Source organism: Flavobacteriales bacterium (genome assembly GCA_016779935.1).
Lineage (GTDB): Bacteria > Bacteroidota > Bacteroidia > Flavobacteriales > UBA7312.
This window is the reverse complement of record JADHMQ010000005.1, coordinates 1-57671: the sequence shown is the minus strand read 5'-3', so window position 1 is coordinate 57671 and position 57671 is coordinate 1. Positions and strand designations below refer to the sequence as shown.

Genomic DNA, 57671 nt, shown 5'->3' with positions numbered 1-57671 from the left:
AATATATCTGAAAATAATATAGCTGCATCTGTTCCTACTTGGTCGATGGGCATTATGGTAATTTCAGACACTAACTCCGGAGTTTCGCAGCGTTCGAAAAAAGAATATTTTTCCCTTAAAACACGATAGTCAGGTAAAAATCGACCGGCTTGACGCATCATCCAAACGGGGGGTCTTTCTACTTTTTCACCATTCAATGCTCTAAGTAGGAGGTCGTTCTGTAATTCTGGAAAATCGTGTTTCATTTAAAATAGTTTTTTGCAGTTTCTACTAGACTTTTGGGCGTAGTAGTTTTACTAGTTATGCATTGCTGTCCTTCTTGTTTTAAAGCATGTGCAGTCGTTGATCCAATAGCGAAACAGGGTAAATTATTGAAACCACCGTTTTGTGCCAAAGAATGAACTGCACTTGGACTCATAAAAGCTAGTCCATCAATACCGTGCAAATTTAAGGTTTTATTGAGATTTTCGGTCTGATATACTACGACTTCTTTGACTTTTATCTTGTGAGATTCCAAATGTTGAGGTAATTCATCTCGTCTTCTATTGCCACAGATAAAAATCACTTCTTTTTCACCCTTTTCAATAACGACTTTTGCTAGCTCTGAGGCAGTTGCTATTTGTGGGATTATTGCTGAAGGGATAAGTTCCGCTGTTTTTGGTCCAATAGCATACACTGTTTTAGGGAATGAAATTTCGTTTGCTAACAGTATTTCAACAGCTGTTCTGCTGCTAAATATCCAAGGTTTATTAGAGTCTAATTCTTTGATGTTGAATGGAATAGCTGTGGTACGAATAAGTGCATTAGAACTTACTTTTAGGGATTTATCTGTATTTAATTGCTCTAGATTTTGTGAAGATAAATCATTAAGAAAAAGAAGGTGCTTAACTGTATTTTTCATTTTCTGCTGATTCAATCAGTTTGAGAGCTCCCTTTGCTAAAGCCATGTCGGCAGCTTTTTGGGCTATGGATTGAGCATTGGATAAGTCATCTTTTAGGTCTATTTCAATCTTTTCTTGACCATCTGTACTCACAACAATTCCTTTGAAGGATAAGGTGGTATCTGATATTGTTACGAAAGCTCCAACAGGTGCTGAGCAGCCTCCATTTAAAATATTTAAAAATGACCTTTCAATACTTGTGCACAAAGCTGTTTGCTTATGATTAAGCTCGTTAATAATTGTTTTTATCTGTTCGTTTTGAGTGTGACAGATTACAGCTACTGCACCTTGTGCTGGGGCGCATACCATCCAAGGCATTTCTTGATTAATTTCGTTTTCAAGCCCTAGTCGAATTAGTCCTGCGCTGGCTAAAATGGTGGCATCCCAATCACTATCTTTTAGTTTTTGAATACGAGTGGGGACATTTCCTCTAATATCTACCATTTTGTGGTGAGGATATTTACTTAGCCATTGTGCTTTTCTTCGGTTACTACTAGTGGCAATAACGGCATTTTTATTGTCTAAAAAATCCAATCCTTTTCTGCAAACTAGGGCGTCCGTAGGGTTTTCTCTTTCAAGAATTGCTCCAACAAATAGGTTTTGTTCAAGTTCGGTTGGAATATCTTTAAATGAATGTACGGCTATATCAATGCTTTTGTTGAGGATAGCATCGTCGAGTGTTTTGGTAAAGACGCCTTTTCCACCCATCAAAGGAAGGGGAGTGTCTAGGATTTTATCTCCTTCTGATTCTGATAAGATAAGTTCATATGTATGTCCAAGCTGAGATAATTTTTCGGCAACATGATTAGTTTGCCAAAGAGCTAATTTACTTTTACGACTACCTATCTTAATATGCATTTAATCAATTTTATACATTTCTCGCATAATTTCTAATATATCTTCGTCATTGCGATACCTTTTTCGTAAATATTCAATGTTTTTACTGGATATTTTTTTTACTATGCTATCGATTAGGGGTTTTATGCGTTCTAATTCTTCTTTGTGATACTGACCTTTGTATTTGTCAATTTCTTCATTTTTTAGGCTATCGAAGGATTTTTTTAAATTTTTTATGGTAGGTCCTAAGGTGTGTAATTTTGACCAATCTTCAAATTCTATTTTGTGAAGGTTAATTATGGTCTTAGCTTTAGGGATATCTTTCTTTCTTTTATTTAGTGTTTTATCGGCTTCAGCATTAAGTTGATCTATATCGACTAATTCTATTTTGTTTGATGCAGTATTAGGGTCAATATTTCTTGGAACTGATAGGTCTATAAATAACTTTTCAGTATGTATTCCTTGTGTAATTTCCTCTGTGATGGTGTACTGTTTTGCGTTAGTAGCGACTACTACTACATCGGATTTGTTTATTTCTTCTTGTAAAGATTCTATTGGGGCAAATCTCACTTTCTGCAGCTCTGCTATTGCTTTAGCTTTTTCTGCAGTTCTGTTGATAATGGTGATTTCGGCTTTAGTCTGGCTATTTAAATTTTCTAGTGTCCGTTGTCCTATTTCGCCTGTGCCAAAGACGAGAATTTTCTTCTTGTCTTTGAGATGTTCTGTTTTTTGTCTGATTTTAAGGACTGTAGCATGAGCAACTGATGCCGCGCCTTTACTTATTGTAGTAAACGATTGTACTTCTTTGTTGGCTTGAAATACAAATTGCAATAACCTATCCATTTGGCTATTGATACATGCATTTTTCTTAGCTAATTCAACGCCTTCTTTGACCTGAGAAAAAATTTGTAAATCGCCTAAAATTTGCGAATCAATTCCGGTACTGACTTCAAATAAATTTTGAATGGCTTCATCGTTTTCTAGCACAAAGCCATATTGCTCAAAATTTTGTTGATGATTACCACTATAGTGAATGAATTTTTCTTTCAGTTGGTGAATGTTGATGTTCTGAGCAAATACTTGAGTTCGGTTACAGGTAGAAACTGTAAATGCAGAGCCACCTAGGGACTTTAAATCGTTGATGAATTCTAATGACTGTTGTTTGTCTATGCTGAATTGTTCTCGTATCTCTAAAGGACAATTCCAATGACTAATACCAACGCTGTAAAATGAACCTTCCATTCTGTTTTATATGCTTCGTTTTACTATCATTTCTTTCAAACCTTGTACAAAACTATCGGAAGAATTTAGACTTTCTACTAATTGTACTTTCTCTCCACCGAATTCTTCAAATAACTCTTGATATTCATCACCAATTTCAATGGTTGTTTCTAGGCAGTCTGCCACAAAAGCAGGTGAGAAAACGAGTATTTTCTTGGCACCATTTTTTCCTAAGTCTTCAATAATTTTGTCTGAAAAAGGTTCAATCCATCCTCTTCCTAGTCTTGACTGAAAGCCTACACTGTAATCCTCTTTTTTAAGCTTGAATCGTTTGGCTAATTGAATAGCTGTTTCGTAGCAGGTAGCTTTGTAACAAAATTGATTGGCTTCAGTAACGCCTTGTTCACAATCGTTATCTTGACATAAGCCCTCGTCATACACTTTATCAACATGCCGTTCGGGAAGACCATGAAAGCTAAATAAGATGTGATCGTATTCTTTAAAGTTGTGCTTGTTACCTTGTTCTTCAAACCCTTTTAAATAAAATTCATGGTCGTAAAATTGGGTAACAAAACTTAGTTCAGGAATAACCCACCATTTTCTTATTACATCCATGGCTTCTTCAATAACAGAACCATTGGTTGCAGAGGCATAATGGGGAAATAGGGGTAGTATAATAATTTGCTCAAAGTTTTTATTCTCCCAACTTTCCAATGTTTTTCGGAGTGAAGGGTTTTTATAACGCATGGCATATTCTACATGATATTCTTCGCCTAGCTCTTCTTTGAGTTTATTCGTTAAATCATCCGTGTGATAAACAATAGGAGAACCTCTTTCAGTCCATAGTTCTTTGTATACTTTAGCAGATTTTGGCGCTCTAAAAGGAACAATAATGCCATTTACTAGTATCTTTCTCAGAAGCCATGGGATGTCTATTACTCTTTTATCATTTAAAAACTGAAACAGGTAACTTCTTACATCACTAGTTTTTGGGCTGTCAGGAGTTCCAAGGTTTACTAGAAGAACAGCTTTCTTTTTTGTCATAGTTTAATAATATGTGCAAATTTAAGAAATTCGAGCTCCATTTCATTGTATTTTATTCAAATTTTAATAAATTTATTTCGATATAATCTGTAATTATTCAAATTAGTGTTTTCTTATTTTTTTTGTATTAATTCGAGCGATTTCTTTGATGAAACGCTATTATAACCGGATGAATAGAAGTTTTTGTTCGATGACCAATTCTTTTCTATTATTTATGTGTTTTTGATAGCTGCTAAATTCGTTTGTTGTTTTATGAATTATCGTGTTTTAGATTTACACAATGACTATTGGGTTAGGTTGATAATAGTTCCTTTACTAGGCTTTTGTGTGCCGTATTTAACGAACATTATTCCAGATGTTAATCTCCAAGATTCTTTTATTTGTCGTCATCCCTCAGTATTTACAGTGGTAGTTGTCGTTATTGTGTTTGAACTGAACAGATATGTTGTTAAGATGTACGGAGACGTTTTTGCTTCAATTAATTTTCATCCTGTTAATAGATTGCTATTAAAATTTATTTTTCTTATTTTTTATAATTACTAATTTTGGAAGATATTATTGGGCAATTAGCTCAGTTGGTTTAGAGCACTACCTTGACAGGGTAGGGGTCACTGGTTCGAATCCAGTATTGCCCACTTACAACGCCCCCTCATTCTCTAGTAGATTGAGGGGTTTTGTTTTTTCCCCCAACATATTCCTAACAATTTAAAAAAAGTGTTTTGTTTAAGTCATAATAATGTATTAATCAAGTATAATCTCTGTTGTAAATTTCATTTCCTCAAGTACGATTTGACTTTCAATATCGTTTATGTTTGGAATAGATGACAATTTTGTAATCAAAAAATCTTTGTATTCTTCAACTGAACTCATTCTTATTTTTGCCATAAAATCATAAGCTCCAGAGGTGTGGTATAGTTCGCATATTTCATCATAGGATAAAATACTATTAACAAATTCATTTCTTTTAGTATGATTATGTTCTTTAATTGTAATGTTAACAATAATAATTATTTTAACTCCCAATTTTAATGGGTCTAAAATTGCAGAATAGTTTTTGATTATACCATCTTTTTCCATTTTTTTTATTCGTTCATACACCGGAGTAATACTTAATCCGACATTACTAGCGATTTCTTTTATCGAAAAATTAGAATTTTGTTGTAAATATTTCAATATTTTTTTGTCAATGGCATCCATACAGCAGAAAAAATTTCTTTAAATCAATATTATAAAGTTTTAAAAAGCGATTTATTTTTTAAATATAACAAATTACATTAATATTTACTTAAATATATATAAATTAAATTAATTACTTCTAAATAATTTTAATTTGTAAGTATAATTACAATTAAATTAGTTTTATATATGAAGTTTTTATTTTTTAAAAATGACCCCTTAATTAGTAAGCTTCCGCTATACTTTCCAACATATGAAATTATTGGATTAGATTATCGAATATTTTTTGAAGATAATGTTGAACCTAGTTATTATGCTGATTTTTCTAAGCATGCGGATGCTATGGAAATTGATAGCGTATTTATTTTTAGAAAATTTAAAGTTGATAATGACCCTCTCATTGACCTAATTTTAAAAGCAGATTTTTTAGGACTTGACGTTAATCAGTACTTTCTCAATAAAGGTATTGACAAGGTTAATACAGATTTTCAATCACACATCGATTATGTTGATGCAAATAATATGCTTATAATATCGGATAAAATTTCTGGTTCACAATTTGATCAATTAATAGAGGTATTGATAGCTACAAAAGATATGTATAATAAATTTTATGACAATGATTAGAAAGATTATTCCTTTTTCTAAACTGGATGGTAGTTTAAAACAAGAAGTTCTCAGAAAACTTTCTGAAAATCCTCAAAAAATTGAAGTCAGCTTTAAGGAGCAAAAGTTACAAGCTGTTTTTCTTAATAAGGTTGACATCCAGTACCTTATTCCACTCGATTTAGCCAATGAAGAAGTTAATAATTTTGATGAGGATGATAACTTTGAAACAATAGACGATTTAGATATTTCAGAATTGTAATGAAGACAACCTATATAGATTGGATTTATCAAAACTTCGACTTTCCTCAGTCACCTTTTACTGTAAAAAATAATCAACTTCATTTCAATGATATAAATTTAGTTGATCTTCATAAAAAATACGGCTCTCCTTTACGTGTCAGTTATTTACCACTTATTAAAGAACGTATTATACAGGCAAAAAAGGGTTTTAAACAGGCTTTTGAGACACTTCATTACAATGCTGATTATCATTATGGATATTGCACTAAAAGTTCTCACTTTTCATTTGTTATTGACGCCATTTTAGAGGAAAATTGTTTTATTGAAACTTCTTCAACTTTTGACATTGATATTGTAAATAAACTTTATGATACTAACAAAATAGATGTAGATCATTTGATTATTTGTAATGGATATAAGACAGAAACCTATCTATCAGCCATTGCTCATTTAGCCAATAAAGGATTTAAAAACATTACTTTAATTGTTGACGATTATCACGAACTAGAGTTCATAGAACCTCTACTCAATAATACTCTTAAAATTGGAATTAGAATAGCTACTGACGAAGATCCAAAATTTGAGTTTTATACGTCGAGGTTAGGGGTTAGAATTGATAAAATACAACAATTCTACTTGGACAACATTCATGATTCACAAAAATTTAGTCTTGAGTTGTTACATTTTTTCATAAATGCTGGTATAAGAGACACTTTACATTATTGGAATGAACTGCATAAATGTATGGAATGTTATTTGCAGTTGCATCAACTTCAACCATCTTTAAAAGGCTTAAATTTAGGAGGGGGATTTCCAGTCAAAAATTCGTTATTAGACAATTTTTCCTATGACTACATGATTTATGAAATTGTAAAAGCCATTCAAGAAAGTTGTGATAGTAAAAATGTACCTTATCCTAATTTATATACAGAATTTGGCTCTTATACCGTAGCAGAATCGGGATTTATACTATACCAAGTGCTTGCACAAAAAAAACAAAATGATAAAGAGCGATGGAATATAATAAACTCTTCATTTATTACGACCTTACCCGATACTTGGTCCATTAATAAACGTTATATAATGTTAGCCATTAATAATTGGGATGAAGAATATGAAAGAGTTTTACTTGGAGGAATTACTTGTGATGGAGACGATTACTATAATTCAGAACAGCACACCAATGCTATTTATTTACCTAAGTACGACCATTTAAAACCCCTATTGATTGGTTTTTTTAATATGGGTGCCTATCAAGAATCAATTTCTGGTTATGGCGGGATAAAACATTGTTTAATACCTTCGCCAAAACATATAATTATTGACAAAAACCATAATATTAAGGTTTTTGCCGAAGAACAAAATGCCAATCATATGCTAAAAATATTAGGTTATTAGAATGAATACTTTTGCAGGAATACCGTCAGAATATGCTCAGCTAAACAGCGCTCGAGCAATTATAATACCCGTTCCATATGATGTCACGAGTACATGGATGAAAGGAGCCGATAAGGGACCACAAGCCTTGCTCGATGCAGCATTGTATTTGGAGTTGTATGATATAGAAACACAGCAGGAAACCTATAAACATGGTATATTTTTGTCAAAACCAATACCTATTTTAAGTAATCCAACATTAACCAACAACAATATCTATCGATTTACACAAAACCTACTTAAAGAAGATAAGTTATTAGCTTTTTTAGGAGGCGAACATTCTGTATCCATAGGAATATTACAGGCTTTCAAAAAAAAATATTCTAATTTGAGTGTGGTTCAATTCGATGCTCATGCTGATTTAAGAGAAACATACGAGGGATCTGAATACAATCACGCTTGTGCTTTACATTGGGCAAGCAAAAATACGGATTTGCATCAAATAGGAATTAGAAGCATGGATATCTCTGAAAAACAATGGATGAATATGGATAAAGTGATCTTTTCTCACCAGATTTCAGAAGATTACAATTGGAAACAGTTTAGTCAAAAACTCCATGATAATGTCTATATTACAATTGATCTTGATGCTTTGGACCCTAGCATAATGCCAGCTACTGGAACCCCTGAACCTGGAGGAATGAGTTGGCAACAACTCATTGGAGCAGTAAAAGCTATTAGCCAAAACAAAACTATCGTTGGTTTTGATATCGTTGAGCTATGTCCTAATCCAAATTATAATCATGCTAATTTTACAGCAGCAAAATTATTGTACAAAATATTAAGTTTCATTTTAAACAAATAATATGAGTATTAAGCAATTTATGAATACGCACTTTAAGCATTTTAATGCCGCATCAATAGTTGATGCCTCAAAGGGATATGAAATGGCATTGGCTAATGGAAATAAAATGATGATTACTCTTGCTGGTGCTATGAGTACGGCCGAAATAGGTATTTCCTTAGCTCAAATGATTCGTCAAGACAAAGTGCATATCATCTCTTGTACTGGCGCAAATTTAGAAGAAGATATCATGAATTTGGTCGCTCATGATTTTTATAAAAGAATTCCCAATTATAGAGATTTAACCCCTCATCAAGAAGAAGAATTGCTTAATCAAGGTCTAAACAGGGTAACTGACACATGTATTCCTGAAGAAGAGGCTTTTAGAAGAATACAAACACATATTTTTGAAATTTGGCAGCAAGCTCATAGCGACAGTGTTCGAAAGTTTCCTCATGAGTTTATGTATGACCTTCTGATATCTGGCAGTATGGAGAAGTACTATCAAATCAACCCTGAAAATAGTTGGGTTTTGGCAGCTGCCGAAAAAGGAATTCCAATACTCGTTCCTGGATGGGAGGACAGTACTCTTGGAAATATTTTCACCTCTTATTGTATTAAAGGCGATCTCAGCACTTCTACCATGAAGTCGGGTATTGAATATATGCAGTGGTTTGCCAATTGGTATATCAATAATTCTCAAAATGGTATAGGGTTCTTTCAAGTAGGAGGAGGAATTGCTGGAGATTTTCCTATTTGTGTTGTGCCTATGTTGCATCAAGATTTGGAAATGGATGATGTGCCTTTATGGACTTATTTCTGTCAAATATCAGATTCTACTACAAGTTATGGTTCATATTCAGGAGCAGTGCCCAATGAAAAAATTACTTGGGGTAAGTTGGGGGCAAATACTCCAAAATTCATAGTTGAGTCTGATGCTTCAATAGTTGCACCTTTAGTCTTTGGTTGGATTTTAGATTTATAGATTTTGCAAACTTTATAATCTCTTTAAGTTAAACTTTTCAAAAATTGTTCGAAATAAGAACGCTTTGGTCCACATAGCCTAATTATTATCACGACATAATGAGTGAGTTTACAAAGCAAAATCTTCGTGCTAGTTTCAAAGTTTTTGTTGTATAACTTGCTAAACAGACATTCTTGCCTTAGCAGTTATTGACTGGTCGCAGAAATCACTTTCAAGAAATTTGAAATAAGCGGTAATAGCAATCATTCCAGCATTATCAGTGCAGTAGGAAAAAGGAGGGATATAGGTTTTCCAGTTATGTGAAGTTTCCATTTCTTTTAGTCTAGTCCTTAATCCAGAATTTGCCGATACACCGCCGGCAATTGCAATTTCAGTGATACCTGTTTCTTTGCTAGCCTTCTCTAGTTTTTTCATCAAGATATTAATGATGCTATGTTGAATTGAGGCACAGATGTCATTCCTGTTTTCGCTAATAAAATTTGGATTTTCTTTAGTCTCCTTATTAATGAAATACAAGATACTTGTCTTAAGTCCACTAAAACTGAAGTTTAGCTTATCTACTTTTGGAATGCCAAAGGTGTAGGCGGTAGGGCTTCCATCCTTAGCATATTTATCAATTAGTGGTCCGCCAGGGTAGGGTAAACCTAAAAGTTTAGCCGATTTGTCAAATGCTTCACCAGCAGCATCGTCTATGGTTTCACCTATTAAATCGAAATCAAGGGTATCATTGACTTTTACTATTTGAGTATGTCCACCAGAAACGGTTAGACATAAAAAAGGAAATTTTGGGGGATTACCGTTACCGTCTTTATCCTTTATAAAGTGTGCTAAAATATGCCCTTGCATATGGTTTACGTCTATTAGTGGAATATTATTTGCTAAAGCGAAAGATTTAGCAAAGGATACGCCTACTAATAATGACCCTAAAAGTCCAGGTCCTCGAGTAAACCCTACTGCAGAAATGTCTTTTTTATTAATACCTGACTCTTCAATAGCTTGATGTACTACTGGTATTATATTTTGCAGGTGAGCTCTGGAAGCTAACTCAGGGACTACGCCTCCATATTTTTCGTGAACTTTTTGATTTCCAATTACGTTGGATAAGATTTTACCATCTTTGATGATGGATGCACTGGTATCGTCACATGACGATTCAATGCCTAATATGATAATTGGTTTACTCATCATTTAAATTAGGCAATCGGTGTCCCATCTTATCTCTTTTGGTTTTAAGATAAAAGGCATTGTGTTCGTTGGATTCAATCTCGAGGGCAATATTTTCAACAATTTCAAGGCCATATCCAATAAGTCCAGAACGTTTTTTAGGGTTGTTGCTCATCAATTTTATTTTATGAACGTCTAAACTTCTTAAAATTTGGGCGCCAACACCATAATCTCTAGTATCTGCTTTGAAGCCTAATTCTTCATTAGCTTCAACGGTATCCCTTCCTTGCTCTTGTAATTTGTAGGCTTTTAGCTTATTCAATAGGCCAATTCCTCTACCTTCTTGATTCATATAAACAATAACGCCTTTGCCTTGTTTTTCAACCATAGACATTGCGGCTTCCAGCTGTGGCCCGCAATCGCATCGGCATGAGCCAAAGATATCACCAGTAATACAAGAGGAGTGAACTCTAACCAATATGGACTCATCTTCTTCCCATTCACCTTTAACTAATGCTAAATGGGTTTGGTTATTAGTAACTTGACGAAAAGCATGAAGTTTAAATTCGCCAATTTCTGTAGGTAGATTTACATCAATTAGCTTTTCGATAAGGCTTTCATTCTTGATTCTATAGGCAATCAAGTCTTTTATAGTGATGATTTTTAATTGATGTTTATTAGCTATCAATTTTAGCTCTGGAAGTCTAGCCATTGAGCCATCTTCATTCATTATTTCAACAATAACGCCAGCGGGGTATAGACCTGCCAATCGTGCTAAATCAATTGCAGCTTCTGTATGTCCAGCTCGGCGTAGTACACCACCCTTTCTGGCTTTAAGAGGGAAAATATGTCCAGGTTTACCTAATTCGCTTGGACGTGTATTAGGGTCTACAAGGGCTTTTATAGTTTTGGATCGGTCGCTAGCCGAAATACCTGTAGTACAACCGTGACCGATAAGGTCAACAGATATTGTAAAAGGAGTTTCGTATTCGGCAGTATTTTTACCCACCATTAACTCTAAACCAAGTTCCTCACAGCGGTCTTCTACAATAGGGGCACAAATAAGACCACGCCCATGCGTGGCCATAAAATTTATCATTTCAGGGGTTACCTTATCGGCTGCTGCCAGAAAATCACCTTCGTTCTCTCTATCTTCGTCATCAACAACGATGACTACCTTTCCAGCTTTGATGTCCTCAATAGCTTCTTCTATCGTATTTAGCATTACGAGTAATTTTGGTGCAAAGATAAGCTATTAGAGAGAAAAAAATAAAAAGTGATTAGTCAGTTTTTCTAGTCCATGTAGAAGTTTTTCCAATGAATGGAAGACTTATTAAATAACCTTCGAGCTCAAGAGTATTCTTATTAACTAGAGTGGCAGTTCCACCGTATGTTTTGCCATTAGAAGGCTTGTATATCTTCCCATCTTCCCAGACATTATCTCCTTTATATACAAAATCTTGCATAATTTTTAGCCCCATACGTTTTCTGCTTCTTAAATCCTCATCTGGATTTTCTTTATCTAACTTTGGATTGCCCTTACTGTCATTAGGCTCTTTCATCCATGTGGTTTTCCCTGAAAAAGAATCTCCTTCAGAAAATATAGTTACAACAGCGTCTTTATCAGCTGTATACCACTCACCCAAAATAGCATCAGATTGAGCAAAAGTTGATAGGCTAAATAATAGCCCAAATAATAAAGTTATAGATTTCATAATGTACTTGTTTTTCAGGCAAGTTAAGATTTTTATTTGAGGAATCAAGGGTATAAAAAAAAAGCTACCCGAGTATTTCTACTCGGGCAGCCCCTTAAAGCCATGAAAAAACTTACTTCCCTCTCCCTAATGGGAACAACAAAGATATATAAACTTTTATTTCTGTTTACTTAAAATCGAAAAAAAATTATAAATTATTTAAAGGGTGATCATATTTATTGCGGATGTATACTAGTACTCTAGATTCGGCACATAATTCATTGTGTATGTTAAACACTTTAATAGTATGCCATACTTCATGTTTTTCATTTTCTTTTAATGCAGTAATAGCATTTTCGATGTCATTTTCGCTTAGTTTAAAATCCATATGTAAATTTGATGTAGCTGTTTTAATATAATCTATCTCAGCTTTTTTTATCCAAATTAGCATCGGTATATTTTTAGAGTTGAATATTTGCCAATACATGACGGCATAAAATGGGTCTATTGCGCTGAATATACTCCCTCCAAAAATTGATTTCTGAATATTTTTATTGAGCCATGAGTATTTTACAGTAACTCTTAGGTTTTTAAATTCCTCATCGGCTTCGGCTATTTTTATTCTGTTTACTAATAGGGGCGGAAATAAATTCATTGCCCTTTTCAACATTTTTGAACTGTATCTCCTTCTCGGTATCCTTACATTTGACATAGTAGTGCAAAAATAGATGTTCTTAAGATTCTTTTGGTAATTTTGTGTTATAAACTGCAAATGATGAATAAACCCTTAATATTAGTTTCAAATGATGATGGTATTTCAGCTCCAGGAATACGCGCACTGATTGAGGTGGTGAGAGAAATAGGTGAAGTGGTTGTAGTGGCTCCTGATGGTCCGCAGTCTGGAATGGGACATGCAATAACGCTAAACTCTACTTTGAGGTGTGATCAAATTCATATTGATGATGGACCACAAACTGAGTATGCGTGTTCTGGCACACCTGTTGATTGTGTTAAATTAGCTGTAAGTACAATATTGGATAGGAAGCCCGATTTGTGTGTTTCTGGAATTAATCACGGTTCGAATTCATCTATTAATGTAATATACTCTGGTACAATGTCGGCAGCTGTTGAGGGGGCTTTAGAAGGTATTCCGTCAGTAGGCTTTTCACTTTTAGATTATTCGCATGATGCAGATTTTTCAGCTTCTAAAGAAGTGGTGAAATCTATTGTGAATAAGGTGCTTAAGAAAGGTCTGCCTAAGGGTAGTTGTTTGAATGTAAATATTCCAAAGCTACCTTACAATGAAATTAATGGGTATAAAATTTGTAGACAAGCAGATGCAAATTGGGTAGAAGATTTTGATGAGAGAAAAGACCCAACGGGAAGGACATACTATTGGCTTACGGGTTCCTTTCAAAACTTCGATAAAGGAAATGATACGGATGAATGGGCGTTAGCAAATGGGTATGTGTCAGTAGTGCCGGTAAAGTTTGACATTACAGCACATGAGACCATACCGTTCTTAAAAAAATGGGAGTTATGATTAGAGAATCCTTATTTTGGAAAGGGAGTGTATTGGGGTTGATTATACCAACTTTGGCATTCGTTGTATATTCAAATATTAAAATGGATGGCGATATGTTTGCCTTGTATTATCAGTTAAAGGCTTTGGACATACATATTCATGTGTTGAGTCTTTGTACCTTTCTAAATCTCATTCCATTTTTAATTTTTATAAGGGCAAATCGAGAGAAGCCTGCTCAAGGAATTTTGATGACTACAATAGTTTTAGCGCTATTCATTTTAATCAATAAATTATTGTTTTGACAAACTATTACTTCATAGTTGGAGAGGCATCAGGAGATTTGCATGCTTCAAACCTCATTAAAGAACTTGTAAAGCTTGATGAGAAAGCATCTTTTAAAGGTTTTGGTGGGGAACGCATGCAAAAGCAAGGATTAGAGCTTACTAAGCATTATAATGAAATGGCTTTTATGGGGTTTTGGGAGGTCATTAAAAATCTATCAGCTATTAGAAGAAATTTCAAACAAGCTAAAAAAGAGTTGCTTGAATTTAATACTAATGTATTAGTCCTTGTAGATTACCCCGGTTTTAATATGAGGATGGCTAGCTTTGCAAAACAGTACGGAATTAAAGTGGTTTACTACATTACGCCACAGGTATGGGCGTGGAAAGAATCACGTGTCAAAAAGCTAAAACGTGATGTAGATTTGCTATTGCCCATTTTGCCTTTTGAACAAGCGTTTTTCGCTAAACACAATATTGACTCCACCTTTGTAGGGCATCCTCTTTTAGATGCTTTCAAGGATGTTGACAGTAGGAGTGTGGAGTCAGATAAACCCATCATAGCACTTTTACCAGGTAGTAGAAAACAAGAAATTGGCGCCTCACTTCCAATCATGATGAAAGTGGTAGAGTCCTTTGAAAATTATCAATTTATTATTGCTGGTGCCCCCTCTATCTCAGTAGAGTTTTACAGAAAAATTACGGGTGATTCTTATATCCCAATTCTTTCCAATCAAACTCATGCTCTATTGAAGGAGTCAAAGGTTGCTATAGTTACGTCTGGCACAGCCACACTAGAGGCTGCTATACTCAAAGTACCTCAAGTAGTATGCTATAAAACATCTGCTTTTTCCTATTTCTTCGGTAAGCTTTTGGTGAAAGTAAAATTTATTTCATTAGTCAATTTAATAGCTAACAAAGCGGTCGTTAAAGAACTAATTCAAGACGATTTTAATACTGAAAATTTAGTAAAAGAATTACAATTTCTTTTAGATAAAAAGAACACTTTAAAAATCATTGATGACTATAACGAAATTATTGATAATCTTGGAAGCGAAGGGGCATCAAAACGCTCAGCTAAAGCTATAAGTCTAGTTTAGTTTTAGTATTTTGTGGCTTTAAATAAAAGCCATGCATTTTTGGAATTCACTTCCTTTATTCCGCCTTGTAATACCCTTTATTTTTGGGATTATTTTTTCATACTCTCTGTACACTCAGTGGACTTATCTTCTCATTCCTTTTTTGTTAGTGCTTTTAATGATTGTTCATTCTTTCGTTAAAAGTTTCAGTTTACGTTGGCTTTTTGGAATTATCTCCTCATGTTTATTAGTTGTGTTTGGACTGTGTATAGTGCAATATTCTTTGGATAAAAATGAAGATTCTTACTTTGCTCATTTTTTAAATGATGATAGTATACTATTGGTTGAGTGTATTGAGGAGCCTATTGAAAAAGAAAATAGCTTTAAAGTTTTATCAAAAGTTATTTCAGTTGATAATAAGCCTACAAAAGGTGTTTTATTAATTTACTTAGAAAAAAGTATAGACTCTTTGAAATATGGGGATAGGATATTAATATCATCAAAGCCTAATGAGATTCAGTTGCCCTTAAATCCTCAGCAATTCAATTATAAAAAACATCTTAATGTCAGAAATGTTACTCATCAAGTTTATATTTCTTCAACTGACTTTAATCTACTAAATGGTGCGTGGGGTAATAAGATTATTAAGTGTGTAAATAATATTCGTAATAAACTCGTAGCTATATTATCTCAAAGTGAATTGAATAGCAATCAATTGTCGGTATGTACAGCTTTACTTTTGGGAGATAAATCAGAAATGAGTCAAGAGTTAAAGCAAACATTTAGTGAATCGGGTGTAATTCATGTTTTAGCTGTTTCAGGGCTTCATGTGGGGATTATTTTTCTTTTGATAAACAAGTTATTGATGTTTATGAATAAAAAACAGATTTTAAAATTACTAAAAGTGTTAATTCTGTTGTTTTGCCTTTGGTCCTATGCTTTTATTACTTCTTTAAGTCCATCCGTAATGCGAGCAGCAACCATGTTTAGTTTTATTGCAATAGCAGATGTCATGCAAAGGCGAACAAATATTTACAATACTCTAGCGGCTTCGGCATTTTTGTTGCTTATTATAGAACCTTCCATGATTTTTGAAGTAGGCTTTCAATTATCGTATTTAGCTGTTTTGGGAATTGTGTCTATTTATCCTAAAATTTACCCTCTTTTACTTTTTAAATCAAAATGGATTGATGCACTTTGGCAATTGATTTGTGTTTCTCTGGCAGCCCAAATTGCAACTTTTCCTTTAGGGATATATTATTTTCATCAATTTCCTAATTACTTTTTATTGGCAAATATTTTAGTTATTCCTCTAATACCACTTATTATATATTTTGGTCTTTTCTATCTATTGATGTTTGATTATGCCTTTGTAAGTGAGCCAGTTTTACTTATTCTAAAATATTTTCTGAATATTTTATTTGTTATTTTAGAGGGTATACAAGAATTACCCCAAACAATATCTTCATTTTTATTTTTGCAGGCTTATGAGGTTGTAATTTTTTATGTTGCAATTGGCTTTTGCTTGTTATTTATTTATTTAAAAAGTTCAAAATATTTAATATTATCACTACTGTGTATTGTTCTTATGCAATTTTCTCATTGGAATGGACAAAAAAATCGAGAGAATAGGTCGCAATTAGTATTTTACTCTGTCAATAAGCATACTGTGTTTGGTCTTGTAGAAAAAGACAAAGCTCTTTTCTTGGCAAATAGTGAATTAATTAACAATCAAAAAAGTCAAAAATTTAATTTACATAATCATTGGGCATTCCTTAAGCTAAATGAGAGAGAGCTTGTAGATTTAGACTCTAATATTCAAAGTCAATATGTTTGGAAAGAACAGTCGCACATTCAACTAGCAAACCAAAAACTACTAATAGTTGACCATAATTTTGAATTGAAGTCTATAGATAATCCAATAAAATTAGACTACTGTATCTTGTCTGTTGACTTTCCTGTTACTAATATTTTAGAGGCTTATCAGCCAAAAACTATTATCATTGACTCTAGATTGCCATATTATGTAGCACGTAAAATAGAAGATGAATGTAATGCGCTTCAATTGAGGTACCACAATCTTAAAACAGATGGTGCTTTGGTGGTAAATTTGATGAACTAGATTTTACCCTCTGTCATTTTCATTATGTCGTTTTCTAATGCTGTTGCTTTATCAATAATAGCTTGTCCTTTCTCAATAATGTCGTTTACAAATAGCTTGTCCTCACAGTCGCCACAATTGATTTTTACATTCAGAAATGCTCCTCTAACAGCCGTTCTAGCACATAAAGCACCAACTGCAGCATCTGTAACAGAATTTGGGTTTCCAATGTCTGCCATAGCCTTCATAACCTGCATAGAATCATAAGCTGTTTCCATTACTTTAAATGGTGTGAGTATAGCAAACTTTGTAGCATCTTGGATGGCTTTTTGGCGTAATGCTTTTTCTTCAACACTATCTTTTGGAAGTCTAAAGGCTTCCATAATTTTATTGAATGCATTGGTGTCTTCGTCTACTAATCTTAGCAACTCATTTTGGTATGCAATTCCTTTTTCAGCCCAATCTGAAAACTCTTCCCATCTATCATCCCAACCTCTTTTGTGTGCTGATAAATTAGCTACCATTGTACCTAGTGCAGCACCCATAGCGCCGCAATAGGCAGAGATAGAACCACCGCCAGGAGCAGGGCTTTCACTTGATGTTTCGTTAGCAAAATCTACTAAGTTCATGTCAACCAATTGCTTAGTGGTGCCCTCTAGCATATATTCGATTACTCTTTCTTCTAATATGAATGGAGATAATTCATCAAGACCAAGTGATTTTACTGCAATCTTCATGATTTCTTTTTCAGAAATACCTATAGAACGTTGTTGTTTTTTTAGAAAATGCACTCCGGCATCTATTAATACCTTTTTCGGTACTAAACCAACTAATTCAGAGCCAGTAACTCTTAAACCTCTAGCTTGTGAGCGTTCACAAGTTTTATCAAAAACCATGTGAAGAGGTGATACATTAATATTAGTGAGGTTGTATGAGATTTGTGCTACTCCATATTCTTCAATAAACCAACCAATACCTTTGACGTGTTTGAATAAACCTGGCTGTCTGATGGGTTCACCATTTTCGTCTTTTAGTAATTTTCCGCCTGGATTATTATTTTCTCTTAAAAACCGTCCAGCTTCACGTATATCGAAAGCAATAGCGTTTGCTCTTCTGGTAGAAGTGGTATTAAGGTTAATGTTATAAGCGACTAAAAAATCCCTGGCTGATATAGCAGTTGCTCCAGAACGAGCCACTGAATCGTTAAATTCAGCCGGTCCAAAGTCAGGTTTCCAGTTAGTATCAACAAGCTTTTGTTTTAAGCCCTCGTATTCTCCAGAGCGACAGTTTGCTAAATTTCTTCTTTTCTCTTCATTTGCTGCATTTTCATAGCAGTAAACAGGAATATTAAGCTCATTGCCAACACGTTCGCCAAGTGTGTGTGCCCATTTGGCCGTGTCTTCCATAGAGATATTAGCTATTGGCACAAGTGGACAAACGTCTGTAGCCCCCATCCTAGGATGTTCTCCACTGTGCTTGCTCATGTCAATTAAAGATTGAGCTTTTTGTATGAGTAAGAATGCAGCGTCGATGACTTGTTGAGGTTCACCAACAAAAGTGATGACAGTTCTATTAGTAGCTTTTCCAGGATCTACATTCAGTAGTTTTACACCATCTATTGTTTCAACAATAGAAGCAATTTCATTTATTTTTTTTGTGTCTCTTCCTTCAGAAATATTAGGAACACATTCGATAAGTTGTCTTTTCATTGTGTTAGGATTGTAGTTGTCCGTTAATCATTATTTTATCAATATGCTGATGCCCAAAAGAATAAGGTATAAAAACATATGAGCTTATTGGTTTGGTAATAAATAGATTTGCTTTTTTGCCAATGGCGATGCTTCCTAATTCTTTGCTAAGCCCCATAGCGTAAGCAGTATTAATAGTTGTAGCGTTGATTACTTCTTCTGGAGTCATTCCCATCCGAATACAGCCTAAAGAAGCTACAAAATTCATGTTTCCACTAGGACTAGAACCTGGATTGTAGTCTGTAGCTAGAGCAACAGGCATTCCTTCATCCATTATTTTTCGTGCTGGACCATAAGGGATACCTAAAAAGAATGAGCAAGAGGGTAGGAGAGTAGGCATGCATTTGCTGCCTTTTAAAGCATTAAAGTCGTTGTCGTTCATTATTTCTAAATGGTCTACAGACAAAGCGTCGTGCTTAACACTAGCTTCTACACCACCTAAAATAGTGAACTGATTTACATGGGTTTTAGGAATTAAACCCCATTTTTTTGCTTCTGAGAGCAAGCGTTCAGTGTCCTCAACTGAAAAATACCCCTCTTCACAGAATATATCAATGTACTCTGCTAAATTTTCCTCAGCTACACGAGGAAGCATTTCATTTATGATTAGATTAAGATAATCTGATTTTCTATCCTTAAACTCTTGCGGGATAGCGTGTGCACCTAAAAAAGTAGCTTTTATTGTTAGCGGACTTAATTCATTTAATTTTCTGATGACTCTTAGCATTTTCAGTTCAGCATCTACAGTAAGCCCATATCCACTTTTAATTTCTATAGCACCTGTACCCATTTTCATGATTTCATTGGCACGTTTTAGGGCGCTTTCTAATAGATCTTCTTCAGAGGTGTTTTGAAGTTTTTTTGCAGAGTTTAAAATACCACCACCTTTGGCAGCAATTTCTTCATAAGTGGCACCTTTTAGGCGTTGTTCCCATTCGTTTTCTCTATTCGCTGCAAATACTAAGTGGGAATGACTGTCACAATAGGAGGGAAAAACCATACCATCATTAGCATCTATTATCTCAGTATTATTCCAGTCATCAATGCCAGTCCAATCTTCCATGCTTCCAAAATTAGAGATGATGCCATCCTTAATTTCAATGTAACCATTTTTTATAGTTTCTAATTGAGCCATATCTTTGCCTGCGACCCATTTTCTAATCGAATGTTCAACCTGAACAATCTCTTTTATATTTTTAATGACTGTTATCATGTGTTTAAATATCAAGCGAAAATACAAAAATAGACCATTTATGCCTGCTTGTAATTTGCTTATATTTGTAGAATATGAATTCAATAGGACGATTATTTCGTTTGACAACTTTTGGCGAATCGCATGGCGATTCCATTGGGGGGATTTTAGACGGTTGCCCTGCAGGTTTATCTATAGACTTTGATTTTATACAGTCAGAACTAGATAGAAGAAAGCCAGGTCAGTCTGCCATTACTACTGAACGAAAGGAAAGTGATATTGTCCACTTTCACTCTGGTATTTTTGAAGGAAAAACAACTGGAACGTCAATTGGCTTTAGTATCGTCAATTCAAATCAAAATTCTAAAGATTATTCTCATCTAAAAGATTCTTACAGGCCTTCTCATTCAGATTTTACCTACTCTAGTAAATACGGTTTACGAGATTACAGAGGAGGAGGGCGTTCTTCGGCTAGAGAAACTGCCAATTGGGTAGTTGCTGGTGCATTAGCCAAGCTTTTACTTTCTCAAGTAAAAATAAATGCTTACGTTTCTTCAGTTGGTCCAGTATTTATAGATAAAAACTACAGTGAACTTGATTTTTCTAACATTGAAAATAATCATGTTAGATGCCCTGATGAAGAAACAGCTCAGAAAATGATAGAACTAATTGAGAATATGAAGTCTGAAGGAGATACTGTTGGTGGCGTTATAAGTTGTGTTGTTCAGAACGTTGGAATTGGTCTTGGAGAACCTATTTTCAATAAACTTCATGCTAATCTTGGTCATGCGCTCTTATCCATAAATGCAGTTAAGGGAGTAGAGTTTGGGAGTGGTTTTTGCTCTTCAGAAATGAGAGGTAGTGAGCATAATGACTTGTTTAATACAGATGGAACTACCAAAACTAATCGCTCAGGAGGTATTCAAGGTGGAATAAGTAATGGAATGGACATTTACTTTAGAGTTGCTTTTAAACCTGCGTCAACCATTATGCAAAGCCAACAAAGTATAAATAATACTGGTAAAGAAATAACTTTAGATGCAAAGGGAAGGCATGACCCATGTGTTGTGCCAAGAGCGGTGCCAATAGTTGAAGCAATGACGGCTATGGTTCTTGCAGATTTCTATTTGCTTAACAAAACTTCTAAATTATAATTAATGAAAAAACTGGCTCTACATTGGAAGATAATTATCGGAATGGTATTGGGTGTTGTTTACGGTTTGGTGGCTGTAAAATTTCAATGGGTTGATTTTACTGATTCTTGGATTAAACCATGGGGAACAATCTTTATTAATTTACTAAAACTAATTGCCGTCCCTTTAATTTTGGCATCATTGATTAAGGGGATAAGTAGCTTGAGTGATGTGTCCAAATTATCTAGAATAGGGGGTAAAACAATAGGTATTTATTTAATGACAACCTTGATTGCAGTTACTTTTGGTTTAATTCTTGTGAATGTTGTTCAGCCCGGAAAGTCCTTTTCTGAAGAAAAAAGAATTGAACTTAAAGAGCAATACGCTTCCAATGCTGCTTTAAAAATTCAATCAGCTGAAAGTGTGAAAGCTGAAGGTCCTCTTCAGTTCTTAGTAGATATTGTACCTAATAATTTCATTCAGGCTGCAGGTAATAATAGAAATATGTTACAAGTGATATTTTTCGCTTTACTGTTCGGAATTGCTATGGTGATGTTGCCTAAAGAAAAAACATCTACGGTTAAATCATTTTTTGATGGAGTTAATGACATTATTCTTCAGATAGTAGACTTAATAATGTTGGCAGCTCCTTATGGAGTATTTGCCTTAATTGCTGGTCTAGTGGTCGATTTTGGTGGTTCTGCCGAATTATTTAAAGCCTTAGGTATCTACTCCATTACAGTTGTTATAGGTTTATTATTAATGATTATGTTAATTTATCCTCTCGTCTTACGTCTTTTTACGCAGATTAATTATTTTGATTTTTTCAAAGGCATTGCTCCGGCACAAATGTTAGCTTTTTCTACAAGTTCAAGTGCGGCCACATTGCCAGTGACAATGGAACGGTGTGAAGATCATCTAGGAGTTTCTGAAGAAGTTTCATCCTTTGTTCTTCCATTGGGAGCAACAATAAATATGGATGGAACATCTTTGTATCAATCGGTGGCAGCGGTATTTATTGCGCAAGCCTTTGGTTATGATTTGGATTTAGGACAGCAAATGACAATTGTATTGACAGCTACCCTAGCGTCAATTGGCTCAGCTGCTGTACCTGGTGCTGGTATGGTAATGCTTGTGATTGTACTTAGTTCTATAGGTATCGACCCTGAAGGCATTGCTTTAATTTTTGCTGTAGATAGGATATTAGATATGTTGAGAACTGTAGTAAATGTTACAGGAGATGCTACCGTAGCAACAGTTGTTGCTGCGACAGAAGGTCAGCTTAAAAAAGTTACTGATAAAGAATTAATGAGCTAATGAGATTATTACTATTGTTAATGTGTTGTTCAACACTGCTTTTTTCTCAAGAAAATTGCAGTATTGAAGTAAACCCTAACCCTAAAAAAAACTACAAGAAAGCTAAGCGATTGGCTGAAGACCGTCGTTTTTCTGAATCAACGAAATATCTTAAAAAGGCAATTAGTGACCAGTCTGATTATGCAGACGCTTATTACTTACTTGGTAAAATTTATTTCCTCAAGGAAAATTTTGAAAAGGCTAGAGAGAATTTTGAGCTAGCAATAAAGTATTGCCCAATGTATTCACCATCGGTTTATTCATCATTAGCAGAGATTAATTTTGATAATAAACAATTTCAAAAATCAATTCAGTATTATGAAAATTTTTTGCAATTTATGGGTGTTGACGAAGAGAAAAAAGCGGATGCTAGAAAACAGATTAAGTTAGCTGCATTTTATCATGAAATATATTCTAACCCAGTGCCTTTTAGTCCGACGCCAGTGTATGGTATTTCTACGTCTAGTGATGAGTATTTATGCGCTATGTCTCCAGATAATGAAACCTCTTATTTCACAAGGCGACATACCAAGCAGAAAGTAGGGATGCTGAGGCCGGAAACGGTTGAAGAATTTACGTTTTCAAAGCTTCAAAATGGACAGTTTCAAAAGGGCGTTGAAATGCCATACCCTTTTAATATGAGGAAGAATGAAGGGGGACCATCACTGTCAATAGATAATAGAGAGCTTTACCTTACTGTGTGCTCTAATGAAAAAGGCTATAATAATTGTGATATTTACTACACCTATATGAAGTATGAGAATTGGACAGAGCTTCAAAAGTTAAAGTTCCCAATTAACAAGCCTTATTGTTGGGAGTCTCAGCCTACCATTTCATCCGATGGCAAAACACTTATTTTTAGTAGTATAAGACCTGAAGGTAAAGGAGGAGCAGATTTATACAGTGTTACTAAAGATAATGAAGGGAATTGGGGCGAAATAGTTTCTTTACCCATTAATACAGAAGGGAATGAGAAGTCACCCTTTCTGCATCCAGATAGTGAGACTTTATACTTTTCGTCTGACACTCATTTAGGTTTGGGGGGATTAGATATTTTTTACTGTAAAAAGGACAGTGCTGGCAAATGGTCTAATCCAATAAATATTGGTTATCCAATAAATACCGAACAAGACGACCTTGCTTTTTTTGTAAGTACTGATGGAAAAACAGCTTATTTTTCTTCGAATAAATTATCAGGCGTTGGAGGATGGGATTTATACCAGTTTTCTTTGTATAAGAAAGCTAGACCAGAAAAAATCATGTTTTTAAGAGGCGAAGTGAAAGGAGAACATGATGAGATGTTGTTTGATGCGATTGTTGAGGTAAAGTCTATTAAAACGAATAAGGTGCAACAGATTGAAGTTAATCAAGAATCTGGCGAGTATGTAGGAGTAGTTACAGTCGATAATGATGAAGATATAATAGTTACGGTAAAGAGTAAAGATTATGCCTTTAATTCCCAGTATATATCTTCGGAGAATATTTCCTCAACACCTCAAGATTTTAATTTTGATATGCAAGCCATTGAAGAGGATAAGGCTTTTAGAATTAATAATATCTATTTTGATTCAGATGCTTTTGAGTTAAATGAGCAAGCAAAAATTATCCTTAACAGTTTTATAGATTTTATGGATTTCAACTCTACTATTGAGGTGGCTATACATGGTCATACGGACAATATTGGTGACGAATTGTCCAATCAGGAGTTATCAGCCAAAAGAGCAAAACAAGTTCATGACTACTTAATAGATGGTGGTGTTCCTGGTGAAAGATTAACATACAAGGGGTATGGTGAAAGTAAATCACTAGTACCTAATGATTCAGAAGAGAATAGGGCCGTCAACAGAAGAACAGAATTTTATGTGGTGAAGAAATAAAAAAAACCTGCAGAATGTGCAGGTTTTGGATTGATAAGAAATATAATTATTATTTTCTCTTTTCTTTAATTCTTGCTTTTTTACCAGTAAGTCCTCTTAGATAGAATATTCTAGCTCTTCTGACAGCACCTTCTTTGTTTAGTTCAATTTTCTCAACAGCTGGTGACGATATAGGGAATATACGCTCAACACCAATACCATTAGAAATTTTACGAACCGTAAACGTCTGGTTGTTCATGTGACCTTTTCTTTGAATAACTACACCTTTAAAAAGCTGTGTTCTTTCTTTTTCACCTTCTTTAATTTTGTAGTGTACGGTAATAGTATCACCAGCACTAAAATTAGGGAGGTCATCACCCTTTAAAGTTTCATTTTCTACGTATTTTATCTGTTCCATTGCGGTAATGATTTATTCGCTTTCCCAAATGGGTTTGCAATATTACGATATAATTTTAAATAAAGACCTCTTTTTTTTAGTAAAAAAATTGAATCTAATCTAATAAGTCGGGTCTTCTATCTTTAGTTGATTTCATCGCTTGTTCATGTCGCCATTCTTCAATTTTTGGAAAGTTTCCTGAAAGTAAGATTTCCGGGACTTTCCAAGAATTGTATTCAGCAGGTCTAGTATAAACCGGTGGGGCTAGCAGATTATCTTGAAAAGAATCGGTTAAGGCTGATGTTTCATCAGAAATTACGCCTGGAATAAGTCTAATAATACTGTCGCATAATACAGCAGCAGCAAGTTCGCCGCCAGTAAGCACATAATCGCCAATTGAAATTTCGTGAGTAATTATGTGATCCCTAATGCGTTGGTCTACACCTTTGTAGTGCCCGCATAGAATAATGATGTTTTTGAAAGTAGAGAAGTGATTTGCAATTTTTTGATTTAATCTGTTCCCGTCAGGTGTCATATAAATAACAGCATCATAATCTCTTTTGTTTTTTAATTTGTCAATGCAGTCGGCAATAGGTTGAATACACATTACCATACCGGCACCACCACCAAATTGATAATCGTCAACTTTATTGTGCTTGTCTGTTGAATAAGAGCGTATGTCATGAAGTTTGATTTCAACAATATTTTTGTCAATTGCTCTTTGCAAAATCGAATGCTCAAAAGGGCTTTTTAAAAGCTCTGTATGTATACTTAGTATATCAATTCTCATGCCTCAAATTTACAATAAATACAGTTAGGGTGGTGATATTCTTTAGACTTAAAAATCAATATTTTTTTATACTGACAAAATGTCAAAACAAATTTATATAAAAATTAAAATCAATATTATATGTAATTTATATAAAGTTTTAATATCTTATCTTTTTTGCTAAATATAGTGTATTATAAAATACTTTGAAGATGTAATTTTTCATATAATTTAACTTTTGATAAATCATTATTTATGCTTACTTTCGTATGATAGTTATCATTAACTTTTTAAAGCCATTTAAATCATGAAAAAATTATTTCTTATCTCGTCATTGTTGCTAAGTATGACAATGGTCTTTTCTCAATCTGCCTATATTGGTGCTTGGGAACGCACAGACGCTTCAGGTAATTTAGAATACTTAGAATTTGATTCTGACTCTATGTATATTTTCACGTATAGCTCTCCCATATCGTGTTATCTCGTGTCATCATTTTCTTGTTCTGATTTAGGTGGAGGTGTAATAGGTGTAATTGTGTCTGGTAATACCGTAAACATGCCTTATACAGTAACTTCCTCAGATATTACCATTGATAATTTTATGAATTCTTCACAACAGGTTGTATGGAATTCATCAGTAGTTGTTACATCAGCATTAAATTTGTGTAATGCACCATCTCCTCCTCCTGCTAGTATTATAGGACAGTGGACTAACACAGATACAACATTTATCAATATTACTTCAGATAGCGCTTTCTTTTATGAATTTAACAATGGGTGCTATAGTATTTCGACTTTTAGTTATGTCGATAGCGTTCAGGGTTTGATAATTGCAACCACCGGTGGACAAAGTTTTCCAGTATATTACACCTTTAGTAATAATGATTCTACGGTAACTTTTTCATCGCCACTTGATACCACTACATTTCATCTGAATTCATTTGATATTTCATTATATTCAATGTGTGATACTGTTCAGTATATTGGAAATTGGACCAATAATGATACTACATTTTTAGATATCACAGCCGATAGTGTTTTTTATTATGAGTTTAATAATGGGTGTTATACTAAAGTAGCATTCCATTATACAGTTTTAGGTGGCAATACAATACAAATAAATTTTAATGGACAGTCAATTCCATTAACTCTCAATTTAAGTTCTAATGATTCAGTTTTGACTATGGAGTCTCCTATTGATACAACTGTATTTTACTTAAATTCATTTGATATAAGTCAATATACACCCTGCACTTCCGCTTGGGCATGTTTTCCTGGAAATGGTTGTACGGAGTTTCCATCTGGGCCATATGCAACCCTAGCTGAATGTATAGCTGCCTGTGATAGTTCTTCAGGAAATAATAGTTATTCTTACAAAGATATGTGGAAAACTATAGATTCAATTTTCAGATATGTACATATAACTAATGACTCAATATTCATATATCAATTTGACTCAACAGATTGCTATACATATAGCTCTTTGATTTATACAGACATTGGTAATAATGAATTACAAGTTGCTACAGTTATCACTTCAACATATACTTTTAACAGTAATGGAGATTCGATGAATTTAATTATTACTGGAGTTGGGAATTACGAAATGGTTAGGGATTCTTTTGATGTTAATTCGTGGGTTAAGTGTACATATAATTGGAAATGTAATCCAACAGGATGTGAAGATGTTGGCTTGAATAATGGAACATTTCATTCTGAGTCTGATTGTCAGGCTTCTTGTACACCTGATACCTCAGGCTCGGATACTACTACCATTAATGAATATGATTTAAATGTGTCTATATATCCTAATCCGTTTAGTGAGTACACAACATTATCCTTAAGTTCTAATGTTGTTAGTTCCCAACTTATAGACTTGACTGGTCGGCTTGTTTATGATAAATTAGTTGAAAATCAAATCGAATATTTATATAAGAACCAATTAAAATCAGGGGTATATATGCTCCATTTGATAGGAGAGAAGGGTAGTAATTTCGTAAGACTATTGATTGAATAGATGTATATTAGTTTAGACAAAAAAAGCCGAGCAATTTTACTCGGCTTTTTTTGTTATAATAGATGTTGCATAGAATTAAGAAAACCTTCAACTCTACTAGAGAAGAAGGTTTAAAAAATGTGCCCAGAATGGGACTTGAACCCATACGCCCGTAAGAGCACAGCCCCCTCAAGACTGCGTGTCTACCAATTTCACCACCTGGGCATCAACTAAAAAACCCGTGAAAACGGGTTTTTAGTGACCTGGCTGGGGCTCGAACCCAGGACCCTCTCCTTAAAAGGGAGATGCTCTACCAACTGAGCTACCAGGTCGGCTTAAAATTAAGGATGCAAATATAATTGCATTATTTCAAACTGCAAGAATTTAAATTAAAAATTTAAGCGAAAAAATTATCCTAATTACTGAATGGTTTTGCAACGTTCAAACTCAGCATTTTCATTAAACAATTTTCGATAGGTTTTTAAAACCATATACTTGCTTGTCCCAAGGTTTTGAACAATCTTTATCATCTTGGGATTAAAGTCGCCAATCCAAGTGATTATGAGTTTTTTGTATTGAACGCTATCTGAGTCAAATTGATTCTTAACGGCCATAATTAGAGCACCTTCTAGGCCTTTCTTTTGAAATTCTGGAGCAACACCAAAAGCTAAGCCAAATACAGTATCACATGTTCCTGTCCATTTATGATAAAGAAATTTGAGTTTTCCTAACCAATTAAGTTTTCCATTAATGTGTTTAAATATCTGATTAAGTTCAGGAAGGGCAATGAAAAAAGCGATAGGCTCGTTTTTGTAATAGGCAAACCAGATAAGATTTTCATCCATAATTGGTTTCATTTTCCTCATTATGGAACGAGCCTGAGAGGCTGGCATACCTTTAAAATTACTGTGAGTTTTCCAAGCTTTATTGTAAACCGTTCTAAAGTCTTCAGCGTAATCGAACATTTTACTCTTTTCTAAATGTCGAAATGTGAAGCCTTTATCCTGTAAAATTCGTTCAGAACGGTCTCTGTATTTTTTTGGGATATCATCAATTATATCTCTGCAATACATGAATTGCTCAAAATACGTTAAAAAACCATAATCCTCAAAAAGTTGCTGATAGTAGGGCGGGTGATAAGGATTTGCATAAATAGGAGGGTTTTCAAAACCTTCTACTAATAGACCCCAAAAGCGGTCTCTTTCTCCAAAATTTATCGGGCCATCCATGGCTTCCATTCCTCGTTCTTCGAGCCATGTTTTTGCAGTATTAAACAATAATTTTGAGGCATTTGTATCATTTATACATTCGAAAAAGCCAACTCCACCAGTAGGTTGCTTTTCACTGAAAGCCTTTTTCTTATTAATAAATGCTGCTATTCTTCCAATATCTTTGCCCTTATCATCTTTCAATAACCAGCGTATAGCTTCACCATGTCTAAAAAATTTATTTTCTTTTTTTGAAAAAACAGATTCAATATCTTTTTCTAGATGAGGAATCCAATTTGAATCGTTTTTGTAAATTTCAAATGGAAGCTGATGAAAACGCTTTATAGTATCCGAAGTATTTACTTGAATAATTGTCATTAAAAAAATGTTTATTTGTAATAGCAAATTAAGCTGAAAATAAATGAAAAACAAAGTGGTCATTGTTACTGGTGCATCTTCAGGGATTGGAGAATCTTGTGCGTGGCGCTTTGCTATGAAAGGCAGTAAGGTTGTTTTAGCGGCGAGAAACTCTCAGAAATTAGAAGAGATTAGTATAAAGATGACTGCCAAAGGATTTACTTCTTTAGTGGTGCAGGCTGATGTGAGTGTTGAAGAAGACTGTAAACGATTAATCAATGAAACCATAAATGCATTTAATGGAATAGATGTACTAGTTAATAATGCTGGAATTTCAATGCGTGCAATTCTTGAAGAAGTTGATTTGTCAGTTATCAAAAAAGTAATGGACGTTAACTTTTATGGAACAGTCTTTTGTACAAAATACGCTTTGCCTTTTTTGCTTGAGTCTAAAGGTTCTGTTGTTGGGGTTTCTTCTATTGCGGGATATAAAGGACTTCCTGGAAGAACTGCTTATTCAGCCTCAAAATTTGCAATGCAAGGTTTTTTAGAATCATTAAGAATTGAAAACCTTGAAAAAAACTTACACGTACTAATCGCTTGCCCTGGATTTACGGCTTCAAATATTAGAAATACAGCTCTATCGAAAGATGGAGGAGTTCAATCAGAAAGTCCAAGAGATGAAAAATCAATGATGTCGCCAGACGAAGTGGCAGAAAGAATATATTTGTCTGTAGTTAAAAGACAAAATTCGTTAGTCATGACAATTAATGGAAAACTTACCGTATTTTTGAACAAACTTTTACCAAGTTTAGTGGACCGATTAGTATTTAACCATTTAAAGAAAGAACCTAATTCACCTTTTTAATCCTTACAAACCTTAAAATAATTCTATAATGACCATTTTCTTAGTAGGCTACATGGGTAGCGGAAAAAGTACCTTAGGGCAAAAACTTGCATATAACTTAAAACACGACTTTATTGACCTTGATAAATATATTGAGGAGCAAGAAGGCCGAACAATCAAAGAAATATTCGATGAGGATGGCGAAGATTATTTTAGAAAATTAGAGCGATTATATCTTCACAGAGTTATTGATACAGAAGATACTGTTATTTCAACTGGTGGTGGTACTCCATGTCATTTTGATAATATGGAGCAGATGAACGAATATGGAATGACAGTGTATATAAATATGCATCCAAAAGCGTTAATCCCAAGATTGCAGAAGTCAGCTGTATTAAGACCTCTTATTGAAGGACTTGAAGGTGAAGAATTACTAGATTATGTGTACAAAACACTAAGAGAACGAGAAGGTTTTTATCACAAGGCTCAAAAGGTAGTTACAGGCTATAACCTAAATGCAAAAAAGCTACAGGAATATTGCTTAGAAGAATAGAATGCGATGCACGAAATCAGTAACAGACATTTATCTCTGAAAGAAATTCATCAAATAATTCATAATCAAGAATTATTGGTGCTTTCACAAGATGTTATTGATAAAATTCAAAAATGTAGAGATTATCTTGATTCCAAATCAAATGACAAACAACCCATTTACGGAGTAAATACGGGTTTTGGATCATTGTGCAATGAGCCAATCTCTCAGGAAGACTTAAGTCAACTTCAAATCAATTTGGTATTATCACATGCTTGCGGCTTCGGAGAAGAAGTCCCTTGCAATATTGTTAAGTTAATGCTATTCCTTAAGATAAAATCATTGTCTTACGGTCATTCTGGTGTACAAGTGGAAACGGTTCAACGTTTGGTAGACTTTTACAATAACGATATTCTTCCTATTGTTTTTCAGCAAGGCTCATTAGGAGCGTCTGGTGATTTAGCACCTTTAGCTCACCTTTCTTTACCTCTCTTAGGTTTGGGAGAAGTATACTTTGAGGGTAAGAAGCAAGACTCATCTGTCGTTTTAGAAAAAATGGATTGGAAGCCAGTTTCTTTGAAGTCTAAAGAAGGTTTGGCACTGCTTAATGGTACGCAGTTCATGAATGCCTATGCAGTAGAATGTTTGTTAAGAGCGTATAAAATTTCATATCTAGCTGATTTAATAGGTGCAACATCACTTGATAGTTTTGACGGACGTATAGAGCCATTTAATGCATTAGTACACTATATACGACCTCATAAAGGGCAATTAGATACTGCCAAAAATGTCTCTGAATTTCTGTCAGAAAGTGAGTTGATAGAACAGCCTAAGACTAACGTACAAGACCCTTATTCGTTCAGATGTATTCCGCAAGTTCATGGTGCTACCAAAGATGCTCTTCGACATGTTGAGAATACGGTAGTTACGGAGATGAATTCCGTAACCGACAATCCTAATGTATTTGTAAATGAAGATGAAGTCATTTCAGCTGGTAATTTTCATGGACAACCTCTAGCATTGACGATGGACTATATGGCAATAGCAATCTCTGAATTAGGTGCTATTTCAGAAAGAAGAACATATTTATTGATCTCTGGGCAGAGAGATTTGCCCCCATACCTTGTTAAGAATCCAGGTCTTAATTCAGGTTTCATGATTCCGCAATATACTGCGGCAAGTATTGCTAGTCAAAACAAACAATTATGTACTCCAGCCTCTGTAGATAGTATAGTCTCTTCAAATGGACAAGAAGACCATGTAAGTATGGGAGCCAATTCAGCGACTAAACTACTTAGAGTTATAGAAAATACTGAAAGAATTTTAAGTATTGAGTTGATGACGGCTTCTCAAGCATTGTCTTTTAGAACATCAAAATCATCATCATTTATTGAAAACTTAATGACGACATTTAGAGAAGATGTACCTATTGTTGAAAATGACGACATTATGCATGAACGTATGAAAAAGTCCTTAGGTTTTATTCAGTCTTTGGGTATTGAAGAGGATATTCTTTTTTAGATTTTCTCACAAATCAGAACCTTCTTTTTTTCATCAATTAGAGTGGTGGCAAATAAATAATTACTCCCACCATCTTTAATTCCAATTTTTTTACGAATATCATTTACTGTCAAAGGGAAATTTCGTCTAGTAATATTGGCTTTTTTATCTTTTAAAAGTGGTAAAATATCTTTTTTAGAGAGGCTTGAAATATGTTTTAATTTGAACATTCTACCTGGAAAATCATTAATTATAAGATCTGAAGTGTATAAATGACTATTCTTATGAATTTTTTTAAGATTAAATTGATTCGCTATAGAATTGAAGGCTCCTGCTTTTAAAATGCTCACATTAGGCTCATAAATGTATTTAAGAGGGGTGGAGTAAGAACATTTTTCATTTTCATCTTCAAGGTTGAATTCAAAAGATATCTGTTTTGTTAAATCAGTACACTGTATTTTGATATAACCTTCATTATCTTGTTCTAATAGAAATAGTAGTTCTTTACATTCATTATTTACTGCTACTACATGAACTTCTTTGATATCAGAGATTTGATTCAATACTTGTTTAATATCAAGTAAAGGAGCTGTTTTTAACAATACCATTTTTCCTTTTGAAAGCAGTAAGTCGAGGTGCTCAAGAATATTTGGAGTGTAATCTTTTAGTTGAATAACTTTTTGTTTAGAAGAGTTTCTTCTCGAGGGGTCAATATATATGAGGTCAAACTTATCATTTGATGTGTTGAGGTAGTCAATTCCATCAGTTTTAATGGAATGTATATCTGCTGATAGTTGCTTGAAATTGTGTTGAACTATATATTGTAATTCAGTATCCATTTCACAATGAATGCCACCTTCGAAAGATTTACTAATAAAAAAAGAATCCACACCAAAGCCTCCAGTTAAATCAATGAATGATTTGCCTTTTACTAGTGTGGATTTATACTTTGCCGTGAACTCTGACGAACATTGCTCCATACTGATTTTAGAAGGATAAACTATGTTCTTTTGATTATGCCATGACGGAATTTTTGAAAGAGCAATGCGTTTTCCATGAAGTTGGTTGGCAAATACAGATTTATCTATATCTTTTTGCTTGGAAATAGAAAACACTATTTTATCAATGGAATTGGTGTAGTTTTTGGAAACAAAATCAATCCAAGACGATTGTCGTAAAAAGGAATATTTCTCTAGTAAATCGGACAGTTTAAATATTTTTAGTCAGTTCCTTAATAATTTTGAACTCGTTTAAAAATTCTTTAGCAATTACTCTAAAAAAGGTGTAAAAAGGAATGGCAATAATCATACCAGTAATTCCCCAAATTGTTCCTGCAGAAATAACTACTAGGAAAATTTCTAGAGGGTGTGCTTTTACACTATTAGAAAATATGATTGGCTGAAGAATAAAATTATCAATAAGCTGCATACTTCCGAATACCACACAGATTTTTATGATTAGTGGTATCATTTGAGTGTAAAAGTCTAGTTCAAGATTTGTAGATATACCAATAATTACACCAATCAATGCACCAATGATAGGACCTATGTATGGGATTACATTTATCAAGCCTGCTAAAAAGCCTATTAGAATGGCATTTTTAATACCAAGGATACTCAATCCTAGGCTAACAATAATAGTTATGGTAAATATTTGAATAATGACACCGATAAAATAACGACTTAATAAGCGTTTTGCATTCTTAAGGGCATTGGAAAGTTGATTGCTTTTACTTGTTGGTACTACAGTAAGAATGAAATTGTTAAATAGGTCTTTCTCTTTTAAGAAGAAAAAGGTAATGAATAAAATAGAGAATAAAGCGATTAGACTATTACCCAAAATACCCAATGCCGAGTTAAAAATAGATTTGACTTTTGTCAAACTAATTAATTTAAAGATTTCATTATCAACAGAGGATTCAGCGCTTAAGAAATGATATTCTTTAAGCCAAATATCTAAATCATTTATTGGGGCTTCCAACTCTAAAGAAACGGCCTCAAAGTCAATGGATGATATGATTCTTGCTTCTTCAATGATAAGAGGTGTGAATAGTGAAAAGATGCTAAAGAAAAATATGACTAACAGAAATAAGGTAACGAAACTATTGAATGTTCTTGGTAGTGATTTGCCCTTAATTTTTAAAAGTGAAAGTCCTTTCATCACAGGCCGCCCAATAAGAGCCAAAACAACCGATACCAAAATATATGCCACTATTGTATTGAGATAAACGATTAATATTAATCCAAGAATAATACCAATAATTGTAAGTGTATTTTTTATGTTCTGGTTCATTATACTAATGTATTAGTTTTGATTAGAAAATACAAAGTCGATGATGTTTGCACCCATCTTCAAGGCTTTAAGCCTTGTCTCTTGACTGTCATTGTGTACCTCTGCATCTTCCCATCCATCACCTAAGTCACTTTCATAGGAGTAAAAACAAACCATTCTACCTTCATAAAATAGCCCGAATCCTTGAGAGGGTTTTTCATCGTGCTTATGAATTTTTGGTAATCCATTTTTGAAGCTAAATTCTTGATTGTAAATAGGGTGGTTGATTGGGAGTTCTACAAATTCACTTTCAGGAAAAACTTTCTTCATTTCTGGCCTTACAAACTTATCCATGCCATAATTATCATCAATATGTAAAAAGCCACCACCTATGAGGTAATTTCTTAGGTTTTCACTATCTGCTGTAGAGAACACTACGTTTCCATGTCCAGTCATATGAATAAATGGATAATTGAATATTGCTTGATTTCCGACCTCTACTATATCGTACTGACTGTCCATATTTGTTCCAAGCCTATCGTTGCAGAATTGAATTAGGTTTGTTAAAGCAGTAGGGTTAGAATACCAGTCACCACCACCATTATATTTAAGAACAGCTATTTTATAAGATGGAGACACAAAGCTAAATAGGAGTGTAAGGCTAAAAATGTAAAGGACTATTCTCATTGATTTATTAAGTTAATTGTATGACAAGCCACAATCCCTGCAGTTTCGGTTCTCAGACGACTTGAGCCTAAAGACACAGCTTTGAAGTTGTTTTCTAAAGCCAATTGAATCTCATTTGTAGAAAAATCTCCTTCAGGACCAATCAATATTAGTGAGTTCTTATTTTTAATTAGGACATCTTTCAGCTGTGATTTTTCGCTTTCAACACAGTGCGCAATATAGCAGTCTTCATCAAAAGTTGATTGAACAAAAGCCTTATAAGAAATCACATCATTAAGTTTTGGTAAGTAAGCACGTTTTGATTGCTTCATTGCACTGATAAGAATTTTATTCATTCTTTCAAGTTTTAAAACCTTACGTTCTGAGTTATCACAAACGATAGGTGTGATTTCATTAATACCAATCTCTGTGGCTTTTTCAAGAAACCATTCAAATCTGTCATTACTCTTCGTTGGAGCAATAGCTATATGAATGTACGTTTTACTTTTACCAAAATCATTTTCAATTTTTACTATTTCGAGTTTGCATGACTTTATATTGTCATCTGTAATTCTTGCCGTATAAAAACCACCTTTTCCGTCGATTAAATTTATCTCATCACCGATAGTTTTTCTCAAAACCATTATACAGTGCTTACTTTCTTCTTTGGAAAGAGTGAATTCGTTTGAATTTATATCAGCTGTGTAAAAGAGTTGCATATTATTCTCAAAAGTATAAAAAACTACTCTTTGGTAGCTTAATTTTATTTTCTTTGTTTTTAAGATTAAAATTAACTGATGTTATATAACCATAACGGTAAACTTTGTAAGGATATAGAGATAGGTTTAAACAACCGCTCATTTTTATATGGCGATGGTCTATTTGAACGACTCAGAGTATTTAATGGTGTAATTTTTAATCGAGATAATCATAAAAAAAGGCTTGAACATTCATTACAGAAACTGGAGTTAAATTTAGAAATATCAATAGATCAGCTATTTCATTCAGTTGAAGAGCTTGTAAAAGAAAACAAGATTGAGAAAAGCAGTAGTGCTAGAATAAGCATTTACAGAAATGAAGGGGGCTTATATACTCCTTCTACTAATTCAGCATCTTATATTATAGAAGCATCTTTTGCTAATCAAGACTGTTTTGTTTTATCAGAGGGTTTAAAATTAGGTATTTATGAAAAGTTCAAGAAGTCATTATCAGAAATTTCTAATATAAAAAGTTCAAGTGCTTTACTGTATGTTTTGGCTTCCATTAGCAAGAGAGAACGTAACTTTAATGAATTACTGCTGTTAAATAATTTAGATAGACCAATAGAGGGAACGAATTCAAATGTTTTTATTGTCAAGGGTGGTCAATTAGTAACACCACCATTATCAGAAGGTCCACTTGCGGGTTGTATGCGTGCTTTGATTATTGAGCACTTTGATGTAATTGAAAAATCGCTTGAAATTCAAGATATTGAATGTGCTGATGAAATTCTTTTGACTAACTGTAATGGAATTCGTTGGGTTAGTGAATTTGCTGTTAAATCAGATTATAGAAACGGTAAGACTAGAGAGGTAATAGCTCTTATTAATACACTAATTTAGTTCAGGGTTGTCAGGCATATTATGCCAAATAGCCAAATCCTTATCCATTTGTTTGATGAACTTTCTCCACAAACGTTTATCGTTGTTATTCAGAGCAATAGAACTATCGCTATTAATTACAATCCAAGCATTTTCTTGTAATTCATATTCCAATTGACCTGAGCTCCATCCTGAGTAGCCAATGAAAAACTTAACCTCTGATTCTTTCACTTCACCGTTTCGAATTAATGTTTTTAGAGTTTCGAAATTTCCGCTCCAATAAAGGTTTTCGGAAACGGCAACGGATTGATCAATTTTATCGCCGAGTGAGTGAATGAAATGTAAAGTATTCTTTTCAACAGGCCCTCCTATATGAACCTTGGCATTAAAGCTAGGGAAATCGTCTATTAAGTCGTTGACTAAAAGTTTAGTGGGTTGGTTTAGGATAAATGCAATACTCTCGCTGTTGTTGTGTTCAGTGAGTAATAATACAGATCTCTTAAAATTCAAATCCTGCATATTAGGTTCTGAAATTAAAAATTGTCCACGTTTTGGTTGCCTTATATCCATCATACTATATAACGTAAAACTTAACTTTTTTGTTGCATAATTTAGATGTCGCTTAATTTAAAAGTGTCTTTAAGGCGTACTCCTTTTTCTGTTTTATGAACGGTACAACATTCGTTATAGTTATCATGCTGTAAGAAAATTATGTATTCGTTGTCCGCTGCTTCATTTAGGAATTTTTCCTTTTCACTAAGTGTTACCAATGGTTTAGTATCATAACCCATAACGTAGGGTAGAGGAATATGTCCAGTGCTAGGTAATAAATCAGCAGCGAATACAACTGTCTTTCCTTTGTATTGAATGTGTGGTATCATCTGAGCTTCAGTATGTCCATTGACGAAAAGAGTTGAAAAGCTATCAAATAACTGACCTTCTTTTTCAACGAATTTCAGATGTCCGCTTTCCTCAATTGGGATAATATTCTCTTTCAAGAAAGATGCTTTTTCTCTGTTATTTGGCTGAGTTGCCCATTGCCAATGGTCTTTGTTACTCCAGTAGTTTGCATTTTTGAAATTCATTTCAAACCTACTTTTATCTCTATTCCATTTCACACTTCCACCACAGTGATCAAAATGCAAATGTGTTAGAAAAACATCAGTAATGTCGTCACGCGAAAAGCCATGATTTTTTAAAGACGACTCAAGATTTTCATCTCCATGAAGGTAATAATGCCTTAAGAATTTGTCATCTTGTTTGTCTCCAATCCCATTATCAATTAAAATCAATCGATTACCATTTTCAATCAGAAGAGAACGCATTGCCCAAGGACATAGATTATTTTCGTCGGCAGGATTTGTTTTGCTCCAAAGAACCTTTGGTACAACGCCGAACATAGCGCCGCCATCTAATTTAAAATAACCCGTATCAATTGTATACACTTTCATGTTGAAAAGTTTAATTTTTTCAAATGTATAAAATGTCAATTATCTATAATTTACATTTCTAATATTTTTTATCAATGAAAGTACATTTAATCGCAATTGGAGGGAGTGCAATGCACAATATGGCTTTGGCTCTTCATGATAAAGGTTTTGAAGTAAGCGGATCAGATGATGCCATTTTTGAACCTTCAAAAGGTCGATTAAATGCTCATGGACTACTACCAAAAGAAATGGGTTGGTTCCCTGAAAAAATCCATGAAGACCTAGACGCTATTATTCTTGGAATGCATGCTCGAACTGATAACCCTGAATTGAAAAAAGCTCAAGAATTAGGGATTCCAATTTTTTCTTATCCAGAATACATTTATGAGCAAAGTAAAGACAAGAAGAGAGTCGTAATTGGAGGAAGTCATGGTAAAACGTCCATAACTGCAATGGTTTTACATGTTCTTAATTATGCAAAGATAGATTGCGATTACATGGTCGGAGCTCAACTTGAGGGTTTTGATACTATGGTAAAGCTTACTCGAGAAGCACCTATTATAATTTTAGAGGGAGATGAATATTTGTCTTCACCTATTGATAGAAGGCCAAAATTTCATTGGTACAAACCCCATGTTGCCGTTTTAAGTGGTATTGCATGGGATCACATCAACGTATTTCCAACATTTGAAAACTACGTTGAGCAATTCAGGATATTTAAAAAGGATGTTAAAGAAGTACTGATTTATTGTGAAACTGATGAGGTCTTGAACAAACTAGCAAATGAAAAATCAGAGTGCAGACTAAAGGCTTATGTTACCCCACCTCATGAAATTGATAATGGAGTAAGCTACTTAGTGGACGGTAATGACCGTATTCCATTATTGGTCTTTGGGGAACATAATTTGCAAAACATGAATGCAGCTCGATTAGTATGTCAAGAGCTGGGCCTAAGTAAAGAAAAATTTTATGAGGCAATTCAAAGTTTTAAAGGTGCTTATAAAAGATTAGAGTTGGTAAGAAAAAATAATAGTTCTGCTATGTATAAGGATTTCGCACACTCACCATCGAAACTAAAAGCAACGTCAACAGCTATGAAAATGCAGTTTTCTAAACGAAAACTTATTGCTTGTATGGAATTACATACCTTTTCCAGTCTTAATAAAACCTTTTTGAAGGAATATAAGGGGTGTATGGACACTCCTGATGAAGCCATAGTATTCTATAGTAAAAAAGCTATAGAGCATAAGAAATTAGAAGAAATAAGTATAAATGAAGTGCATAAGGCGTTTGATAGAAAAGATTTAAAGGTTTTTACGAGTACTGATGAACTTGAAGCTTATCTAATTTCAAAAGACTGGCAAAACAAAAACCTTCTAATGATGAGTTCTGGCAATTTTGGAGGATTAGATCTTAATCAGTTATCTAAGTTGATAAGTAATTAAAATTAAGGCCTATTACTATCATTATTGGAATAGCCAATAAAAAAAATGACAAGAACACTAATGATTAAGGCAACATAGGCACCAAAACCATACCATGCCGATCGTATCATGTCTTTTTTATCAATCAAATAACAAATTAGAACGCCAGTAACCCCTAAAAGCAATCCAAGTAAAAATCCACCAAAGTGAAAATTTCTGTTTGTTTGTTCGGCAACAGCAACAACTTCGTTAGATATTGGAAAAGCTGCAAAAAGTGTAGAACAGAGTAGAGTAAAACTCAATGTGAAGAAACCTTTTTTCATGTCTCAAATTTAATAAAAAAAAACCTCCAATTGGAGGTTTTTTAATTACATACGCATTTTACCTTGGGCAATTTTGATTAAGTCAATGATGACCCAAATACCGCAACCACCTAAAGTTAAAAGCATAAGGATACCATTAGTAACATCACCTATAATAAAACGGTGAATTCCAAGAGCCCCAACAAACCAACAAATAATAAACAACGCCCAGTCAATATCAGCTGCAAGAGGAGTAGCTGCTTCAGCACTGGAAATTATTACCTCACTGTTAGTAATTTGCTCAGAAACTGGAAATGATGCAAAGCAAACCGCACTAACCGCTAATACGGCCAATGCAATGAATAAAAATTTCTTCATAATTAATTTAATAAACTTTGTTAGTGCTTCTAATATATGAAAAGAAATGATTAATTAATTTTTTTGTAGACCTTTTTTATTGTTTTGTAATAGGAAATTATTAGAAGAGGAAGCACCAAAAATGACAGCTTATTGTATTCGTATGCAATATGAAAATCAAAATGAATTAGATGTTGTATAGCTCGGGTCATGCCACAAGCGTAGCAGTTTTTATTAAAAAAAAATACAGATAAACAGATAGATTGTCCTTTGTCAAAAAAATCGGCTGGAAGAACAATCAAAATTAACGGAATGAGCAAGAGGATTACAAAGTATATTTTATGGACGGTTCTTTTCACAAAATCAAAGATAATTATTTAAAAATAGACTCATTTGCATAAAAAAGTAGTTATTTTGAAGCTATGAAAGTAGTAATTATAATGTTATTGATGGTCACTCAACTAGTGGCTCAAAGTGAGTACGATTATATGGGGTTTTTGTTTTTGGAAAACGCTAGGCCAATTAGTTACCGAATGATATTTGATGAGGACGAAGGACAAATAAACGGTTATTCTATCACTGGAATTGGAACTAATTTTGAAACTATGAGTGAAATTAGTGGAACCTTTACAAAGAAGCAAATCGAGGTCAAAGAATTTCAGGTTATTTCTACTCTTTCAGAAGAACCAATAAGTCGTTTTTGCTTTGTTGAATTTAGCGCTCAACGCAAAAATAAGAAAGCATTCCAAGGGGATTTCAAAGGGTACTATTTGAATGGCGAAGTTTGTGCCAGTGGTACTATTTTATTCTCTGAAAAAGCCAAACTGGAAAAGCAACTAAATCGCGTACAAAAAGTCCAAGAAGTTATTACAAAACGAAAAGATAATCAATTGACTGTATTAAAATCGGGTGATGTTCATGCCATTGATTGGGAGAGTTCTAAATTTAAAATGCAGATGTGGGATTCAGCCATTGAAGATAACGATAGAATGACAGTAATTATTAACGGCGAAAAAATATTGTCAAATTATCCCATGCAGAACAAAAAGAAATCAATTTCATACAAGCTTTTAGAAGGTGAAAATACCGTTCAAATTATCGCCGAAAACGAAGGAGAAATAGTCAATAACACTACAAGAATAGAGTTGATAGACAAAGACTACAAACACGCTATTTTATCCGAATTGCAAGTGGGTAAGAAAATTACGTTAAAACTTATACGCTAATCAGCGTTAGCTGTTCATAGTTACAATGAACTCTTCATTAGTTTCAGTTCTAAGTAGCCTATCTCTCATAAACTCGATTGATTCTACTGGAGTCATATCTGCAAGGTGATTTCTTAGCACCCATATTTTTTGCGTCAATTCTTTTCCTAGTAATAAATCTTCTCTACGTGTACTTGACGAAGTAACATCGATAGCAGGGTAAATTCGTCTATTAGATATTTTTCTATCCAACTGAAGCTCCATATTACCTGTACCTTTAAACTCTTCGAAGATAACTTCGTCCATCTTACTTCCTGTTTCAGTTAGAGCAGTTGCAAGAATAGTCAGAGAGCCGCCATTTTCAATTTTTCTAGCAGCACCAAAGAATCGTTTTGGTTTCTGAAGAGCATTTGCATCTACACCACCAGTAAGGATTTTACCTGAAGCTGGTTGAACAGTGTTATATGCTCTAGCTAGTCTTGTAATGGAGTCCAAGAGGATAACTACATCATGTCCACACTCTACCAGTCGTTTTGCTTTTTCAAGTACGATATTAGCAATTCTAACATGGCGGTCAGCTGGCTCATCAAATGTAGAAGCAATAACTTCAGCATTTACATTTCTTGCCATATCAGTAACCTCTTCAGGTCGTTCATCGATCAGAAGTATCATCAAGTATGCTTCAGGATGATTTGCAGCAATAGCATTTGCCACTTCTTTAAGAAGAACTGTTTTACCTGTTTTAGGTTGGGCAACAATTAATCCTCTTTGTCCTTTTCCTATCGGAGCGAATAAATCAATCATTCTTGTAGATAGCGAACTTTTGCCATTATCTGTAAGTTTGAATTTTTCATCAGGAAATAGAGGGGTTAAAAATTCAAACGGTACCCTGTCTCTAACGATGTTTGGGTCTCTACCATTAATTTTATTCACCTTGATTAGCGGAAAGTACTTTTCGCCTTTTTTAGGAGGTCTAACAGTTCCCATTACTGTATCGCCCGTCTTTAGTCCAAAGAGTCTAACTTGTGAGTGTGATACATAAATATCATCTGGAGAACTAAGGTAATGATAGTCTGACGATCGAAGAAATCCAAAACCATCGGGCATCATTTCTAAAACACCTTCAGCCGTTACAATTCCGTCAAACTCAAAATCGTCTTGTGGACAATTCTTATTGTTATTTTGATTCGGAATATTGTTCTTTTTGTTACTGTTAAGATTGTTGTTGTTATTATTACCTTTAAGAGTATTATTATGTTTTGGCTTATTTGGAGTGACTTTCTTCTTAGCCTCCTCAGTCTTTTTCTCAAGAGACAATTGAGTAGCCTGAACATCTAAGATTTCATAAACTAACTCTTGTTTTTTTAGTTTCTGATATCTAGGAACGCCTAGTGTTTTTGCAATTTCTTTAAGTTCTGGTAATAATTTTTTGTTTAATGTGTGTATATCAATCATTTGATATTAATGTTTTATTGAAGTATTTTAAGAAAAAAAAGTGGGTGTTTCATTTAAAAAAGTCAGCCAAGGATGGCATTCTTGAGTGCAATAATACTAATTATTTGTATTAAAACAAGTTTAGAGTTTAAATTTAATGATTTAATTTTACGCCATTATATTTTACAGTTATGATACAGAGAGTTCAGTCAATTTACCTATTCTTCGCAATATTATTTATGCTGGCAATAACCTATTTTTTGGCAGTTACGGTTGATGCTAATAATAATGTCAGTTTTACTTATGATTCTATATATGCACATGTAACGATATTAATCTCCTCATTTTTATTGCTTTATTCTATCTTTCAATTCAAAAACAGGAAAAAACAATTGCTACTTAATCAGGTGTCAAAACTATTTTTGTCAGCTACATTTTTTATCCTATTCTTCACTAAGGGTGAAAGTATGCCACAAGAAGGAATGTTTGTTTTTATAATTCCTTATGTATTAATCCTCATTGCTAATCGATTTATCAAAAAAGATGAAAAGTTGGTTGAGTCTGCCGATAGATTGCGTTAATTTTTATCAAGCTCAATCAACTCTAAGTTTTTAATATCCCCATTAATAATATCAAAACGAAGCATAGTTATAGATTTGTGGATTCCATATTTTCCAGCTGCTCCTGGATTCATATGGAGTAAGTCTCTGTTTTTATCGTACATCACCTTTAAAATATGCGAATGTCCACAGATGAATAATTTAGGACAATCCTTGTCAAGTTCTTCTCTAATAGTAGGTGTATATTTATAGGGATATCCACCGATGTGAGTCATCCATACATCTACTCCTTGGCATTTGAAACGTAAATCTTTGGGGCAAATACTTCTGATTTTGTGATTATCAATGTTGCCATGAACGGCTCTTGTTGGCTTAAAAGCGTTGAGTTTATCAATTACTTCTTCAGAGCCGATATCTCCTGCATGCCAAATCTCGTCACAATTTTTAAAATGCTCAAATACCTTTGGGTGTAAGTAAGAATGTGTATCGGAAAGAAGACCTATCTTCATTTGATAAACCTAATTTCTGATGCATTAATGTATGCTATTTGACCATCTGCCAATTGAATTAAAGCTATATCACTATTCTCAGAGTTTGTGACTATTTCTTTTATAATGGCTTTATTCCCGGCTTTAATTAAACCAATGTCAGATTTTAAATCAGAAGATGAGTAAAGTTTAGAATCTGTCATTACTATTGAAGAAATTTGATTTTTCTTATTATTGGCTGAAATCATTGCAAATGCAAAAATTAGACAAATAACCATTGAGCTTATCATAGAATTAAAAATCCATTTTTTTCGATTTTTAGTAAAAAGGACAATAAAAATACAGATTGACCAAATAGAAGAAATTAATAGAATTGACCACCAGTTTAAACTTAATAATGACGAGAAGTTATTCCACCACTTCACATAAAATAATCTAGTAATAGGATCAATCTTTTCTATTCGGGTTAAAGCTAATTCTAAATTATTTTGACATGATTTATTTCCTTTTTCTAGAGTTAGCGCTTTTTCATAATAGAGTATACTCTTAGGTATTTTTCCAAATTGGAAATAACTATTCCCTAAGTTGTAGTAAAGTTCAAATGAATGATAGTTGGAGTCTAATATTTGATTGTATGCATCGATAGCTTCTGAATATTGTTCTTCAAAGTAATGTGCATTTCCTTTTATAAATAGGCTGTCTAGTTGTGAGTCTGCTTTAACTATAGCACATACAAATAATATTATGACAATTAATTTAAGTCTCATTTCTTTAAATCTTGTTCAACTTCGACTATTACATTTGTAGCCAATTCAAATACTTTTTCCATATCTTCAGCTTCAAGGGATGAGGGTGCAAAACGACAAAACTCACACTTTTCAATTATAGAAGTAAAGTTTGTTGATACTTTTTTAGGGATATTATTTTTAGTGAAAAAGTAATTTATCGTTTCTTTGGATAAATCGGCAGGGTTAACATTGAATTTATTGGAAAAATACATCCATAATGATTTCTCTATTTCTTCAAAAAACAGTTCTTTTTTATTATTTTCAAGGTGTTTTTGAGCGTTTTTCAGTCTTTTTTGAGCGATTTTAAGTGATTTCCTGAATTTTCTTAAAACTGGATTAGCATCGTTTTTTGCTTGAATTAACAGCCTTATGAAATATCCTCCAAGTGCTAAAATTGGTAACACTAATAGAATAACGAAAAACCATTTATTGAAGGGTCTTTCTTCATCTTTCTTTAGTTCAGTTGTAGAAATTATGGGTTTTAATTGAGAGCTAGCATTTGATTTTAGTTCATCTGAGCTAATGTATGAGTTGTCATTTCCTGAGCCTTTTAGAACATTTATAACTATCGGCTTAGTGGTTATTGTTTTGTATGTTTTTGTTTTTGGGTTAAAATAACAGAAGTCAACACCTTTAATTTCATATTCTCCTTTGTACCTAGGGATAAGTAGGTGTTCGAATTCAACTTTTCCGGCAATTCCATTTTTTGAGCTAAATGTTTTGTCATTTTTTTGAGGGTCATATGTCTCAAAATTTGGCGGAAATTTTACTTCCACCTCGTCTATAAGATGAATATTCCCATTGCCTGAAAGAGTAAGTTTATAGTTTAATGCTTGATTTGCTTCGATACTTGATTTATCAACAGACGATTTTAATTCAAATTTACCAACTGCACCACTGAAATTTTCTGGGGCACCTTCTGGTAAATCTTTGACAGTTACGTTTATATTTTTAGAAGAAATTTCTTCTTCAATGTTTTGATATGAACTGAAAAATCCAAATGGGTCACCAAAAGGATCTCGACTTCTTTTGTTTTTAATTTGAACTGTTACGTTTATACTCATTGGGTCAATTTTTAGTTTACCACTCTTTTGAGGGGTTAGAATAAATCGGCTTATTTCCCAAACGTTATGTTTTACACCGTCTATGACCTCTAGTTTTGCTCCAGAATTAGTCTCTATTTCTTCTTTCCAAAAATCATTTAATTCTGGTACAAGGGTTAAGTTAATGTCAGCAAGATTAATTTTTGAGTATAATTTATAACTAACAACAATTTGTTCCCCCTGAAAAATTTCTGTTCTATTAGTAGTAGCTTTCAGATAAACGTTTTCGGAAATATTGTAACTGTTTGCTTGTTTACTTTTTGGGTTTGCTTTGGTGATTTGCATTTGACCAGCTTGCGAACGAATAATTTTCCCTTCAGATTTAACACTGGCTTCGCCAATGGTTAAAGTACCCTCATTTAGAGCCGTTACATAATAGGTGAAAGAAGTAGTTTTTGAGCTACTAACCTTTCCGTTTATGATTTGCATACTACTGCTACTAGATTGGTTAGGACCACTAAGTTTACGTAAACCATTTAGGCTTGGACCTTTAAACTCAGAAGCTGAACCTTCGATAGAAAATTCTATTCTAAATTCTTCACCAACCGCCACGGGATTTTTACTGACGCTAAGTTTTAGTTCTTGACCAATGGCAATTAGAGGTGAAAGTATGATAATAATGGCTATCCAATTCTTTTTCATGCTACCAATCTTTTAGAATTTTAAGCTTTACACCTTTATTTTTTTTCTTTTGTAAATCCTCTTGAAGTTCCTTTTCCTGTTGTTGTAAGGCATCTAGGATTTGTTCCGCTTCATCTTCAGTCATTTCGTTAGGGTCCTGAGGCTTTGTAGGTTCTTCTTTGCTTTCTTCTTCAGAGTTTTCATTTTGCTCTTGTTCATTTTTTTCTTCTTCCTTTTCATCCTCTTGTTTCTCCTCTTCTTCTTTCTCTTCCTCTTTTTCCTCGTCTTTATCTTGTTCCTCTTCCTTCTCTTCTTCTTGTTTTTGCTGTTGATTTTTAATCCGCTGTGCATAGGCTAAATTATGTTTTGTATCCATGTCTTTAGGATTATTTCTCAAAGCATTTTTATAAGCATCGATAGCCTCATTGATTTTTTGTTCTTTCATTAAGGAATTCCCTAGATTGTGAAGGCTTTCTGATTTTTCAATTTTATTCTGAGTTTTTTCAGATAAGGCTTTGAAAAGAGAAGTGGATTCTGAAAATTTTTCTTGCTTGTAGATAGCATCAGCTAAATTGAAGGATGCAGCATACGAGTTTTGATCTTTTATTAGCGCTTCTCTATACTTTTGTTCAGCCTCTGAATAGAGTGAATCAGTATATGAAGCATTACCCTTACGAACCAAACTATTGGGGTGTTGTGCCAATACGTCGATTGTAAAAAACAACAGTATTAATAGTAGAAGATTACTTTTCATTTTCTTCAAATAAATTGATTTTATTACTCCATTTTTTTTTGGTATTTCTGAGTAAAGATTCTATAATTAATAGCAATAATGCAATACCTAAAAACCATTGGAATCTATCTTTATAGTCTGTAAAAACTTTTGAGCCAATCTCTTTCTTTTCCATTTTATTAATCTCTTTGAAAAGAGCATCTAGGCTGCTTTGTGTAGAGTTTGCTCTGATGTATGAGCCACCACCCTTGGCAGCTATTTCTTTTAGCATCTCTTCATTTAGCTTAGTAATAACGGTATTTCCGCTTTTATCTTTTTGGTATGACGTTATACTGCCATATCTATTTTTTATTGGAATAGGGCTACCTTCAGCAGACCCCATGCCTATGGTGTGTACGAATATGCCCATTTCTTCGGCTTCTTTGGCTTTTTGAATAGCGTCGTCTTCGTGATTTTCTCCGTCAGTAATAATGATAATAGCTTTGTTTTGGTCGTTGCTTACATCAAAACTATTAATGGATAGTTCTATGGCTTTTCCAATTGCAGTACCTTGTGTTGGTACTATATTGGTATTAATAGTTGATAAGAATAGCTTGGCAGCAGAATAATCCGTAGTGATTGGCAACTGTACATAGGCATCACCAGCGAAGACTACCAATCCAATTCTATCGCCGTCTAATCTGTCGATTAATCTGGAGATGGACTGTTTTGCACGCATTAATCGGTTTGGCTGAAGATCTTCGGCCAGCATACTGTTAGAGAGGTCAATGGCAATCATTAAATCGACACCTTCTCTTTTGACCTCTTCCATTTTTGAACCAATTTGTGGATTAGCCAATCCAATGATTATGGAAATGATGGATAAACAAAACAGAAAAAACTTAATTCTTATTTTTCGGAAAGATGCCATTGGCATTAATTTAAAAACCATGTGACTTTCTCCAAATTCTTTTATGGCTTTTTTTCTCCAACGTATTGCCAATATAAAAAGGACGATAATTATTGGGACAACAATTAGTAAGAGTAACCATTCGCTATTTTCGTATCTCAACATCAGGTAATGCTTTTAAAAATGCTGAGTTTTAACAAAAACTCAAGGATTAATAGACCAAATGCAATCAGGGTAATGATAAAAAACTCTTCTTTCTTTTTGTGATATTCCTTTACTTCAATTTTTGATCGTTCTAACTTATCAATCTCCTTGTAAATTTTTTCTAAAGCTTTGTTAGATGTTGCTCTAAAATATTTTCCATTAGTTACTGAAGCGATGTCTTGTAAAGTTTCTTCATCAATTTGTACTTCAACATCTTGGTAAACGGTAGTCCCAAAAGGTGTTTTAAAAGGGTAGGGGGCGAAGCCTTGAGTTCCTACTCCAATTGTATATACTCTAATGCCGAATTTTTGGGCGATTTTTGCGGCAGTTAGTGGTGCTACTGTTCCTTGATTATTTACGCCATCTGTTAGAAGTATTATAACTTTACTGATAGCCTCGCTTTCTTTCAATCTATTTACAGCAGTAGCTAATCCCATGCCAATAGCTGTTCCATCATCAACCATTCCACTTTTCACATTCCCAAATAAATTTTGTAAAACTTGATGATCCGTAGTTAGTGGACACTGAGTAAAGCTTTCTCCGGCGAAAATGACTAGTCCAATTCTATCATTGGGACGACCAGAAATGAAGTCCATCGCCACTTTTTTGGATGCTTCTAGTCTATCTGGTTTTAAGTCTTGAGCTAACATACTTCCCGAAATATCCATAGAAATAATGATGTCGATACCTTCGGTAGTCATATCTTCCCACGATAGTGTAGATTGAGGTCTGGCAAATGCGACTATAAGAAGAGAAATAGCAAGTGTTCTTAAAAAGAAAAGAACATGCCTTCCTTTTTCTTTCCAACTTTTCGTTTGAATTCCTTCTAATGTAGAAACTTGTAGCTGTGCCGATTGCTTTTTTTGATTGAAATAATACCATACCCATAATAGTGGCACTAAGCACAATAGGTACAAGAAGTCAGGATTATAATATGTCCAGTTACTCCACATCATTTTCATTTACCGATTTAGTAGTGATATTAATAAAATCAATAGCAATTTTATAACTCTCTTCGTTTTCTATTTCTAGAGGTTGGCTTTTGGCAAATTTTGCTAAATCTGAACGCATTAGCAGTTCCTCTAGTTTACTGGTTTCTATTCTTTGTTGATTTAATTGAGTTATAATTTCTTTAGTTGGTATCTCCATAGCAGGAGTGCCAATTCCATCTTCAATATATGTTCTAATTACTTCAGAAATAGTTGTATAGTATTCTTTTACTTTTCCATTTTGCCAAAGTTTTTTAGCATTAAGTATTTCAAGTTTATTTAAAGCTATTAGGTGAGGAGGAATTATTTCTTCTTTTATTACTGGAGTTAATTCTTTTTTGGTTCGGTTTTTGAGCCAATACCTTATTAAAAGTATTATCCCCAAAATAATTAAAAAGCCTAAAATATATGGACTAGCCTCATCGAAAGTTATGGGTGTTTGAATAGGAGCCTTTATATCTTTTAATTCATCGTCTTGACCTAATTCTATGGTATTAACATAAATAGGGATTGAGTCGTTAACTGAATTGCCATACTTAATAGAAGGGATAAAATAAACTCCGCTGTCCCAAGCTGTAAGGGTGTAATATTGACGTATGAGTAAACCAGAATCAGATGAAATACTATCGATGTTAGATTTTGATAATATCTCTAAGGGGCCTATAGAATCGTTAAAGTTTGGAAAGAGTTCTCCTTCAATAGAATTAGATTCTACACTTAATTTTATTTGGTCACCAATCAGTATGGTATCAGTGTCAATTTTTACACTCATCTGACCAAATAGATAAAACGGAGCAAGAAGTAAGAAAATTAACTGTTTCATTTTACTCGTCTTTTGAAAAACTGAATTAAGGGTTTGATATAGTCCATATCTGTTCTCAACTGTATAGTATCAACACCGCTATTTTTAAATAATTGATTGACTTCTTCTTTATTTCGTAAATAGTTCTTCTTGTAGTTCTGACGAATCAACTTGTTACCAGTATCAATCCATTTAACTTCACCAGTCTCCGCATCTTTCATTTGGATTAGTCCAATATCAGGAAGTTCTTCTTCTCTTTTGTCATTGATTCTGATGGTAATTACATCGTGTTTTTTATTAGCGATTTTCAATGGTGCCTCAAAGTTATCACCCATAAAGTCAGAAATTACAAAGCAAACCGCACGTTTTTTTATCACATTATTGAAAAAGCGAAGAGCTTCTCCAATGTCAGTTCCTTTGTTTTCAGGTTCAAAAGCAATCAACTCTCTTATTATTCTAAGGATGTGCGATTTTCCTTTTTTAGGGGGAATGAACTTTTCGACTTTATCACTAAAAAAGATGACTCCAATTTTATCGTTATTTTGAATGGCAGAAAATGCCAATACGGCTGATAACTCGGTAACGAGTTCTTGTTTCATTTGTTTTTGAGTGCCGAAGTTTTTTGAGCCACTGACATCAATCATTAACATTACGGTTAACTCTCTTTCTTCTTCAAAAACTTTAATAAAAGGAGTGTTGAATCTAGCAGTAACATTCCAATCGATTGTTCGAATATCATCACCAGGTTGATATTCTCTTACTTCACTGAATGCCATCCCTTTGCCTTTAAAAGCAGTATGGTATTCTCCAGCAAAAATGTGATTGGAAAGACCTCTAGTCTTCAATTCTATTTTACGAACTTTTTTTAATAAGTCACTTGTTTCCATTATGGAATTTCAACAGTGTTTAGTATTTCTGTTATAATGTCTTCAGAAGAAATATTTTCAGCTTCAGCTTCATATGATAAGCCAATTCTGTGGCGTAGCACATCATGACAGATTGAGCGTATATCTTCAGGTATGACGTAACCTCTTCGCTGAATAAATGCATATGCTTTAGAGGCGAGAGCTAAACTAATACTTGCTCTAGGAGATGCGCCGAAGCTAATTAGGTTTTCAAATTTCTTGAGGCCATATTGTTCTGGGTATCTTGTTGCAAATACTATGTCAACAATGTATTGCTCGATTTTTTCATCCATATAAACTTCTTTAACGAGTTCACGTGCAGCAAGGATGTCTTTAGTCTTAAGAATTTGATTTGCGGTTGGGAACGATTTCGCTAGATTATGTCTAACGATAAGTTTTTCTTCTTCTTTTTTAGGGTAGTCTATAACTACCTTTAACATAAATCTGTCTACTTGTGCTTCTGGAAGTGGATATGTACCTTCTTGTTCAACTGGGTTTTGAGTAGCTAAAACTAAGAAAGGTTCATCCAGTTTGAAGCTTTCCTCTCCAATAGTTATTTGGCGTTCTTGCATAGCTTCAAGTAATGCTGATTGAACTTTTGCAGGTGCTCTATTTATTTCATCTGCAAGAACAAAGTTGGCGAAAATAGGTCCTTTTTTTATTGAAAACGTTTCGTTTTTAGGACTATAAATTTGAGTTCCTAAAACATCGGCAGGCAATAAGTCTGGCGTAAACTGAATTCTGCTAAAATTAGCGTCTAAGGTGTTTGCAAGTGTATTAATGGCTAATGTTTTTGCTAGTCCAGGAACACCCTCAAGTAGAATATGTCCATTTGAAAGAAGACCAATTAATAGTCTTTCGGTCATGTGTTTCTGTCCAACGATAACTTTGTTCATTTCCATCATGAGCATATCAATAAAAGCACTGTTTTTATTGATTTTCTCATTTAATTCTTTGATATCTACATTAGAAGTTGAATCCATAGTTTTAAAAGTTAAAATGCAATTTTATGTTGTACATCATTTTTTCGAAAATTCATAACGACACAAATTTAATCCTATTGTATAAAAAATCACAGATTTCAAAAAAAATATTACAATATGAATATTTTAGATTACTGAATTGAATAGGCTTTTTTAATTTGCTATTATTTAATTAACCAAATGTATTAAGTATTTCTTTTCAATTGAATATCTTCGCGAAGTTTAATGAAGCAAAGATATTTCATAGAGTTAATGTACGATGGCACAGCCTATCATGGTTGGCAAGTTCAGCCTAATTCATCTACAGTTCAAGAACAAATTAACCTGGCTTTAAGTACTGTTTTAGGTGAGGAAATAAATGTAGTTGGAGCGGGTAGGACCGATACTGGTGTACACGCCAAACAAATGTTTGCTCATTTCGACAGCTTAATATCTTTTAATGAAATAGACCTCGCTTATAAGTTAAATTCATTTTTGAAGAATGATATAAGTATTGTAAGAGTTTTTAAAGTTGAAGATTCTGCTCACTCACGATTTGATGCTATTTCAAGAAAGTATGAGTATTTGATTCATACGAATAAAAATCCTTTTCTATTGAATAAGTCTTGGTACTTTCACGGATTATTGGATATTAACATGATGAATGAAGCCTGCAAATTATTGCTCAATTATTCTGACTTTACCTCCTTTTCTAAATTACACACACAGACTAAAACAAATAATTGTTCGGTTACATCAGCATTATGGAAAAAAGTTGATGACAGTTTAGTATTCACTATTGAGGCGGATAGATTTTTAAGAAATATGGTGAGGGCTATTGTTGGGACACTTATTGCAGTGGGAGAAAAAAAGATTTCTATTGAAGATTTTATTCAAATAATTGAAAGTAAGGATAGAGCTAATGCGGGTGTTTCTGTACCTGCATACGGATTGTACCTGGTGAATGTTAACTACCCTAAAACTATTTGTAATGAGTAAAGTTGAGGGTAAAACATTTGATATTACATTACTTAAACGAGTGATGGGCTATGTGAAACCTTATAAATCGCTGTTTTTAGGCACTTCATTATTTGCGATTTTGATTGCCTTTTTATCTCCTGCAAGACCTATACTTATTCAATATGCTTTTGATAATTTTATTTTGAGCCCTGATGAGCATAAGTTGATGCTCATTACTTTACTACTTGTTTTGCTTTTAATTGCAGAAAGTGTATTTCAATATTTTTATACTTATTGGGCAAACTTTTTAGGCCAAAGCGTTATAAAGGATTTGAGGCTACAGACTTATAAAAAGATAATCAATTTCAGACAACAGTTTTTCGATAAAAATCCAATAGGTTCATTGGTTACAAGAGTTGTCTCAGATATTGAAACGATTTCTGAAATTTTTTCTCAAGGATTATTAGTCATAATTGCGGATGTTTTAAAGCTTATTATTGTTATCGTTGTGATGTTTGTTACAGACTGGAGACTTACGTTATTCAGTCTAGCATCAATTCCACTTTTACTCATTGCCACATATTGGTTTAAACGATCTATTAAATCAGCATTTCAGGATGTTAGAAAGCAGGTTTCAGCTTTAAATACCTTTGTTCAAGAGCATATTGTTGGTATGTATATAGTTCAACTTTTCAACAGAGAAAAAGAAGAGTTTAGTAGGTTTAAGAAAATTAACGAAGCACACAGAGATGCACATATTCGTTCTATTTGGTATTATTCTATATTTTTTCCAGTAGTTGAAATATTATCAGCCTTTTCTGTTGGTTTACTAATTTGGTGGGGAGGTATAGAGTCTGTAATGTCTGATGAAGTAACTTTGGGAGAACTCATTGCTTTCATACTTTATATTCACATGTTGTTCCGACCAATTAGGCAGTTAGCCGATCGTTTTAATGTGCTTCAAATGGGAATGGTTGCTGCTGAACGTGTTTTTAAAATTATCGATAATTCTGAATCCATTTCTGATGATGGTGCTTTAGAGCTAAAAGATTGCGCTGGAGAGATTGAGTTTAAAAATGTTTGGTTTGCATACAATGACGAAGACTGGGTTTTAAAAGGAGTTTCATTTAAAGTTAAAGCCGGAGATACACTAGCAATTATTGGGGCAACTGGCTCAGGAAAATCTACAATCATAAACCTCCTAACACGAAATTACAATATAAATAAAGGAGAAATATTCATTGATGGCAAAAACTATTTGGAATACAGTTTAGATTCTCTTCGTAAAAATATTGCAGTGGTTTTGCAGGATGTTTTTTTGTTTTCAAATTCAGTTTTAAATAATATTACTTTAGGAAGGGAAATTGCATTTGAAGATGTACAAAAATATGCACGCGATATTGAAATTGAAGAATTTATTCAATCACTTCCAAATGGATATGATTATGATGTTAGAGAGAGGGGTAATATGCTGTCGTTAGGTCAAAGACAGTTAATTTCTTTTTTAAGAGCATATGTTATTCAGCCAAAAATATTAGTTTTAGATGAAGCAACATCAAGTATTGATTCTGAAAGCGAATTTTTAATACAACGTTCTACTGAAAAACTGACAAAAGGAAGAACCTCAATAGTTATTGCTCATAGGCTAGCTACAATTCAAAACGCAACTAAAATATTGTTATTGGATGATGGTGAAGTAGCTGAAGAAGGAACGCATTCTGAGTTGATTTTACTTGATAAAAAATACAGAACACTTTTTGATTTACAATTCAAATAATAGTTTGGATATGTAATGGACATCACTTGCTAGAAGATAATCATATAGTAATATTAGAATAGTTTTCTTAAATTGCGTGTCAGTTTAAAAAAACTCACACATGACTAGAAAATTATACTTAATAATCACTTTAATTATAACTTTTGTATTTGCAAAACCCTCTTTAGGACAGATTACAACCAATTCGATGGCTCCTTATGATTCTCCAACATTTCTCGTTGATAGTATATTACTGGGTGAGGGAGTTTCTGCAACTAATCATACTTTTCAGGGAGATCCAAACCAAATTGGTTTTTTTAATGGTGTAAATAGTAACATCGGAATTGATAGTGGGATAGTACTTGCTACAGGTAATATTTCTGAGATTGAGCCTGGAGGCATAGGTGGTTTTATTGTGAATAACATTGATGACCCTGATTTATTAGATTTAGCAAATTCAGTGCCTGGTCTTATAGAACAAAACTTTAACGTAACTAGTGTTAATGACGTAGCAATCTTAGAATTTGATTTTGTGCCTGTTTCTTCTTATTTATCATTCAAATACGTTTTTGCTTCACAGGAGTATTTTGCATATGAGAATACACAGTTTAATGATGTGTTTGGCTTTTTTATATCAGGACCAGGAATAGTTGGTCCGTATGCAAGTCCAGCAGCTTTCCCAGATGGTAGTATCAATATTGCTACTTTTCAGAGCGTTGAGCCAAATAGTTTAGGTGTTGATTTGCCAATTACAATTTCTTCAGTAAACGCCGATTACAACTCCACTTTTTTCATAAACAATCAAAATAATGGGAATAATACAGTAAACCCAAACAATGCGGATGGTTTTACTGTTGTTTTTACTGCTGAAGCTAACGTAGTTTGTGGAGAACTGTACCACATTAAACTGGCAATTGCTGATGGAACAGATTCGGGGTTATCTTCTTTCGTACTACTTGAGGCAGGAAGTTTTAGTTCACCCCCATTGAAGGTGTCTAACAGTTTAGAGATAGATTCAATAAAAATATTTACGGATTGTGGAGCTCCAGTAGAATTAACCGCTGAGGTTGAAGGTGAATACACCTTCTTATGGAATACGGGTGACACTACACAAACCATTTCAGCTACACCAGGTTATTATTGGGTTGAGGCAACAGATGCTTTTGGTTGTACTACACAATCTGATTCAATCAGAGTATTTTCTCAACCTATTCCAGAGATTATTTTGCCTGATACTTCTTATTACTGTGAAAACTCTAGTTTAACTTTAGATCCAGTCATTAATAGTGGTACAGCACCATTTTTCTACAACTGGGGTGGTTTAAGCACGGATTCCACTCTTACTGTTTCAACTGAGGGCAATTTCAGTTTATTACTTACGGATTCGAACGGTTGTACCGATAACCATCAAATCACGGTAATTGAACAACCAATTCCAGATTTGTCGTTTCAGCCCCAAGATATTTTGGTTTGTGGAGGTATACCAGTTGAAATTAATGTAAGTGGTGCCGATACCTACCAGTGGACACCAAATTTGTTTTTAAGTTCAGATACTGGCAGCACGGTGTTTACCACAACAGAATCATCTATCGTTTACACCGTTGTTGGTACGGATTCAATCGGCTGTTCAAACACACTGCTTATTCCTACAAACGCTACAAATGATTTTGATATTCAAATTGGTATCAATGCAGTTTCATGCCAAGGATTTAGTGATGGATCTATAACTTTAGTGCCTGAAAACACTGCGGTATCACCCATATTATATTCAATTGATGGTGGTCAAAGTTATTCGTCTGAGTTTATTTATGATAATTTAGATTATGGTTCCTATGTAGTTAAAGTAAAAGATGGATTAGGTTGTATAATTACTGATACGGCCGTCATTCCCTCAGCAGCACCAAATATTCAAGTTATTACAGTGTCCTCTGATGTTCCTTGTTCAGGTGATAATTTGGGAGAAATTGGAATACAATCTATTAGTGGTGGAAATATTACAACTGGCTACACTTACAAATGGTTTAATTCAAATACGAATCAGGTAATTAGTACTGATACATTTGCCAACGTTCCAGCAGGAGGATATTACCTTGTTGTTGAAGATGATAATGGCTGTCAAGGAACAGATGAAGTTTCTGTTGAACAGCCAAACGCCTTATCCTATGAAATTATAAAAAATGATATTTCATGTTTTGGAGCTAGTGATGGTTCAATTGAAGTTATAGTTAATGGTGGAGCAACACCTCCATATAGCTATGATTGGACTAATTATGGTAATGATACGTCATCGGTGTTAAACAATCTTACCGCTGGCACTTACGATTTAGAAATTTCAGACTTCAATAATTGTATTACTCACGTTTCAGTAGATATTAACCAGTCAGATGCCCCTTTAAATCTTCAAACAACCACTTCATCAATCAGTTGTTTTGGCAACCCTTCAGGTTCAGCCTCTGTTACTGTTTCAGGTGGTAGCGCACCATACTCCTATAATTGGAGCAGTGGTCATGTTACTGAAACAGCAGCTCAGTTAACTTCAGGTACTTATGTCGTACATGTTACTGATATTAAAAATTGTGTAGTTAGTGATACTGTTACAATAACTGGTAACCCTCAAATAACAACTATATTAAGTTCTACTCCAACATCTTGTTTTGGTTCTGGAGATGGAACAGCTTCTGTTAGTGCTAGTGGAGGAACTGGTAATCTTTCTTTCACTTGGTCTAATGGAAGTTCATCAACATCTATAACTTCTAATTATGGAAATTACTGGGTTAAAGTAGAGGATAGCATTGGGTGTTTTGTTATAGATACTATTTTAATTAATCAGCCACATAAACTACGAGCAAGATTAAAACCAACCGATGCACTTTGTTATGGCTCAGCCGATGGTATGATTACAGCTGATGTATTTGGAGGAACACCGACTTATACATATGACTGGACTATTAATGGTAATTCGTTAGGTATAAATAATAACGTTATAAACGGTTTGCCTTATTCCAATCAGCCTTATCAGTTAAGCGTTACTGATTTAAATGGCTGTAATCAATTAGCATATGCCTTTATAAATCATCCTGAAGAGCTAGTACTAGATACAAGTGAAATAGTTTCTGCTTATTGTTTGAACATTCCGTCTGGAGATGCTTCTGTTGTTGCTTCGGGTGGTTTCTTGAATACTAATGGAACTTATTCTTTCAGTTGGAATACAGGAGATACAACCTCTCTTATAT

At 33.8% G+C, this 57671-nt stretch carries 57 protein-coding genes and 3 tRNA genes (1 of these 60 running past the window's edge); 24 read left to right on the top strand and 36 right to left on the bottom strand.

Translation table 11 applies throughout. The features are described from left to right. The 5 genes in view from hemE to hemH are tightly spaced (at most 6 nt apart) and all read right to left on the bottom strand, a layout consistent with a single transcriptional unit that may run on beyond the window. Positions 1–245 carry the beginning of a uroporphyrinogen decarboxylase gene (gene hemE / locus ISP73_04150; protein MBL6657778.1) on the bottom strand. 796 nt of this gene lie to the left of the window's left edge, so the window shows 245 of its 1041 coding nt (coding positions 1–245); the start codon lies at positions 243–245; the stop codon falls past the left edge of the window. Next, the gene (locus tag ISP73_04145; GenBank protein ID MBL6657777.1) at positions 242–901 is read right to left on the bottom strand and encodes a uroporphyrinogen-III synthase; all 660 of its coding nucleotides are present in this window, start codon (positions 899–901) and stop codon (positions 242–244) included. Before ISP73_04145 ends, hemE begins: the two co-directional genes overlap by 4 nt. Then, positions 885–1799, bottom strand: a complete 915-nt coding sequence (gene hemC / locus ISP73_04140) for a hydroxymethylbilane synthase (protein MBL6657776.1) — start codon at positions 1797–1799, stop codon at positions 885–887. Before hemC ends, ISP73_04145 begins: the two co-directional genes overlap by 17 nt. After that, a complete protein-coding gene (hemA, locus tag ISP73_04135; protein ID MBL6657775.1) occupies positions 1800–3020 on the bottom strand; it encodes a glutamyl-tRNA reductase in 1221 nt (406 codons plus the stop codon). A gap of 6 nt (positions 3021–3026) precedes the next feature. Next, positions 3027–4043 carry a ferrochelatase gene (hemH, locus tag ISP73_04130; GenBank protein ID MBL6657774.1) on the bottom strand — a complete coding sequence of 339 codons (1017 nt, stop codon included), beginning with the start codon at positions 4041–4043 and terminating at the stop codon, positions 3027–3029. A 252-nt stretch (positions 4044–4295) separates the two neighbouring features. On the opposite strand from hemH, the gene ISP73_04125 reads away from it, so the two are divergent. Continuing rightward, entirely contained in the window at positions 4296–4586 is a 291-nt protein-coding gene (locus ISP73_04125; protein ID MBL6657773.1) for a hypothetical protein, read from the top strand. A gap of 17 nt (positions 4587–4603) precedes the next feature. After that, a tRNA-Val gene (locus tag ISP73_04120) sits at positions 4604–4678 on the top strand. A gap of 106 nt (positions 4679–4784) precedes the next feature. Here the strand turns inward: ISP73_04120 and ISP73_04115 are convergent. Further along, the gene (locus ISP73_04115; protein MBL6657772.1) at positions 4785–5240 is read right to left on the bottom strand and encodes an Lrp/AsnC family transcriptional regulator; all 456 of its coding nucleotides are present in this window, start codon (positions 5238–5240) and stop codon (positions 4785–4787) included. A gap of 168 nt (positions 5241–5408) precedes the next feature. Here ISP73_04115 and ISP73_04110 point away from each other — a divergent pair, with 168 nt between their 5' ends. The 5 genes from ISP73_04110 to ISP73_04090 are packed head-to-tail and all read left to right on the top strand — an operon-like array spanning position 5409 to position 9274. After that, complete coding sequence (locus ISP73_04110) at positions 5409–5846, top strand: hypothetical protein (GenBank protein ID MBL6657771.1); 438 nt, start codon at positions 5409–5411, stop codon at positions 5844–5846. After that, the gene (locus ISP73_04105; GenBank protein MBL6657770.1) at positions 5839–6087 is read left to right on the top strand and encodes a hypothetical protein; all 249 of its coding nucleotides are present in this window, start codon (positions 5839–5841) and stop codon (positions 6085–6087) included. The genes ISP73_04110 and ISP73_04105 overlap by 8 nt, the downstream gene beginning before the upstream one ends. Then, entirely contained in the window at positions 6087–7466 is a 1380-nt protein-coding gene (locus ISP73_04100; GenBank protein MBL6657769.1) for an arginine decarboxylase, read from the top strand. Before ISP73_04105 ends, ISP73_04100 begins: the two co-directional genes overlap by 1 nt. Before the next feature lies 1 nt (position 7467). Continuing rightward, positions 7468–8310, top strand: a complete 843-nt coding sequence (gene speB / locus ISP73_04095) for an agmatinase (GenBank protein MBL6657768.1) — start codon at positions 7468–7470, stop codon at positions 8308–8310. Position 8311: 1 nt separating this feature from the next. Beyond that, complete coding sequence (locus tag ISP73_04090; GenBank protein MBL6657767.1) at positions 8312–9274, top strand: deoxyhypusine synthase family protein; 963 nt, start codon at positions 8312–8314, stop codon at positions 9272–9274. Positions 9275–9433: 159 nt separating this feature from the next. On the opposite strand, the gene tsaD is transcribed toward ISP73_04090, so the two are convergent. The 4 genes from tsaD to ISP73_04070 form a co-directional block, all read right to left on the bottom strand. Next, positions 9434–10462, bottom strand: a complete 1029-nt coding sequence (gene tsaD / locus ISP73_04085) for a tRNA (adenosine(37)-N6)-threonylcarbamoyltransferase complex transferase subunit TsaD (protein ID MBL6657766.1) — start codon at positions 10460–10462, stop codon at positions 9434–9436. Continuing rightward, a complete protein-coding gene (locus tag ISP73_04080; protein ID MBL6657765.1) occupies positions 10452–11663 on the bottom strand; it encodes a bifunctional 3,4-dihydroxy-2-butanone-4-phosphate synthase/GTP cyclohydrolase II in 1212 nt (403 codons plus the stop codon). Before ISP73_04080 ends, tsaD begins: the two co-directional genes overlap by 11 nt. 55 nt (positions 11664–11718) lie before the next feature. Beyond that, the gene (locus tag ISP73_04075; GenBank protein ID MBL6657764.1) at positions 11719–12153 is read right to left on the bottom strand and encodes a DUF2147 domain-containing protein; all 435 of its coding nucleotides are present in this window, start codon (positions 12151–12153) and stop codon (positions 11719–11721) included. 187 nt (positions 12154–12340) lie between these two features. After that, positions 12341–12802: a YiiD C-terminal domain-containing protein gene (locus ISP73_04070; protein MBL6657763.1), complete on the bottom strand. Its 462-nt coding sequence runs from the start codon at positions 12800–12802 to the stop codon at positions 12341–12343. Between the two features lie 102 nt (positions 12803–12904). Here ISP73_04070 and surE point away from each other — a divergent pair, with 102 nt between their 5' ends. The 3 genes from surE to ISP73_04055 all read left to right on the top strand — a co-directional run bounded on the left by surE (position 12905) and on the right by ISP73_04055 (position 17139). After that, the gene (gene surE, locus ISP73_04065) at positions 12905–13675 is read left to right on the top strand and encodes a 5'/3'-nucleotidase SurE (protein ID MBL6657762.1); all 771 of its coding nucleotides are present in this window, start codon (positions 12905–12907) and stop codon (positions 13673–13675) included. 280 nt (positions 13676–13955) lie between these two features. Then, complete coding sequence (gene lpxB / locus ISP73_04060; GenBank protein MBL6657761.1) at positions 13956–15038, top strand: lipid-A-disaccharide synthase; 1083 nt, start codon at positions 13956–13958, stop codon at positions 15036–15038. A gap of 157 nt (positions 15039–15195) precedes the next feature. Beyond that, positions 15196–17139, top strand: coding sequence for a ComEC family competence protein (locus ISP73_04055; protein MBL6657760.1), 1944 nt, complete (start codon positions 15196–15198; stop codon positions 17137–17139). Here the strand turns inward: ISP73_04055 and ftcD are convergent. After that, complete coding sequence (gene ftcD / locus ISP73_04050) at positions 17136–18827, bottom strand: glutamate formimidoyltransferase (GenBank protein ID MBL6657759.1); 1692 nt, start codon at positions 18825–18827, stop codon at positions 17136–17138. The genes ISP73_04055 and ftcD overlap by 4 nt on opposite strands. Before the next feature lie 4 nt (positions 18828–18831). After that, a complete protein-coding gene (locus tag ISP73_04045; protein ID MBL6657758.1) occupies positions 18832–20079 on the bottom strand; it encodes an imidazolonepropionase in 1248 nt (415 codons plus the stop codon). 74 nt (positions 20080–20153) lie between these two features. Here ISP73_04045 and aroC point away from each other — a divergent pair, with 74 nt between their 5' ends. Genes aroC through ISP73_04030 form a run of 3 tightly spaced genes read left to right on the top strand, consistent with a single transcriptional unit; the run spans position 20154 to position 24424 of the window. Then, on the top strand, positions 20154–21212 hold the full coding sequence (gene aroC, locus ISP73_04040) for a chorismate synthase (protein MBL6657757.1): 1059 nt from the start codon (positions 20154–20156) through the stop codon (positions 21210–21212). Positions 21213–21215: 3 nt separating this feature from the next. Further along, positions 21216–22508 carry a dicarboxylate/amino acid:cation symporter gene (locus ISP73_04035; protein ID MBL6657756.1) on the top strand — a complete coding sequence of 431 codons (1293 nt, stop codon included), beginning with the start codon at positions 21216–21218 and terminating at the stop codon, positions 22506–22508. Continuing rightward, positions 22508–24424: a PD40 domain-containing protein gene (locus ISP73_04030; GenBank protein ID MBL6657755.1), complete on the top strand. Its 1917-nt coding sequence runs from the start codon at positions 22508–22510 to the stop codon at positions 24422–24424. Before ISP73_04035 ends, ISP73_04030 begins: the two co-directional genes overlap by 1 nt. A 49-nt stretch (positions 24425–24473) precedes the next feature. Here the strand turns inward: ISP73_04030 and rplS are convergent, their stop codons facing one another. Together rplS and trmD are read right to left on the bottom strand one after the other, a co-directional pair. Next, entirely contained in the window at positions 24474–24821 is a 348-nt protein-coding gene (rplS, locus tag ISP73_04025; protein MBL6657754.1) for a 50S ribosomal protein L19, read from the bottom strand. Positions 24822–24915: 94 nt separating this feature from the next. Next, positions 24916–25590 (bottom strand): tRNA (guanosine(37)-N1)-methyltransferase TrmD, encoded by a 675-nt coding sequence (gene trmD, locus ISP73_04020; GenBank protein MBL6657753.1) that lies wholly within the window; start codon positions 25588–25590, stop codon positions 24916–24918. Positions 25591–25876: 286 nt separating this feature from the next. On the opposite strand from trmD, the gene ISP73_04015 reads away from it, so the two are divergent. Continuing rightward, positions 25877–27586 carry a T9SS type A sorting domain-containing protein gene (locus ISP73_04015; GenBank protein MBL6657752.1) on the top strand — a complete coding sequence of 570 codons (1710 nt, stop codon included), beginning with the start codon at positions 25877–25879 and terminating at the stop codon, positions 27584–27586. 120 nt (positions 27587–27706) lie between these two features. Here ISP73_04015 and ISP73_04010 read toward each other — a convergent pair. From ISP73_04010 to ISP73_04000, 3 genes are all read right to left on the bottom strand, one after another. Then, a tRNA-Leu gene (locus ISP73_04010) sits at positions 27707–27790 on the bottom strand. 34 nt (positions 27791–27824) lie between these two features. Further along, positions 27825–27897: transfer RNA gene (locus tag ISP73_04005), tRNA-Lys, on the bottom strand. Between the two features lie 87 nt (positions 27898–27984). Beyond that, on the bottom strand, positions 27985–29151 hold the full coding sequence (locus ISP73_04000; GenBank protein ID MBL6657751.1) for a hypothetical protein: 1167 nt from the start codon (positions 29149–29151) through the stop codon (positions 27985–27987). A 43-nt stretch (positions 29152–29194) separates the two neighbouring features. Between ISP73_04000 and ISP73_03995 the strand changes: the two genes are divergently transcribed. Genes ISP73_03995 through hutH form a run of 3 tightly spaced genes read left to right on the top strand, consistent with a single transcriptional unit; the run spans position 29195 to position 32030 of the window. Beyond that, positions 29195–29998, top strand: coding sequence for an SDR family oxidoreductase (locus ISP73_03995; protein MBL6657750.1), 804 nt, complete (start codon positions 29195–29197; stop codon positions 29996–29998). A gap of 28 nt (positions 29999–30026) precedes the next feature. Next, positions 30027–30530 (top strand): shikimate kinase, encoded by a 504-nt coding sequence (locus tag ISP73_03990; protein ID MBL6657749.1) that lies wholly within the window; start codon positions 30027–30029, stop codon positions 30528–30530. 6 nt (positions 30531–30536) lie between these two features. Beyond that, complete coding sequence (gene hutH / locus ISP73_03985) at positions 30537–32030, top strand: histidine ammonia-lyase (protein MBL6657748.1); 1494 nt, start codon at positions 30537–30539, stop codon at positions 32028–32030. On the opposite strand, the gene ISP73_03980 is transcribed toward hutH, so the two are convergent. The 4 genes from ISP73_03980 to ISP73_03965 form a co-directional block, all read right to left on the bottom strand. Further along, positions 32027–33124: an RsmD family RNA methyltransferase gene (locus tag ISP73_03980; protein MBL6657747.1), complete on the bottom strand. Its 1098-nt coding sequence runs from the start codon at positions 33122–33124 to the stop codon at positions 32027–32029. The two genes, hutH and ISP73_03980, sit on opposite strands and share 4 nt — an antisense overlap. A 94-nt stretch (positions 33125–33218) precedes the next feature. Then, complete coding sequence (locus ISP73_03975) at positions 33219–34301, bottom strand: AI-2E family transporter (protein ID MBL6657746.1); 1083 nt, start codon at positions 34299–34301, stop codon at positions 33219–33221. A gap of 12 nt (positions 34302–34313) precedes the next feature. Continuing rightward, entirely contained in the window at positions 34314–34967 is a 654-nt protein-coding gene (locus tag ISP73_03970) for a DUF4159 domain-containing protein (protein ID MBL6657745.1), read from the bottom strand. Further along, complete coding sequence (locus ISP73_03965) at positions 34964–35665, bottom strand: 16S rRNA (uracil(1498)-N(3))-methyltransferase (protein MBL6657744.1); 702 nt, start codon at positions 35663–35665, stop codon at positions 34964–34966. Before ISP73_03965 ends, ISP73_03970 begins: the two co-directional genes overlap by 4 nt. A 78-nt stretch (positions 35666–35743) precedes the next feature. Here ISP73_03965 and ISP73_03960 point away from each other — a divergent pair, with 78 nt between their 5' ends. Beyond that, positions 35744–36547, top strand: a complete 804-nt coding sequence (locus ISP73_03960; protein MBL6657743.1) for an aminotransferase class IV — start codon at positions 35744–35746, stop codon at positions 36545–36547. Here the strand turns inward: ISP73_03960 and ISP73_03955 are convergent. Together ISP73_03955 and ISP73_03950 are read right to left on the bottom strand one after the other, a co-directional pair. After that, entirely contained in the window at positions 36539–37099 is a 561-nt protein-coding gene (locus ISP73_03955; GenBank protein MBL6657742.1) for a YqgE/AlgH family protein, read from the bottom strand. The genes ISP73_03960 and ISP73_03955 overlap by 9 nt on opposite strands. A 38-nt stretch (positions 37100–37137) precedes the next feature. After that, complete coding sequence (locus ISP73_03950; protein ID MBL6657741.1) at positions 37138–37977, bottom strand: MBL fold metallo-hydrolase; 840 nt, start codon at positions 37975–37977, stop codon at positions 37138–37140. Between the two features lie 74 nt (positions 37978–38051). Here ISP73_03950 and ISP73_03945 point away from each other — a divergent pair, with 74 nt between their 5' ends. After that, a complete protein-coding gene (locus ISP73_03945) occupies positions 38052–39401 on the top strand; it encodes a peptidoglycan synthetase (protein ID MBL6657740.1) in 1350 nt (449 codons plus the stop codon). A 2-nt stretch (positions 39402–39403) separates the two neighbouring features. Here ISP73_03945 and ISP73_03940 read toward each other — a convergent pair whose 3' ends face one another. The 3 genes from ISP73_03940 to ISP73_03930 are packed head-to-tail and all read right to left on the bottom strand — an operon-like array spanning position 39404 to position 40398. After that, positions 39404–39703, bottom strand: a complete 300-nt coding sequence (locus ISP73_03940; GenBank protein ID MBL6657739.1) for a hypothetical protein — start codon at positions 39701–39703, stop codon at positions 39404–39406. Between the two features lie 45 nt (positions 39704–39748). Then, positions 39749–40060: a TM2 domain-containing protein gene (locus ISP73_03935; protein MBL6657738.1), complete on the bottom strand. Its 312-nt coding sequence runs from the start codon at positions 40058–40060 to the stop codon at positions 39749–39751. Between the two features lie 50 nt (positions 40061–40110). After that, a complete protein-coding gene (locus tag ISP73_03930; GenBank protein ID MBL6657737.1) occupies positions 40111–40398 on the bottom strand; it encodes a DUF2752 domain-containing protein in 288 nt (95 codons plus the stop codon). Between the two features lie 63 nt (positions 40399–40461). Between ISP73_03930 and ISP73_03925 the strand changes: the two genes are divergently transcribed. Continuing rightward, a complete protein-coding gene (locus ISP73_03925; GenBank protein ID MBL6657736.1) occupies positions 40462–41265 on the top strand; it encodes a hypothetical protein in 804 nt (267 codons plus the stop codon). Positions 41266–41271: 6 nt separating this feature from the next. Here the strand turns inward: ISP73_03925 and rho are convergent, their stop codons facing one another. Next, a complete protein-coding gene (gene rho, locus ISP73_03920) occupies positions 41272–42699 on the bottom strand; it encodes a transcription termination factor Rho (protein ID MBL6657735.1) in 1428 nt (475 codons plus the stop codon). 170 nt (positions 42700–42869) lie between these two features. Here rho and ISP73_03915 point away from each other — a divergent pair, with 170 nt between their 5' ends. Further along, positions 42870–43259: a DUF4293 domain-containing protein gene (locus tag ISP73_03915; protein MBL6657734.1), complete on the top strand. Its 390-nt coding sequence runs from the start codon at positions 42870–42872 to the stop codon at positions 43257–43259. On the opposite strand, the gene ISP73_03910 is transcribed toward ISP73_03915, so the two are convergent. Genes ISP73_03910 through ISP73_03870 form a run of 9 tightly spaced genes read right to left on the bottom strand, consistent with a single transcriptional unit; the run spans position 43256 to position 51743 of the window. Further along, on the bottom strand, positions 43256–43747 hold the full coding sequence (locus ISP73_03910; protein MBL6657733.1) for a metallophosphoesterase family protein: 492 nt from the start codon (positions 43745–43747) through the stop codon (positions 43256–43258). The genes ISP73_03915 and ISP73_03910 overlap by 4 nt on opposite strands. Then, positions 43744–44493, bottom strand: coding sequence for a tetratricopeptide repeat protein (locus ISP73_03905; GenBank protein ID MBL6657732.1), 750 nt, complete (start codon positions 44491–44493; stop codon positions 43744–43746). The genes ISP73_03910 and ISP73_03905 overlap by 4 nt, the downstream gene beginning before the upstream one ends. Further along, on the bottom strand, positions 44490–46259 hold the full coding sequence (locus tag ISP73_03900; GenBank protein ID MBL6657731.1) for a protein BatD: 1770 nt from the start codon (positions 46257–46259) through the stop codon (positions 44490–44492). Before ISP73_03900 ends, ISP73_03905 begins: the two co-directional genes overlap by 4 nt. Position 46260: 1 nt before the next feature. Then, positions 46261–46992, bottom strand: coding sequence for a tetratricopeptide repeat protein (locus ISP73_03895; protein ID MBL6657730.1), 732 nt, complete (start codon positions 46990–46992; stop codon positions 46261–46263). Next, a complete protein-coding gene (locus tag ISP73_03890) occupies positions 46982–48025 on the bottom strand; it encodes a VWA domain-containing protein (protein ID MBL6657729.1) in 1044 nt (347 codons plus the stop codon). Before ISP73_03890 ends, ISP73_03895 begins: the two co-directional genes overlap by 11 nt. Then, complete coding sequence (locus ISP73_03885) at positions 48025–49017, bottom strand: VWA domain-containing protein (protein ID MBL6657728.1); 993 nt, start codon at positions 49015–49017, stop codon at positions 48025–48027. Before ISP73_03885 ends, ISP73_03890 begins: the two co-directional genes overlap by 1 nt. Beyond that, a complete protein-coding gene (locus tag ISP73_03880) occupies positions 49007–49876 on the bottom strand; it encodes a hypothetical protein (protein ID MBL6657727.1) in 870 nt (289 codons plus the stop codon). Before ISP73_03880 ends, ISP73_03885 begins: the two co-directional genes overlap by 11 nt. After that, positions 49873–50742, bottom strand: a complete 870-nt coding sequence (locus ISP73_03875; GenBank protein MBL6657726.1) for a DUF58 domain-containing protein — start codon at positions 50740–50742, stop codon at positions 49873–49875. Before ISP73_03875 ends, ISP73_03880 begins: the two co-directional genes overlap by 4 nt. Further along, positions 50742–51743, bottom strand: a complete 1002-nt coding sequence (locus ISP73_03870) for a MoxR family ATPase (protein MBL6657725.1) — start codon at positions 51741–51743, stop codon at positions 50742–50744. The genes ISP73_03875 and ISP73_03870 overlap by 1 nt, the downstream gene beginning before the upstream one ends. Before the next feature lie 225 nt (positions 51744–51968). Between ISP73_03870 and truA the strand changes: the two genes are divergently transcribed. From truA to ISP73_03855, 3 genes are all read left to right on the top strand, one after another. Then, positions 51969–52721 (top strand): tRNA pseudouridine(38-40) synthase TruA, encoded by a 753-nt coding sequence (gene truA / locus ISP73_03865; protein ID MBL6657724.1) that lies wholly within the window; start codon positions 51969–51971, stop codon positions 52719–52721. Further along, positions 52714–54459, top strand: a complete 1746-nt coding sequence (locus tag ISP73_03860) for an ABC transporter ATP-binding protein (protein MBL6657723.1) — start codon at positions 52714–52716, stop codon at positions 54457–54459. Before truA ends, ISP73_03860 begins: the two co-directional genes overlap by 8 nt. A gap of 100 nt (positions 54460–54559) precedes the next feature. Then, positions 54560–57671 (top strand): SprB repeat-containing protein (locus tag ISP73_03855; GenBank protein MBL6657722.1); only part of this gene is annotated, 3112 nt, incomplete at its 3' end.

Bases quoted from the DNA above. Each gene is read 5' to 3' on its own strand.
- ISP73_03945 (MBL6657740.1), top strand. From the start codon at position 38,052: ATGAAAGTACATTTAATCGCAATTGGAGGGAGTGCAATGCACAATATG.
- ISP73_03910 (MBL6657733.1), bottom strand. From the start codon at position 43,747: ATGAAGATAGGTCTTCTTTCCGATACACATTCTTACTTACACCCAAAG.
- ISP73_03965 (MBL6657744.1), bottom strand. From the start codon at position 35,665: ATGCAACTCTTTTACACAGCTGATATAAATTCAAACGAATTCACTCTT.
- ISP73_04100 (MBL6657769.1), top strand. From the start codon at position 6,087: ATGAAGACAACCTATATAGATTGGATTTATCAAAACTTCGACTTTCCT.
- ISP73_03940 (MBL6657739.1), bottom strand. From the start codon at position 39,703: ATGAAAAAAGGTTTCTTCACATTGAGTTTTACTCTACTCTGTTCTACA.
- ISP73_03860 (MBL6657723.1), top strand. From the start codon at position 52,714: ATGAGTAAAGTTGAGGGTAAAACATTTGATATTACATTACTTAAACGA.
- aroC (MBL6657757.1), top strand. From the start codon at position 20,154: ATGAATTCAATAGGACGATTATTTCGTTTGACAACTTTTGGCGAATCG.
- ISP73_03975 (MBL6657746.1), bottom strand. From the start codon at position 34,301: ATGAACCAGAACATAAAAAATACACTTACAATTATTGGTATTATTCTT.
- ISP73_03990 (MBL6657749.1), top strand. From the start codon at position 30,027: ATGACCATTTTCTTAGTAGGCTACATGGGTAGCGGAAAAAGTACCTTA.
- ISP73_04105 (MBL6657770.1), top strand. From the start codon at position 5,839: ATGATTAGAAAGATTATTCCTTTTTCTAAACTGGATGGTAGTTTAAAA.
- ISP73_04015 (MBL6657752.1), top strand. From the start codon at position 25,877: ATGAAAAAATTATTTCTTATCTCGTCATTGTTGCTAAGTATGACAATG.
- hemA (MBL6657775.1), bottom strand. From the start codon at position 3,020: ATGGAAGGTTCATTTTACAGCGTTGGTATTAGTCATTGGAATTGTCCT.
- ISP73_04070 (MBL6657763.1), bottom strand. From the start codon at position 12,802: ATGTTGAAAAGGGCAATGAATTTATTTCCGCCCCTATTAGTAAACAGA.
- ISP73_03925 (MBL6657736.1), top strand. From the start codon at position 40,462: ATGAAAGTAGTAATTATAATGTTATTGATGGTCACTCAACTAGTGGCT.
- ISP73_03935 (MBL6657738.1), bottom strand. From the start codon at position 40,060: ATGAAGAAATTTTTATTCATTGCATTGGCCGTATTAGCGGTTAGTGCG.
- ISP73_03885 (MBL6657728.1), bottom strand. From the start codon at position 49,017: ATGTGGAGTAACTGGACATATTATAATCCTGACTTCTTGTACCTATTG.
- ftcD (MBL6657759.1), bottom strand. From the start codon at position 18,827: ATGAAAAGACAACTTATCGAATGTGTTCCTAATATTTCTGAAGGAAGA.
- ISP73_03900 (MBL6657731.1), bottom strand. From the start codon at position 46,259: ATGAAAAAGAATTGGATAGCCATTATTATCATACTTTCACCTCTAATT.
- rplS (MBL6657754.1), bottom strand. From the start codon at position 24,821: ATGGAACAGATAAAATACGTAGAAAATGAAACTTTAAAGGGTGATGAC.
- ISP73_04090 (MBL6657767.1), top strand. From the start codon at position 8,312: ATGAGTATTAAGCAATTTATGAATACGCACTTTAAGCATTTTAATGCC.
- surE (MBL6657762.1), top strand. From the start codon at position 12,905: ATGATGAATAAACCCTTAATATTAGTTTCAAATGATGATGGTATTTCA.
- ISP73_04115 (MBL6657772.1), bottom strand. From the start codon at position 5,240: ATGGATGCCATTGACAAAAAAATATTGAAATATTTACAACAAAATTCT.
- ISP73_03970 (MBL6657745.1), bottom strand. From the start codon at position 34,967: ATGAGAATAGTCCTTTACATTTTTAGCCTTACACTCCTATTTAGCTTT.
- ISP73_04075 (MBL6657764.1), bottom strand. From the start codon at position 12,153: ATGAAATCTATAACTTTATTATTTGGGCTATTATTTAGCCTATCAACT.
- ISP73_04030 (MBL6657755.1), top strand. From the start codon at position 22,508: ATGAGATTATTACTATTGTTAATGTGTTGTTCAACACTGCTTTTTTCT.
- rho (MBL6657735.1), bottom strand. From the start codon at position 42,699: ATGATTGATATACACACATTAAACAAAAAATTATTACCAGAACTTAAA.
- hutH (MBL6657748.1), top strand. From the start codon at position 30,537: ATGCACGAAATCAGTAACAGACATTTATCTCTGAAAGAAATTCATCAA.
- hemC (MBL6657776.1), bottom strand. From the start codon at position 1,799: ATGCATATTAAGATAGGTAGTCGTAAAAGTAAATTAGCTCTTTGGCAA.
- ISP73_03915 (MBL6657734.1), top strand. From the start codon at position 42,870: ATGATACAGAGAGTTCAGTCAATTTACCTATTCTTCGCAATATTATTT.
- ISP73_04055 (MBL6657760.1), top strand. From the start codon at position 15,196: ATGATTGTTCATTCTTTCGTTAAAAGTTTCAGTTTACGTTGGCTTTTT.
- ISP73_03960 (MBL6657743.1), top strand. From the start codon at position 35,744: ATGTTATATAACCATAACGGTAAACTTTGTAAGGATATAGAGATAGGT.
- tsaD (MBL6657766.1), bottom strand. From the start codon at position 10,462: ATGATGAGTAAACCAATTATCATATTAGGCATTGAATCGTCATGTGAC.
- ISP73_04080 (MBL6657765.1), bottom strand. From the start codon at position 11,663: ATGCTAAATACGATAGAAGAAGCTATTGAGGACATCAAAGCTGGAAAG.
- ISP73_03890 (MBL6657729.1), bottom strand. From the start codon at position 48,025: ATGTTGAGATACGAAAATAGCGAATGGTTACTCTTACTAATTGTTGTC.
- ISP73_03875 (MBL6657726.1), bottom strand. From the start codon at position 50,742: ATGGAAACAAGTGACTTATTAAAAAAAGTTCGTAAAATAGAATTGAAG.
- ISP73_04145 (MBL6657777.1), bottom strand. From the start codon at position 901: ATGAAAAATACAGTTAAGCACCTTCTTTTTCTTAATGATTTATCTTCA.
- ISP73_04045 (MBL6657758.1), bottom strand. From the start codon at position 20,079: ATGATAACAGTCATTAAAAATATAAAAGAGATTGTTCAGGTTGAACAT.
- ISP73_04000 (MBL6657751.1), bottom strand. From the start codon at position 29,151: ATGACAATTATTCAAGTAAATACTTCGGATACTATAAAGCGTTTTCAT.
- ISP73_04110 (MBL6657771.1), top strand. From the start codon at position 5,409: ATGAAGTTTTTATTTTTTAAAAATGACCCCTTAATTAGTAAGCTTCCG.
- ISP73_03955 (MBL6657742.1), bottom strand. From the start codon at position 37,099: ATGATGGATATAAGGCAACCAAAACGTGGACAATTTTTAATTTCAGAA.
- ISP73_04125 (MBL6657773.1), top strand. From the start codon at position 4,296: ATGAATTATCGTGTTTTAGATTTACACAATGACTATTGGGTTAGGTTG.
- ISP73_03995 (MBL6657750.1), top strand. From the start codon at position 29,195: ATGAAAAACAAAGTGGTCATTGTTACTGGTGCATCTTCAGGGATTGGA.
- hemH (MBL6657774.1), bottom strand. From the start codon at position 4,043: ATGACAAAAAAGAAAGCTGTTCTTCTAGTAAACCTTGGAACTCCTGAC.
- ISP73_03870 (MBL6657725.1), bottom strand. From the start codon at position 51,743: ATGGATTCAACTTCTAATGTAGATATCAAAGAATTAAATGAGAAAATC.
- ISP73_03905 (MBL6657732.1), bottom strand. From the start codon at position 44,493: ATGAGACTTAAATTAATTGTCATAATATTATTTGTATGTGCTATAGTT.
- ISP73_04035 (MBL6657756.1), top strand. From the start codon at position 21,216: ATGAAAAAACTGGCTCTACATTGGAAGATAATTATCGGAATGGTATTG.
- ISP73_03880 (MBL6657727.1), bottom strand. From the start codon at position 49,876: ATGAAACAGTTAATTTTCTTACTTCTTGCTCCGTTTTATCTATTTGGT.
- speB (MBL6657768.1), top strand. From the start codon at position 7,468: ATGAATACTTTTGCAGGAATACCGTCAGAATATGCTCAGCTAAACAGC.
- ISP73_03950 (MBL6657741.1), bottom strand. From the start codon at position 37,977: ATGAAAGTGTATACAATTGATACGGGTTATTTTAAATTAGATGGCGGC.
- truA (MBL6657724.1), top strand. From the start codon at position 51,969: ATGAAGCAAAGATATTTCATAGAGTTAATGTACGATGGCACAGCCTAT.
- ISP73_03895 (MBL6657730.1), bottom strand. From the start codon at position 46,992: ATGAAAAGTAATCTTCTACTATTAATACTGTTGTTTTTTACAATCGAC.
- trmD (MBL6657753.1), bottom strand. From the start codon at position 25,590: ATGAGAATTGATATACTAAGTATACATACAGAGCTTTTAAAAAGCCCT.